Here is a 46,994-nt window from a genome sequence, read left to right as displayed (position 1 = left end):
GCGATCGATCTAAAACTCACAGCACCGCAGCAGGTCAGTTTCTGAGTACCCGCCACTTCCGGCGGGTTCGAGATTGACCCTCCCCAACGGAAAAACCGGTAAGGAATTTATGTGCGGATTAGCTGGCGAGTTACGTTTTGATCATCAACCGGCCGACCTGGCCGCCATTGAGCGAATCACCCATCACCTGGCGCCTCGTGGCCCCGACGCCTGGGGTTTTCACAGCCAGGGACCGATCGCCCTGGGCCATCGACGGCTGAAAATCATGGACCTGTCGGACGGCTCGGCGCAGCCGATGGTCGACAGTCAACTGGGCCTGTCCCTGGCCTTCAACGGCGCGATCTACAACTTCCCCGAATTGCGCGCCGAGCTGGAAAGCCTCGGTTACGGCTTCTATTCCGGCGGTGACACCGAAGTGTTGCTCAAGGGCTATCACGCCTGGGGCGCAGACCTGCTGCCCCGCCTCAACGGCATGTTTGCCTTCGCCATCTGGGAGCGCGACAGCCAACGCCTGTTCATCGCCCGTGACCGCCTCGGCGTGAAACCCTTGTACCTGTCGCGCACCGGCCAGCGCCTGCGCTTCGCCTCGACTTTGCCTGCCCTGCTCAAGGGCGGCGACATCAACCCGATCCTCGACCCGGTGGCGCTCAACCACTACCTGAACTTCCACGCTGTGGTCCCGGCGCCCCGCACCTTGCTGGCAGGCATCGAAAAACTGCCGCCGGCGACCTGGATGCGTATCGAGGCTGACGGCAGCACCGAACAGCAAACCTGGTGGACGCTGCCCTACGGACCCCGCGCCGACGAACTCGACCTGACCCTGGAAGACTGGCGTGACCGGGTGCTGCAGAGTACCCGTGACGCGGTGGCGATTCGTCAGCGCGCGGCGGTGGATGTCGGCGTGCTGCTGTCCGGCGGCGTCGACTCCAGCCTGCTGGTGGGGCTGCTGCGCGAAGTCGGTGTGCAAGACCTGTCGACCTTCTCTATCGGTTTTCAGGACGCGGGCGGCGAACGGGGTGACGAGTTCCAATACTCGGACCTGATCGCCAAGCACTATGGCACCCGCCATCACCAACTGCGCATCGACGAGAAGGAAATCATCGAGCAACTGCCCGCCGCGTTCCGCGCGATGAGCGAGCCGATGGTCAGCCACGACTGCATCGCCTTCTACCTGCTGTCCCGGGAAGTGGCCAAGCACTGCAAAGTGGTGCAAAGCGGCCAGGGTGCGGATGAACTGTTTGCCGGCTACCACTGGTACCCGCAGGTCGATGGCGCCAGCGACCCCTATGCGGCCTATCGCGAGGCCTTCTTCGACCGCAGCTACGACGACTACGCCGCCACCGTGCAACCGCAATGGCTGACCGAGCATGACGCCGCCGGCGACTTCGTGCGGGCACATTTCGCCCAGCCCGGCGCCGCCGCACCTGTGGATAAAGCGCTGCGCCTGGACAGTACGGTGATGCTGGTCGACGACCCGGTCAAGCGTGTGGATAACATGACCATGGCCTGGGGCCTGGAGGCGCGTACGCCGTTTCTCGACTACCGCCTGGTGGAATTGTCAGCGCGGGTACCGGGCAAATTCAAACTGCCGGACGGCGGCAAGCAGGTGCTCAAGGAAGCTGCGCGCCTGGTGATCCCCGGCGAGGTGATCGACCGCAAGAAGGGTTATTTCCCAGTTCCCGGCCTCAAGCATCTGCAAGGTGCGACCCTGGACTGGGTGCGCGAACTGCTGCTGGATCCCAGCCAAGACCGTGGACTGTTCAAGCCGGCGATGCTCGACCGCCTGCTCACCGACCCGCAAGGCCAGTTGACCCCGTTGCGCGGCTCCAAACTGTGGCAACTGGCAGCGCTGAACCTATGGCTCAGCGAACAAGGAATCTGACTGATGAAACCTCACGCCACAGCGCTGAACCAGCGCTTGCTGCGCGGCCAGGCACCGTCCTATGAACGCCTGCAAGCGCGTTTCGCCGAAGACGGCAGCGACGCGGGCGAGCCGATTGCCGTGCATTGCGGCTGGGGCCGGTTGCTGATCGGCCATACCTTCCCCGACGCGGCGAGCCTGGCCCGGGAACTGGCCCATGAAGAACCGGGCGAGCGCGACATTGCCCTGTACGTGGCCGCGCCCCAGCAAGTGTTGGGCCTGGAGCCGGCGCAGCTGTTTCTCGACCCCTCCGACACCCTGCGCCTGTGGTTCAGCGACTACCGCCAGGCAACCCGGGTCTTTCGCGGCTTCCGCATTCGCCGGGCGCAGAGCGACGCCGACTGGCACGCCATCAACCAGTTGTACCAGGCCCGCTCCATGCTGCCCATCGACCCGCAGCGCCTGACGCCCCGGCATCACGGTGGCCCGGTCTACTGGCTGGCCGAAGATGAAGACAGCGGCGCGGTGATCGGCAGCGTCATGGGCCTCAACCATGACAAGGCCTTCGCCGACCCCGAACACGGCAGCAGCCTGTGGTGCCTGGCGGTCGACCCGCAGTGCACACGGCCCGGGGTTGGCGAAGTGCTGGTACGCCACCTGATCGAACACTTCATGAGCCGTGGCCTGAGCTACCTCGATCTCTCGGTTTTGCACGACAACCGTCAAGCCAAGCAGCTCTATACCAAGCTGGGGTTTCGCACGCTGACGACCTTCGCCATCAAGCGCAAGAATGGCATCAACCAGTCGCTGTTTCTCGGCCCGGGGCCCCAGGCCGATTTCAATCCTTATGCGCGGATCATCGTCGATGAAGCCCACCGGCGCGGCATCGATGTGCAGGTCGACGATGCCCAGGCCGGCATGTTCACCCTCAGCCATGGCGGGCGCCGGGTGCGTTGCCGCGAATCCCTCAGCGACCTGACCAGCGCCATCAGCATGAGCCTGTGCCAGGACAAGAGCCTGACCCACAAGGTGCTCAAGGCCGCCGGGCTGAATCTGCCGGCCCAGCAACTGGCGGGCAACGCCGACGACAACCTGGCGTTTCTCGACGAACACCGCCGGGTAGTGGTCAAACCCCTGGACGGTGAACAGGGCCAAGGGGTGGCAGTGGACTTGCAGAGCATCGACGAGCTGCAACAGGCCATCGACGACGCCCGCCGCTTCGACTCCCGGGTGTTGCTGGAAAGTTTCCACCAAGGCCTCGATCTGCGCATTCTGGTGATCGGCTTCGAGGTGGTCGCGGCCGCCATCCGCCGCCCGGCGCAGATCATCGGCGATGGCCAGCACACGATCGACGCCTTGATCCAGGCCCAGAGCCGCCGACGCCAGGCCGCCACCGACGGCGAAAGCAAAATCCCCCTGGACCACGAAACCGAGCGCACGCTGCAGGCCGCCGGCTTTACCTACAGCAGCATCCTGCCCGCGGGCGAGCGCCTGTGTGTGCGGCGTACAGCCAACCTGCACACCGGCGGCACCCTGGAAGATGTCACCGAGATGCTGCATCCCACCCTGGTCGATGCCGCCGTGCGCGCGGCGCGGGCACTGGATATTCCGGTGGTAGGCCTGGACCTGATGGTGCCGGCCGCCGATCAGCCGGACTACGTGTTCATCGAAGCCAATGAACGTGCCGGCCTGGCCAATCACGAACCACAACCGGTGGCCGAGCGGTTTGTGGATCTGTTGTTTCCGCATAGCTGACAGCTGCGAGCGGCGAGTCACGCCTGAGCGCGTTAGCTCTTGAGGCTTGCCGCTTGCCGCTCGCGACTCAAGTCAATTCAAGGAATTCCCATGACCCGTAAAATTCCCGAACCCGATCTCGCCTACCTGCAGAAAGTCCTCCTGGAGATGCTCGCCATTCCCAGCCCGACCGGTTTCACCGACACCATCGTGCGCTACGTCGCCGAGCGTCTTGAAGAACTGGGCATCCCCTTTGAGCTGACCCGCCGTGGCACCATTCGCGCCACGCTCAAGGGCAAGAAAAACAGCCCCGATCGCGCCGTCTCCGCGCACCTCGACACCATCGGTGCCAGCGTGCGCGCGGTAAAGGACAACGGTCGCCTGACCCTCGCCCCGGTGGGCTGCTGGTCCAGCCGTTTTGCCGAAGGCAGCCGCGTCAGCCTGTTCACCGACAACGGCGTGATACGGGGCAGCGTGCTGCCGTTAATGGCCTCGGGGCATGCGTTCAACACCGCGGTCGACGAACTGCCGGTGAGTTGGGATCACGTCGAACTGCGCCTGGATGCCTATTGCGCCACCCGGGCCGATTGCGATTCGCTGGGCGTGAGCATCGGCGACTTTGTCGCCTTCGATCCCTTGCCGGAATTCACCGAGAGCGGCCACATCAGTGCCCGGCACCTGGACGACAAGGCCGGCGTGGCCGCCCTGCTGGCCGCGCTCAAAGCCATTGTCGACAGCGGCGAACCCTTGATGATCGACTGTCATCCGCTGTTCACCATCACCGAGGAAACCGGCAGTGGCGCGGCGGCGGCATTGCCCTGGGATGTCAGTGAATTTGTCGGCATCGACATTGCGCCGGTCGCCCCGGGTCAGCACTCCAGCGAGCACGCGGTCAGTGTGGCGATGCAGGATTCCGGCGGGCCCTATGACTACCACCTCTCGCGCCACCTGTTGCGGCTGGCCAGCGAGCATGAATTGCCGGTGCGCCGCGATCTGTTCCGCTATTACTTCAGCGACGCCCACTCGGCGGTCACCGCCGGCCATGACATCCGCACCGCCCTGCTGGCATTCGGTTGCGACGCCACCCACGGCTACGAGCGCACCCATATCGACAGCCTCGCCGCCTTGAGCCGCTTGCTGGGTGCCTACATCCTCAGCCCGCCGGTATTTGCCAGCGACGCCCAACCGGCCAAAGGCTCACTGGATCGCTTCAGCCATCAACTGGAACACGATGCACAGATGGAAAGCGATACCCGCGTGCCCTCGGTGGACAGCCTGGTAGGGCAACGTTCGTCCTAGGACCCGGGCCACTTTGCACTGGTCCTGCTGCGCGAAGCGCCGTAGGATCGGCGCATTGATGACCGAGGTAGCCATGCTGATTCCCCACGACCAACTTGAAGTCGACACCCTGACCCGCCTGATCGAAGACTTTGTCACCCGCGACGGCACCGACAACGGCGACGACACACCGCTGCAGACTCGGGTTCTGCGGGTGCGCAATGCCCTGAGCAAAGGCCAGGCCCTGATTGTCTTCGACCCCGAGAGCGAGCAGTGCCAGTTGATGCTCAAGCACGATGTGCCCAAGCACCTGTTCGACTGAGCCTTAGTCGCGCATTTCCCGGGCACGCTTGGCCTGGATGCGTTCGTAGACTTCACAACGGTGGACATTGACGTGCCGCGGGGCTTCGACGCCGAACCGCACATTGCCACCGCTGACGTCGAGAACACGCACGGTGATGGTGTCGCCAATGGAGATCAATTCACCGACAACGCGGCTGAGTACAAGCATGGCTCTAGTCCTTGAGGTTACCGAGCCCTGAAGATGGCCGGCGAACTCCGGAGCTTCAAGACAGCGCCAGGAAAATAGCCCCTTCCTACACGCCAGATCGAATTACCCTACAGACATCCCCTGCAATACCCGCCAAATGACTCAGGTCGACGTGAAGCGTGGGCCAAACAGAATAATGCTCGCCCCCAGCACACACAGGGCTACCCCCAACCAGTCCGAACTCAACGGGCGCACCCGCTCGACCAGCCCCAGCCAGGCGATCGAGGCAACGATGTAGATCCCGCCATAAGCGGCATAGGCACGCCCGGCGTAGGTCGCCTCGACCTTGGTCAACAGCAGGGCAAACAGCGTCAGGCTGAGCAGCGCCGGGACCATCCACCAGGCGCTTTTGTCCTGGCGCAGCCACATCCAGAAGGCGTAGCAACCGGCGATTTCAAACAGCGCCGCGAGGAAGAACCACAGGTAGTTGAGCATGGGCACATCTCGTCAGGGTTGCCAGAATGCGGCAACCCTAACCATCGCGCCTCTGAGTCGCAAGTTCAGCTAGCGTTTTGCCGGGCCTTGGCGCGCATCTTGTCGGCCATGACGGTCATTTCGTTGTACAGCAATTGCGGATTCTTCTGCTTCAGTGCCCAGGCCATGCGCCCCTGTTCATGGGGCAGGATCATGAACTCGCCAGCCGCGACGTGCTGGTAGATGTAGTCGGCGATATCGCTGGCGGTAATTGGCGAGCTCTCCAGCAACTTGCCGACTTGGGCCTTCATGGCCGGGGTCGGGCCGCGGAATGAGTCGAGCAGGTTGGTCTGGAAGAACGACGGGCAGACCACGTGCACGCCGATCTCCTGTTGCGCCAACTCGATCAACAGGCTCTCGGACAGCGCCACCACGCCGGCCTTGGCCACGTTGTAGTTGCTCATGGCCGGCCCCTGCATCAGTGCCGCCATCGAAGCGATGTTGATGATCTTGCCCTTGCTTTGCTCCAGCAGCGGCAGAAATGCCTTGCAGCCCTTGACCACGCCCATCAGGTTGATTGCGATCTGCCAGTCCCAGTCTTCCAGCGACAACTCGCTGAAGAAGCCACCTGAGGCGACCCCAGCGTTGTTGACGATCACGTCGATGCCGCCGAACTTGACCTCACAGGCCTGGGCAAAGGCCGTCAACTGGCTGTAGTCGCGCACATCACAGCGCTGCACAAAGCCATCACCGCCGGCCTCGCGGACTAGCTTGAGGGTTTCCTGCAGGCCGGGCTCGCTGACGTCCGACAAGGCCAACTGCCAACCTTCACGAGCCCAGCGCAGAGCGATTTCGCGACCCAGGCCGGACCCGGCGCCAGTGATCATCATGCGATTTTGCATAGGAAGTTGCCTTGTTGTTCTGGGAAAGATGCTCGCAGTGTAGCGAAGGAATTTCCTACACCCATGACCATCAAAGCGCTGAATGCCCCAGGCAAACCGAACCACAGCGCAGCCCCCTCGCGGGGGTTGATAAAGGAAATAAACCGGCAAGCCAATAGCAGTAAAGAAACATTGAATTTTCTCGCGCCGGCCACAGTCGGAAATATTAAGCCGCTCGGATTTATTGCAGTCGGGCCTGTTATTCAACCAATGCGACGTTCAATAACTCTCCAATAAGGAATTCGACATGGGCACGATTCTTCTGGTTATCCTGATTCTGCTGTTGATCGGTGGTCTGCCGGTGTTCCCCCACTCCAGAAGTTGGGGCTATGGGCCATCTGGGGTGATCGGCGTGGTGGTCGTGGTGCTGCTGGTATTGCTGTTGCTCGGCAGGATCTAAGACAAAAACTGCAGGCAAAAAAAAGAGGCCCGAGCGGGCCTCTTTTTTGTATTACGCCAGGCCTTAGTCCGGCGTGCCGTCTACTACACCAGCGGTGTTATCGATCAGGCTTTTGGTTGCCGTCTGCAGGAAGGCTTCCAGTTTCTGCTTCATCTCAGCGGTACGCGGTGCGTCCGGGATGATCTCGGCACGTGGATTGGCGCCCAGTTGGTACTGGTACATCTTCGGCGCCATGTCCTTTTCCTTCGGCAGCACCAGGATCTGGTCCTGGGTGATGATCGCCGTAGTCTGCTCGCTACCCGAAGGCTTGATCACGCCAAAGCCGGTGTCGCCCTGCGGCAGGTTGAGCAGGTCACGCCCCCAGCACTGGTGACGCGTTTCGCCGCCCAGGCGGCCCATGATGGTCGGCACGATGTCGACCTGAGTCCCCACGGTGTGATCCAGGGTACCGAACTTTTCCTGGATACCCGGCGCGATCATCAGCATCGGCACGTTGAAGCGGCCCAGGTCCATTTCGGTGATCTGCCGTTCGTTGCCAAACCCATGGTCGCCAACGATGACAAACAGGGTTTCCTTGAAGTAAGGCTCCTTGCGGGCCTTCTCGAAGAACTGCCCCAGTGCCCAGTCGGAGTAGCGCATGGCGGTCAAGTGTTCGTTGAGGCTGCCACGACCGGTGACCGGCTCCACCGGCAAAGGAGTCGGCAACGCGTATGGGGTGTGGTTGGACAGGGTTTGCAGCAAGGCATAGAACGGCTTGCCGTTTTCACGCGCCTTGAGCTCTACCAGGCCACGGTCGAACATGTCCTGGTCGGACACGCCCCAGGTTGGGTCGGAGAACACCGGGTTGACGAAGTCGTTGCGGCCGACAAAGTTGGTCATGCCCTGGTTGCTGAAGAAACCCGACTGGTTGTCCCAGGCAAAGTCACCGTTGTAGACATACACGTCGTCGAACTTGCGTGCACTGAGCAGCTGCGGCAGGCCGGACAGCTTGTGGCTGCCTTCCGGGGTCTGCATCAGGTATTCAAAGCCTGGCAGGTTAGGGAAGCACGCCATGGTGGCGAACATACCTTGGTGGGTGTGGGTGCCGTTGGAGAAGAAACGGTCGAACAGCAGGCCTTCCTTGGACAGTTTGTCCAGGTACGGGGTGATGTTGCCCGGCGCGCCCAGCGCACCGACCGAGTGACCGGCCATGCTTTCCATCAGGATCACGACGACGTTCTTGATCGGCAGGGTCTTGTCGGCAGGCGGCAGGAAATCCCGGCGCACGGCGGCGCTGTCGGCATCCACCAGCTTCTCGTCCGGCATGACCAGCATGTCGCGCACGATCTGCTGCGCCTCAGGCTGCGGCAGGGTGGCTTTCCAGATGTTGTCGCGGTCTTCGGACATTCGGCTTTTCGCCGCGGCCACCAGTTGCAGGGTGCCGTTGAGGCCCAACTGGTTGGCGAAGTTCGAGTCGGTGGTGTACACGTCACCCCAGCGCATCGGCGGGCCTTGACGCAGGGTGCCACGGGCGGCCGCTACGCAGATCAGCAGGCACACCATGAACACGGCAACGCGGGTGTACCACGGCGCCACTTGACGGGTGCCGACATTGCCGCCACTGAACGGGCCACGCGGCCGGGTAGCACGGTCAGCGCCCTTGAACGCCAGGCTCAGCAGCCAGGTGCCGACCACCCAGGCCAGCAGGTAGCGCACCACCGGGAACCCGTACCAGAGCATGCTCATCACGGTCTTCGGGTCTTCCTTCACGTACTGGAAGACCAGGCCGTTGAGGCGCTGGTGGAACTCGCGGTAGAAGTCCATCTCCATCAGGCCGAGGAACAGCGCGATGCTCGACACCACCGTCAGCCAGAACCGGAACAGGCCACGGGCGGCCATCGCCCGGACGCTGAACAGCGACAGCAACAGCGGGATGCTGAGGTAGATCACCAGACGCAGGTCGAAACGCAGGCCGTTGGCGAAAGCTTCGAGGAAAGTCGAGGCCGGTGTGTCAAGAATCATCTCCCGGTTGTACACCAGCAACGCCAGGCGCAGCAGGGAGAGCATCACCATCATGACCAGGGCGCAGAGTAGCGTGTACGCCAGATGGGATTTGACGGTCGGTTGCAGCAAGCGATTCGAGGCTCGCTGCTGATTCAGGGCGTCCGTGTTTGCCATGTCGTTTTAGGACCCATTGGAAGTTGAAGTTACAAAGAAGTAGCGGCGCCCAGGCTTTCTTATTGCCATGACTTGGGGGAAATGGCCGGGACCTTGCGCGGAGCACAAATGTTGCACGATCACCCACGGCATTGCCATTTATTACTCGCAAGCACTGGCGGGGCGAAAACCGGGGATGAAAAACAAGCGGGCGAATTGTCTTGGAGCGGTTGTGAAAATTTCGTGCAACGCATATCTGGAAACACAAAAAAGGCTGCGAGCTAACCTGGTCCTGTAGCAGCTACCGAAGGCTGCGTTGGGTTGCGCAGCGCCCCCCGGCTATCTTGCCAATCCGGATGAACGTCCTGCGGCCGTTGACGCAGCCTCGCGGGCTCGACAGCTGCTACGGTTGTTGATGGGGGCTATAGGCGCACGTTGCCCCGTGGCCCGGCAATGGCCCAGATGATCAGGCCCAGTACCGGCAACAAGAGGATCAGCAGTATCCAGACGATTTTCATCCCGGTTTGCGCGCCGCTCTTGAGCACGTTGATGATCGCCCAGATATCCAGCGCCAGGATAATCAGGCCAACCAGGCCATTAAAGGTAGAACCCATGGTGTTGCTCCCAATAGAAGGCATTCCCCCCTTAGGATAGCCGGCTCCCGGGAGGGTTCCCTTTTATTGCCGTGAGTTAAACGTGTACGGCTACCTTGAGCGCTTCCAGGGACGGCGCCGCATTGATCCCGACTTCGGCACACAACTCCAGCACCCGTGCCACGTCGTTGCCATACACCAGCACGAGCTGGATTTCGTCGTCGAGCAACTGGCTGAAGTTGAGCAGCGTGTAACCGCCGTTTTCCGGGTTCATGCTGCCCATCTGGATCTGGATCCGGTTGAGCGCGGTCAGCGCCTCGGTCTTGGCCAGTTGCTTGGGCTTGATGTTGAACGCCACACCGGGGCCGAACGACGCAACGATCTGCTCGAACAGGTCCATATAGGTGTCAGCCTGGAACAGCACGGTGTCCGGCAGGCTGCCAACTACCACCCACTCGCCCAATGCAATCGGGAAAGTGTCGTCGTAGTTGATGTCCGGATTGGCCGCCAGGAACGCCTCCGGGTCGGCGTACGCCTGCGCCGCCTCATCGGCGATCTGCACGATTTGCGCGTCGCTCATGCAGCCGGAGCTGATTTTACTGATGAGTTCGATGAGTGCGGCTTTCATGGCAGATCCTGTAGCGAGGGAGATTTTCGGCCGCGAAGGATAGCGTATTTGGCGGTAATTATTCAGCGAAGCTTGCGGCCCACCCGGCTATCAGCCAAGGATCTTCTCCAACTGCGCCGTGGTATCCACCGCGCCCATGGTCTTGGCCGCGTCCAGCGCGGTGATGCCGTTGGCGTCCTTGGCCTTGGGATCTGCGCCCTTGCCAATCAAGTAGTCGACGATGGCTGTGCGGTTGAACATCGCGGCCATCATCAACGCGGTCCGGCCATCGAAGGACGAACCTTCGATCTCCGCCCCGCCATCGACCAGTGCCGCCACCACCGCCAGGTCACCCTTGAACGCCGCCCCGGCAATCGGGCTCTGGCCGTTGTCGTTGCGAATCTGCGGGTCGGCCTTGTGCTCCAGCAGCACTTTCACCGCATCGACATGCCCGTGGTAAGCCGCCAGCATCAACAGGGTGTCGCCCTTGTGATTGCGCAGGTTCGGCGGCAAACCCTTGCTCAACAGCGCCGCGAGCATCGCCGCATCGCCTTCACGGGCCTTGTTGAAAACCTGCTCGGCAAACTCGGCGGCTTCTTCCGGGGTCATCTGGCGGGGTTGGTCTGACATGGGTGACTCCACATTCGGTCAATCGATAGGCCGCTAGTGTCCGCAAGCGGCCTGCCCCCTGTCACCCCTTTTTTCTCTCATGCCACCATAGCCACAATCAATAACGGAACTTGCCGCCATGGATATCCGCCAGTACCTGTTCGGTGATCTGCACGTAAGTGTCTGAACCGGGCAGCCAGGCATAGATCGGATCGTCGCCGGTTTTGCCGGGGTCGAAAGCTTCGTCCTTGAGTCGGGTCTTCTGGTACTTGAAGGTGCCAGTGGTTTCCATCTTGACTTTGACCCGCAGGAACAACGGTACCGCATAGGCCGGCATCTGCTCGCGGGCGAACCTCAGCAGCTCACTGAAATCCAGGGTCGCCAGGGATTCGGCCGGGGTGATCGCCGCCATGCCGGCACGCCCGTTGGTGTTGCTGATCTCCACGCCATAGGCCACCGCCTCGGCAATATGCGGGTGTTGCAAGAGGATGTTCTCGACTTCGGTGGTGGACACGTTCTCGCCCTTCCAGCGATAGGTGTCGCCCAACCGGTCGACGAACTGGGCGTGACCAAAACCGATGTTGCGCAGCAAGTCACCAGTATTGAAGTAACGGTCGCCCTTCTCGAACACATCGTGCAGCACCACTTTTTCGGTCTTTTGCGGGTCGGTATAGCCGTCAAGCGGAGCCTTGTCGTCAATCTTCGCCAGCAACAGGCCTTGCCGGCCCTTGCCGACTTTCTGCATGAAGCCGTTGCTGTTGCGTAGCGGCGCACCGCTGTCGTGGGCGTACTCCACCAACTCCCAGGACATCAGCGAAAAACCGATGGTGTTATCGAAGTTGAGGATGTTGCTGAAACCTATGTTGCCGTCACTGGCGGCATACAGTTCACAGATGTGATTGACCGCAAAACGCCCCTTGAACTCGCTCCACACGCCGGGGCGCAAGCCGTTGCCAATCATCTTCACGACTGCGTGATCCCGGTCGTTAGTGGCCGGCGTCTGGTCGATCAGGTAGCGGCACAACTCACCCACGTAACCGATGGTTGTAGCCTGGTACTTACGCACATCGTTCCAGAACTGGCTGGCGCTGAACTTGCGCCGAATGGCGAAACCCGAGGCGCCGCAGATGGCTGAGCCCCAGCACACGCACAGGCCCGTCGCGTGGTACAGCGGCAAGGTGCAATAGACGACATCGTCCGGGCTCATATCCAGGGCGATCATGCCGAAGCTGGCGCTGCTGCGCATCCAGCGACCGTGTTTGAAGACCCCTGCCTTGGGTAACCCGGTGGTGCCGGAGGTATAGATGTAGAAGCACGGGTCATCGAGAAACACCTGCTGACTGCTGGGCGGGTTGTCGCTTGCGCAATCGGCACTCTCGGCCATCAGGTTGCGCAAGCCCTCTGGTGCCTCGCCGTGATGCCGAGAGCAATCCTGGTCAGCCACCCACCAGGTGCGGCAGTCATCGATGGCGACCTGCTGGCGAATCGCCGAATAGGCCTGGACCAACTCTCCACCGACAACAATGGCCGCCGGCTTGACCAGGTTGACACTGTGCAGCAGCGCCTGGTGGGTTTGCGAAGTATTGAGCATGGCGCTGACGGCGCCGACCTTGGCCACCGCCAGCACCGTGACCAGCAGTTCAGGACGGTTCTCGATGAACACCCCGACCACGTCGCCCTTGCCGATGCCCTGGGCCAACAGGTGATGAGCGATACGGTTGGCCCACTGGTTGACCTGTGCATAAGTCAGCGACACGCTGCCGTGCAGCAAGGCGGGGCCATCAGGGTTACGAACTGTCGCCTGTTCGAAGGTGAACGCCAGGCCACAAGGCTGGTCCGGCTGTTTGACATTGGCCACCTTGAGGCCCTTGACCACCCGGGGCAGGGCTTTGACGATCGACGGCAACTTACGGAGCATCATGCTCCAGGTAATAGTGTCGTGGTGCGTGCTGCTCATGGTTGCTCCCGTTCGGCCCTCTGCGGCGGGCCTGTATTGTTATTGTCGGGCGAACATGCAATCGAGGTGTTCGGGCAACTTCATCCCTGTATGAGACACAACGGAAAACCTCTGCTTAACGGCAAAAAAGTACGCCAGGGGTTCTGTCGCTGTACACGCGGTTTTTGAAATGTTTTGTATCCGGCCCTCGCCCACTGCCACTGCCGGCAGGTGGGCCCGCAAACGGCCGTGCAATCTCGCAAAATGCAGGATGCACGATGGCCATTCATGCAGAATGCACGAATCCGAAAAATTCACTTTTTCGTATATAATTGATTTATAAGTATTTTTTTAGATAACGATACTGGCACAATCACTGCAACTACCCCTCCATGCTTGCCATTCATGTGCACACGGAGCTGATAGACATGAGCCTGATCCAAGAAAAATTCACTTCGCTGTTCTCCAACTTCGACGTCACCACCCAGGCACGCCCGGATGGCGGCATTCTGCTGACCTTGCGCAGCAGTGAAGGCAAAGTCTTCAAGCGCTCGATTTCCTACGCCCAACTGCATGCTGGCGATCAACTGTCCTGGGTGATCAGCGCTATTCGTCGCGACCTGGCGGAACAGGCCAGTGAATTACCGCAAATTTCCATGCTGCAGAGCCAACAGCGCTTTGCCCTGCCGACCTATCACTCGATGTAATCGAAGCGGGTTGCTAGCAGATTTCCTTGGGCCACCTGACACCCAGTCAGGTGGCCCTTTTTTCAGCGCAACATACCGCGTCTGGCCGCCTCCCCCACCGCTTGTGCACGGTTGCTGACCTGCAGCTTGGCGTAGATATTGGCCAGGTGAAATTTCACCGTGGCCTGGGAGATCGAGCGAATCACACTGATTTCCCAAACGGTCTTGCCGCGCTTGGCCCAGTGCAAGATCTCCAGTTCCTTCTCGCTCAGCGGCTTGCCTGCCCGATCCGGGCGTCGGCGTTTGACTGGCTTGACCTCCGGCCCGGCGTCACCCGTTGCGCTGTCCATTACCTTTCTCCTGGTGATCGTCCATGCCTGAACTCGAACGGTGATCGTCCGGGCCAGTGGTTGAGTGTCAGAAAGAAAGAGTTACATAGAGGGCGGATTAAACAAGCGCATGAACGCTGAATCAGTCTTCACTGACTCAGCAATAGGCAACGTCCTACGCACAGCACAAGGAAAGCCCGGATGACGCACTGCGCCAGCGTTTAATCGCCTGTCGCGTATCCGGTCGGCAGTTTAATCTTCCAGCCGCGGGAAGTGCCCGGCGAAGTCACCTGGGGTGATGCGGGGCAGCGGTTCCACAGCAGTGCTGAACAGGCCGATGGCCACGAAGTGCGGTCGCTCGCCCTTGTCGAACCAGTGCCGAGTACCGGCAGGCAGCAGGATCAGGTCGTTTTTCTCGCAGAGTACGGCGTACACATAATCGCCGATATGCAGGTTGAACTGGCCACGTCCGGCAACAAACAACCGTACCAGGTCCTCGTCAAAATGCTGCTCTTCGAGGAGCTCGGCAGGCGGTTCGGCGGGTTGTTGCTGCTCGCTGCTGACACTGATGACCTGCACCCCAAGGTATCCACGCTCGGTCATCAGTTGATCGATCGGCCCCTGATAGGCGGCCACCAGCTCTTCATCGCTGGCGCCCGGCTGAAGCTTTGCCGCCGCCTGCCAACGGTCGAATCTGACACCCTGTTCGGCCAGGGTCGCGCTGATGTCGTCGAAGTGGGTCAGGACCTTGTTCGGCAGGTCCGGGCTTGAAACGTGGTAAACCGACAGGCTGCTCATTTCGGCAACTCCTCTTGCATGCGTGTGGCAATGATAACGGCTGCAGCCAGCGCGGCGAGGCTTGCAATACTAAAGGTGAAGGTGGCGCCCAGGGCATTCCAGCTGTAGCCGGCGTACAAAGCCCCCAGTGCACCACCGGTGCCGGCCAGCGCCGCGTAGAGCGCCTGGCCCTGCCCCTGCTGGCGCGGGCCGAAACTGCGTTGGACAAAATGAATGGCCGCGGCGTGAAAGCTGCCAAAGGTGGCCGCGTGCAGGACCTGCGCAAACAACAGCACCCAGAGAAACTCGGCGAACGACCCCAGCAGCAGCCAGCGCAAGGCGGCCAGCAGGAAACTGGCCAGCAGCACTCGGCGCACTGAAAACCGCGCCAGGATCCAGCTCATGAACAGGAACATCAGGACTTCGGCGACCACTCCCACGGCCCAGAGCATGCCGATCACTCCACGGCTGTAGCCCAGGCGCTCCAGGTGCAGGGTCAGGAAGGTGTAGTACGGCCCGTGGCTGAGCTGCATCAGGCCCACGCAGGCATAAAATGCCAGTACCCCCGGATTGCGCAACTGCTTGACGAAACCCTCTCCGGCCAAGCGGTTGCCGGGCGCAGGCTGGGCGTTGGGCACCCACAGGCTGCTGATGATGATCCCTGCCATGATCACCACCAGGGTTACTGGGTAGATGTCCAGACTCAACCATTCGAACAGCCGCCCCAGTGCAACCACCGCGATAATGAAGCCGATCGAACCCCACAGGCGGATCTGGCTGTAGCGCGAAGCCTGGCCTTGCAGGTGCGCGAGGGTGATCACTTCGAACTGCGGTAGCACCGCGTGCCAGAAAAACGCGTGCAGGGCCATGACCATTGCCAGCCAGGCGTAACTCTTGCTGACGAAGATCAGGCAGAACGTCAGCAGCGTACAGACCGCGCCAAAACGCACAATGGCCAGGCGCCGGCCAGTGTAGTCACCCAGCCAGCCCCAGATATTGGGCGCGATGCAGCGCATCAGCATCGGGATCGCTACCAGCTCGCCGATACGCGCAGGCGAAAACCCCAGGTGATCGAAGTACAGCGCCAAAAAAGGCGCTGTCGAACCGAGCAAGGCGAAATAAAACAGATAAAAGCTGGAAAGCCGCCAGTACGGGAGCACCGCCACGGCCATCAGACCGCGGCGACGTCAGGGCCCGGCTTCACAGCTGGCCCAACACCGGGGTGCTGACGCGCACGTCGGCGTTTTGCCCGCGATGGCGCAGCAGGTGGTCCATCAACACAATGGCCATCATCGCTTCGGCAATCGGCGTGGCGCGGATGCCGACGCAGGGGTCGTGACGGCCCTTGGTGATCACGTCCACCGGGTTGCCGTGGACATCGATCGAACGGCCCGGGGTGGTGATGCTCGACGTTGGCTTGAGCGCCAGGTGGGCAACGATCGGCTGGCCGGAAGAAATGCCACCGAGGATGCCGCCGGCGTTGTTGCTGAGGAACCCTTGTGGGGTCATCTCGTCGCGGTGTTCGGTACCGCGCTGGGCGACGCTGGCGAACCCGGCGCCGATTTCCACGCCCTTGACCGCGTTGATGCTCATCAGCGCATGGGCCAGTTCGGCATCGAGGCGGTCGAAGATCGGCTCACCCAGGCCTGGCTTCACGCCTTCGGCGACCACGGTGATCTTGGCGCCGACCGAGTCCTGGTCGCGGCGCAGTTGATCCATGTAGGCCTCAAGTTCCGGCACCTTGTCCGGGTCGGCGCTGAAAAACGCATTTTGCTCCACCGAGTCCCAGCTCTTGAACGGGATTTCGATCGGGCCCAACTGGCTCATGTAGCCGCGAATCACGATGCCCTGGGTCGCCAGGTACTTTTTCGCAATCGCCCCGGCCGCCACGCGCATGGCAGTTTCGCGCGCAGAACTGCGACCGCCGCCACGGTAATCGCGTTCGCCGTATTTGTGGTGGTAGGTGTAGTCGGCGTGGGCCGGGCGGAACAGATCCTTGATCGCCGAGTAGTCCTTGGACTTCTGGTCGGTGTTGCGGATCAGCAGGCCAATGGCACAGCCAGTGGTCCGGCCTTCGAACACGCCGGAGAGGATTTCCACCTCGTCGGCTTCCTGGCGCTGGGTGGTGTGGCGGCTGGTGCCTGGCTTGCGTCGGTCGAGATCGCGCTGCAGGTCGTCCAGGGACAACTCAAGACCCGGCGGGCAGCCGTCGACAATGGCGACCAACGCCGGACCATGGCTTTCGCCCGCGGTGGTGACAGTGAACAGCTTGCCGTAGGTATTGCCGGACATGCAGGGCGCTCCGTGAAATCGCTGAACTAAGTGCGCGCCAGTATACGCAGGCTCACCCAGTAGTTCATCCTCGAACCTTATGGGTGTCTGCGAGTCCAACCGACACCTTGTGAATGATGGCGTGATGATGCTGCGAGTTATAGCCTTGAGCCTTACCCTGATTACCGGCCTGCTGTGCAATATCGCGCAGGCCACGGTCCTGCAACGCCCGGTCAGCCTGGATACCGGCAGCGGCGAGCTGTTTGGCTCGATGCTGCTGCCCAAGTCCGACGCCCCGGTGCCGGTGGTCCTGATCATTTCCGGCTCGGGCCCCACCGACCGCAACGGCAATAACCCAGAGGGCGGCAACAACGATAGCCTCAAGCGCCTGGCCTGGGTGCTGGCCAAACACAATATCGCCAGCGTGCGCTACGACAAGCGCGGCGTGGCGGCGAGCCTGGCGGCCACCCCGGACGAGCGCAACCTGAGCCTGGAGGCCTACGTGGCCGACGCCGTGGCCTGGGGCAAGCAACTCAAAAGTGACCCGCGCCTGGGGCCGCTGATTCTATTGGGGCACAGTGAAGGGGCACTGGTAGCCACCCTTGCCGCTCCCCAGGTGGACGCCGCCGGCCTGATTTCCCTGTCCGGCAGCGCACGACCGGTGGATCAGGTGTTGCGCCAACAGTTGAGCCACCGCCTGCCGCCCCAGTTGCTGCTGCGCAGCAATGAACTGCTGGACAGCCTCAAGGCCGGTCAGGTGGACAGCAATGTGCCGCCGGCGCTGCAAGTGATCTTCCGCCCCAGCGTGCAACCCTACTTGATCAGCCTGTTCCGCCAGGACCCGGCCGCCGCATTCGCCCGCCTGCACATGCCCGCGCTGATCGTCCAGGGCAGCAATGACATGCAGGTCGGTGTCGGGGATGCGCAAATGCTCAAGGCTGCCAAGCCCGACGCCCAGTTGGTGGTGATCGAGGGCATGAACCACGTGATGCGCATCGTGCCCAACGACATCAAGCGCCAGGTGGCGTCCTACAAGGATCCGCAACTGCCACTGGCGGCAGAACTCGGCACCCGGATCCTCGGCTTTATTGATGCAATTGCTCGAAGTTAGCCCGGTTTTACCCTCCAGTCCTGCGCAATTCGGCCGATAAGCCAGTGTCGACAGCCCATTGTCTGTCGACAAGCAGCGCTTGGACAGGATCTCGCCGTTATGACTGATACCCACAAATCACCCGACACCACGCCCGACACGACGGCCCCCGAAGCGGCGGAACAGCCGTGGGCGGACGTTGCGGCCGAGCACCGGCGGATGCTGCGCCTGGCGCCGCTGAAAACCGATCGCAGCACCGGGGGCCGGCCGTTGCGCTTTGTCGAGTTCGGCTATGCCGAGCGTAACAACAAGGAGCGCAGCCTGTTGCGCATGAGCATCACGTTGCCGGGCCAGCGGGTGCGCAAGGAGCAGAACCACCTGGACGTCTGGGTCGACCACGAACAGCGGCGCGTGCACTTCGGCCCCGACAGCGGTGTGCAGATAGAACCAATGAACCGCGGCATCGGGCGTTTTCTCGCGGCCCAAGGCATTACCTGGGCGAAGAAAAAGTGGGCGAGCTACAGCTTTGATGCGATGGACCTGAGCAACAAGGATGCCTTGGTCGAAGACACGCGCCTGCGCCGCGACCATTTTTTGCGGGTGCACGGTTTTGACGTGGTCTACGCCGACGCCCAGCATTTGAAAGGCAGCGTCAAGGCCGGCAAGGTCGGTGACCTGCTGGGCGACTGGAACACCGAGAAGCTGCAGTTCGTGGAAATCCTCGAAGCCGCGCAGATGTTGCAGCAAGCCGAGCAGAACCTGGCTGAACAGGAAGTCAAACTGCAAAAGCAGGAAGAAACCGTCAGCAAATTCAAACGCGAAGAAACCGGCTTGCGCTTCACCATTACCTGCCTGGTGGCGTTTTCAGTGTTCCAGGCCGGTTTGCTGATCTGGATCGCCACACACCGCTGACCACCGCCAACTTCTGTAGGACCAAGGCTTGCCCGCGAAGAACGTCAACGCGCACATTCAGGGTATGCGCGGCGCTCTGCAGACCATCGCGAGCAGGCCGCAAGCGGGCGCCGCAAGCGGGCGCTCGCTCCTACAAGGATTCGTAACAACCCGTGGGAGCGAGCTTGCTCGCGAAGGATGGATCAGGCCCGTGATGCAAACAGTGCCTGGTGTTCACGGCATTGCTCGGCGCTGAGCATGAACACGCCGTGGCCGCCGCGTTCGAACTCCAGCCAGGCGAAATCGACTTCCGGGTACAGCGCCTCGACGTGTACCTGGCTGTTGCCCACCTCGACAATCAGCAAGCCTTTCTCGTTCAGGTGATCGGCCGCCTGCGCGAGCATGCGCCGCACCAGGTTCAGACCGTCTTCGCCACAGGCCAGGCCCAACTCGGGCTCGTGCTGGAACTCGTCCGGCATATCGGCAAAGTCTTCGGCATCCACGTACGGTGGATTGGACACGATCAGGTCGAAACGCTGGCCAGGCAAACCGTCGAATCCGTCGCCCTGGACCGTGTACACCCGCTCATCGACGCCATGGCGCTCGATATTCTGGTTGGCCACCTCAAGGGCTTCGAACGACAAGTCCGCCAGCACCACTTCAGCGTCCTGGAACTCATAGGCACAGGCGATGCCGATGCAACCGGAACCGGTGCACAGGTCGAGAATGCGCGCCGGCTCGCTGTCCAGCCAGGGAGTGAAGCGTTTTTCGATCAGCTCGCCAATCGGTGAACGCGGGATCAACACGCGCTCATCGACAATGAACGACATGCCGCAGAACCAGGCCTCGCCCAGCAGGTAGGCAGTGGGAATGCGGTCTTCGATACGGCGCTTGAGCAACCGCTGCAGGTTGACCAGTTCGTCGTCTTCGAGCGCGCAGTCCAGGTAGCTGTCGGCGATTTCCCAAGGCAGGTGCAACGCTCCCAGCACCAGTTGACGGGCTTCATCCCAGGCGTTGTCGGTCCCATGGCCGAAAAACAGATCCTCCCCATGAAAACGGCTGACAGCCCAACGAATATGGTCGCGCAAAGTGCGCAGACGGGAAGTGATCACGGGGTAAACTCCTGAAAAAACGACCGGGGATTCTAACAGCCTAAACCTGCCCCGACGATCAATGAAAAAACCCCTGGGCAAATGTAGGATTTATCCGGTTTTTCAGCTTTTGGTTGAACATCCGGTCAGCTCTTGAGAGGCTGCAGCCCAGCAACGACGGTGCCTACGATGGTAGCGATTCACAGAAGCGCTCAGCCAGAGGACAATGTCGCAAAAGCCCCACTCGAAGGAGCCCCAGAATGTCCGTTCCAAAGACGATGTTTCAACTCAGCGGTCGTGGTTACGCGCCAGCCAATCTGGCCCACGCGACACTGGTGATCATCGATGCACAAAAAGAATACCTCAGCGGCCCGCTGGCCCTGACCGGCATGGCAGAGGCCGTGGCCAACATCCAGCAACTGCTCGCAGCGGCCCGGGCCGCGGGGCGACCGATTGTCCATGTGCATCACCTGGGCACCGTCGGCGGCCTGTTCGACCCCCAGGGCGAGCGCGGTGAGTTCATACCCGGCCTCGAACCCCTGAGCGACGAAACCCTCATCGGCAAGTTGCTGCCCAGCGCGTTCCACGGCACGCCCCTGGAAAAACGCCTGCAGGACCTTGGCTCCCTGGACCTGATCGTCTGCGGCTTCATGAGTCACTCCAGCGTCAGTACCACCGTGCGTGCGGCCAAGAACCTGGGCTTTCGCTGCACCCTGGTCGAAGACGCCTGCGCCACCCGGGACCTGCCCTACAAGGGCGGCGTACTGACTGCCGAGCACGTCCAGCAGACCGAAATGGCGATCATGGCTGACAACTTCGCCACCCTCGCCCAGACCCGGGACCTGATCTGATCGCCCGCGGATGAGCGGCGATCATCGCCGCTCATCCGCAAAAGACTCTCATTTCCTCTATTTGCCTTAGCCTCAGGAACAACCCGGTCAACTCCCGGTCGAAGGGCCGATACCCATTGAGGAAGGTCGGAATGAAGATATCCGATGGATTTGACGCTCGCCGCTTGCGCCCCAAAGGGCAACGCAACTGGCGTTATCGTTTCGGCGCTGCATTCGCCGCCCTGCTCGCCACCCTCGGTGTGCTGCTGGCAATGGCCGGTGCTGCCAGCCTGCTTGGTCGTCCGCCCGCACTGGGTGAACTGAACGCCAGCCCGCTGGGCTCGGCGATCATTCTGGCGATTGGCCTGTTGCTGCTCTACCTGGGTGTCGCGTTCTGGCGTCGCTGTCGCCGCCGCATGCGTCAACCTCGCGAGCTGAACATGGCCCCGCATTTGATGAAAAAGCATGACTGAGTCGCGCGCGACGCGTTTTGCCGCGCCCGATTCACCTCGACTTGGGTAAACTGGCCGCCCTTCGCGGAGGCTGACATGCAAGACGACGATTTTTCCCTGTTCAAAAGTGCGATCCAAGGTGTCAAACCGATCAAGCACGACCGCGCCGAAACCGGCAAGCCCAAGGCTGACCGCGCGCAAATTGCCAAGCTGCGCCAGGCAGCGACCATTCGTACCGACGTGGCGGCTGTGGACGGCCTGTCCGACCAATTCGTGATCGATGTCGGTCCGGAAGACGAGTTGATGTGGGCACGTGACGGGGTCCAGGAAAGCCAGATGCGCAAGCTCAAGATCGGGCAGATCCCGTTCGAAGGCAGCCTCGACCTGCACGGCATGAACGTGGAAAAGGCCCGCGAGACGCTCTGGGCATTTCTCGCCGAAGCGACAAAATTCGAAATCCGCTGCGTGCGCGTGACCCACGGCAAGGCCGTGCGCCTGGACGGCAAGCGCCCGATGATCAAAAGCCACGTCAACACCTGGCTGCGCCAGCATTCACAGGTCCTGGGCTTTACCTCCTGCCAGGCCAAGCACGGCGGCGCCGGTGCGGTGTATGTGATGCTCAAACGAACCATGATGGAAGGCCGCGACGAGTAAAGCTGACGCGTCACGCTTGCAGCGCCGTGTCCGCCACCGTACCCTTGCCCTTTGCGTAAAATCCCACAGGTAGTTTCATGTCCCTGGAACAGAATTACACCGCGATTCTCGGCCAACTGGGCGAGGACGTGTCCCGCGAGGGCCTGCTCGACACGCCAAAGCGTGCCGCCAAAGCCATGCAGTACCTTTGCCGCGGTTATGAACAGACACTTGAAGAAGTCACCAACGGTGCCTTGTTCAGCTCCGACAACAGCGAAATGGTACTGGTCAAGGACATCGAGCTTTACTCGTTGTGCGAACACCACCTGCTGCCTTTCATCGGCAAGGCGCACGTCGCCTACATTCCGAGTGGCAAGGTACTGGGCCTATCGAAAGTCGCGCGGATCGTCGATATGTACGCCCGCCGCCTGCAGATCCAGGAAAACCTCAGTCGCCAGATCGCCGATGCAGTGCAGCAAGTCACTGGCGCCCTGGGCGTTGCGGTGGTGATCGAGGCCAAGCACATGTGCATGATGATGCGCGGTGTGGAGAAACAGAATTCGTCGATGATCACTTCGGTGATGCTCGGTGAGTTCCGCGAAAATGCGGCCACCCGCAGCGAGTTTCTCAGCCTGATCAAGTAACACGCGGCACCCGGAAAACCGGCGTTCATCGCCGGTTTTTTTTCGTCCGTGAAAAATCAGGTAAGCTGCGCGCCATTCCCATTTGCCCCGTGAGGCTTACATCGTGTTCGTCAAAGCGCTTCGTGTCGGCCTCGGCCAGTTGATCATCTTCATCGACTTCATCACCCGTCCTGGTAAAAAGCAGCGCCCTGCCGCTGCCCAGGCCCAGGTCGAAGCCGCCGCCAAGGGCCTGACCCTGTACCAGTTCCACGCCTGCCCGTTCTGCGTGAAAACCCGCCGCACCCTGCGTCGCCTGAACGTGCCGGTGGCCCTGCGCGATGCCAAGAACAACGAGCAGGACCGCCAGACCCTGCTGGAGCAAGGCGGCAAGATCAAAGTGCCGTGCCTGCGCATCGAAGAGAACGGCCAGACCACCTGGATGTATGAGTCCAAGGTAATCATCGATTACCTGGACCAGCGTTTCGCCGCGGCCTGATCGTTGGGCGCTAGAAACACAAACCCCAGACAAGCATAAACCGGCCCATTGGCCGGTTTATGCTTGTCTAGCTTCCCCTTACGCCGCCTGCCGCGCCTGTCCCTCGCGCACCACCGCCGCTAATCGCTTGAGCCCTTCATCCAGGCGCGCCGGGTCAATGTGGCTGAAATTCAGCCGCAGGTGCCCCAGGTTGCAATCCGGCTCGGGAAAGAACGGTTCCCCCGGCATGAACGCCACATCATTGGCCAGTGCAGCCTTGAGCAAGGTTCGGGTGTCGAGCGGCTGCTTGAGAGTCAGCCAGAAAAACAGACCACCCTGCGGCAGTTCCCAATCCGCCAGCTCGCTGAAATGCCGCTGCAGCGCCGCCTGGAATCCATCGCGCCGAACTCGGTAGAAATCCCTTAATTCGCCCAGGTGATCACGCAGGCGCTCGGTGCCGATCCATTGCAAGGCCTGCCATTGACCAACACGGTTGGTGTGCAGGTCCGCCGACTGCTTGAGCCGTAGCAGATGCGGGAACAGGTCCGGGCTGGCAATCAGGTAGCCGACACGCAAGCCCGGCAACAAGGTCTTGGACACGGTGCCGGTGTAGATCCAACTAGCCCGCTGCAAGCGGCTGACAATCGGCGTGGCGCTGGCGCCATCGAATGTCAGCTCGCGGTACGGCTCATCCTCGATCAGGGTCACGCCGAATTCGTCGAGCAACGCCGCCACGCCATCGCGCTTGGCCTCGCTGTAGCGCACCGCAGAGGGGTTCTGGAAGGTCGGGATCAGGTAGATGAACGCCGGCCGATGTTGCTCCAGGCGCGCCCGCAGCTTCACCAGGTCAGGGCCGTCGGCCTCCAGCGGCACGCTCAGGCAATCGGCACCGAACAGCTGGAAGATTTGCAGAGCAGCCAAGTAGGTCGGCGCCTCGAGCAGGATCTGCGTGCCTTGGTCGATGTACAGCTTGGCCGCCAGGTCGAGGGTCTGTTGTGAGCCGCTGACCACCAACACCTGGTTCGCCTCACAGGGTACGCCGAGGGCACGCGCCTCTGCCGCCAATGCTTCACGCAGCGCCGGCTCGCCTTCACTCATGCCGTATTGGCCCATGGACACCGGCATATCGGCCCACTGCACCTTTGGCAGCATGGCTTCGGCCGGCAGGCCGCCGGCAAACGACATCACTTCCGGGCGCTGGGCCGCGGCGAGGATTTCACGGATCAAGGAACTCTTGAGGCGCGCAACACGTTCGGAAAAAGCCATGGGGGTCACCGGTAGCAAAGGCCAAGGAAATTAAGTCAAACTGGTTGACCGAAATTACGCCAGCCCGGACAGATACGTCAATATGCTTGACCTTAAATCCCAAAGCACCCAGCAAGCCGCCATGGAAGCGTTTTTTTTCGGCTACCAGGCCTTCACTGCCAAAGCCGACGAAATGCTCGAACGCCGAGGCCTCAGCCGGGTGCACCAGCGCATCGTGTTTTTCATCGCCCGCTACCCGAGCTTGAGCGTCAAGCAATTGCTCGCGCTACTGGGCGTCAGCAAACAGGCACTGAACATGCCCTTGCGCCAATTGCTGGAAATGCACCTGGTGGACAGCGTGGCGGCCGTGGACGACAAACGTAAGCGCCTGCTGCAACTGACGACCGAAGGTGTGCGCTTCGAAGCCGCGCTGCGCCGTGAACAGGTGAAGCTGCTCGAGCGCGTGTTTGCCGAGGCAGGTGAAGCGGCGGTAGATGGCTGGCTGGCGGTAAACAAGGCCCTGGGGCAAACCCAAGCGCTCGCAGACTGAGCCCTCAGTCTGGATCCACTGGCGATATATCCCTATCGCCAGATTTTTCGTCGACAAAATCGAAAACATTATTTGCTTTATTTGTATACAAAAGCATAATTCGCTTCGTGCGAGTTCCTGACCAAGCGGTCAACAAATTCGCAAGTGCCTCAAAGAGCCGCTGCCCACCTCTGTGTCCGGCTCTGGAAATAACAATAAAACTCTTGAGGAGTACTCGCTGTGGAAAGCCGCAAATCCGAAGCACCGACGCTGGATCTCTCGCCCCCCGTACGTACCGGCTGGCTGGAGCGCCTGTTTAAACTCAGCGTGCATGGCACCACGGTGAAGACCGAGCTGATCGCCGGCCTGACCACCTTTATCACCATGGCCTACATCATCTTCGTCAACCCGAACATCATGGCCGATGCCGGCATCGATCACGGTGCGGCCTTTGTCGCCACCTGCATCGCCGCAGCGCTGGGTTGCCTGTTGATGGGGCTGTACGCCAACTGGCCAGTGGGCCTGGCGCCGGGCATGGGCTTGAACGCGTTCTTTACCTACACCGTGGTCGGGACCATGGGCTACAACTGGGAAACCGCACTGGGCGCGGTGTTCGTCTCCGGTGTGTTGTTCATGATCCTGACCTTCTCGCGGATCCGCGAATGGCTGCTCAATAGCATTCCGGTGAGCCTGCGTTATGCCATGGGGGCCGGTGTCGGCCTGTTCCTCGGGTTGATCGGCCTGAAGACCGCCGGCATCGTGGTCGACAGCCCGGCTACCCTGATCAAGCTCGGTTCCCTGCGCGAGCCAGGCCCGCTGCTGGCCGCCATCTGCTTCCTGATGATCGCCATCCTCAGCTATCACCGGGTCTTCGGCGCCATCCTCATCAGCATCATCACCGTGACCCTGGCCGGTTGGGGCCTGGGCCTGGTGCACTACGAGGGCATCATGTCCGCTCCGCCGAGCCTGGCGCCGACCTGGATGGCCATGAACGTCGCTGGCGTGTTCAACGTCAGCATGATCAGCGTGGTGCTGGCGTTCCTCTTCGTGCACATGTTCGACACCGCCGGGACCCTGATGGGTGTCGCGCAACGGGCCAACCTGGTGGGTAAGGACGGCAAGATCGAAAACCTCTCCCGCGCCATGAAGGCCGACAGTGCCTCCAGCGTGTTTGGTGCGGTGGTCGGCGTGCCTCCAGTAACCAGCTATGTGGAAAGTGCCGCGGGTGTGGCTGCGGGTGGTCGCACTGGTCTTACCGCGGTGACCGTCGGCGTGCTATTTATTGCCGCAATGTTCTTCGCACCGCTGGCAGGCATGATTCCGGCGTATGCCACCGCCGGTGCATTGATTTATGTGGCGATGCTGATGATGGGCGGCATGGCTCACATCGAGTGGGACGAAGCCACCGACAGCATTCCGGCGATCGTCACCGCGATCATGATGCCCCTGACCTTTTCGGTCGCCGACGGTATCGCGCTGGGCTTTATCACGTACGTGGCCCTGAAGGCCGGTACTGGCAAGTACAAGGAAATATCCGTAAGCCTGTGGGTTCTTTGCGCGATCTTTATCGCCAAGTTCATTTTCTTGTAAGCGTTTCAAGCGTGACCCAGCCTCACCCCGTCGGGTGGGGCTTTTGCACATATGGAGGAAAGTGATGAGTCTGGAAACCTGGCTGCTGTTCAGCGGCGCCGCCCTGGTCGTGATCCTGATCCCGGGCCCCTTGTCGTTATTGATGATCAGCAACAGCCTGAACTACGGTTTGCGCCGCTCTTACCCGGCGTTTCTCGGCGGGGTGTTTGCCTCGATCTGCCTGCTGAGCGCCTCGGCCCTGGGCCTTGGCGCGTTGCTGCTGGCCTCGGAGCAACTGTTCAGCGCGCTGAAGATCGTCGGCGCCCTGTATCTGTTCTACCTCGCCTGGCAGAGCTGGCAGCAGTCCCGGCAACCGGCCCACGCCACTGAAGTGCCCCAGGCGGCCGCTGTGCCGCGCTTTCGCGCACTGTTCGGGCGCGCCTTTGTCCTGGGGGCGAGCAATCCCAAGGACATCCTGTTCTTCGCCGCCTTCCTGCCCCAGTTCCTCAGCGCACAGCAGCCGTTCCTGCCGCAGCTGCTGATCATGATCGTCACCTGGACCCTGCTCGACCTGTGCTGCAAGCTGGCCTACGGCCTTGGCGCCCATGGTGCCGCGCGCTACCTGCGCAGCGGCAAGGGGCAAAGCTGGTTCAACCGGATCAGCGCCGGCTTGTTCAGTGGCGCGGGCGCGGCTTCCCTGTTGAGCCGCTAAAAGCATCGCGGGCAAGCCCTGCTCCTGCAGGATTTGCATCACCCTGCAAAACCGTAGGAGCAGGGCTTGCCCGCGATGGCGTCCATACAGGCGCCACACTTTTCCCGGGACGAAAAAAAGCCCGCAGTGTGAGCGGGCGAAGGACCAAAGAAGCCTTTTGCGCAGATTCTTGGGGGATCTAGCTTCCTCTGTAGGTCGAATAGCTGTACGGCGAAATCAGCAACGGTACATGGTAGTGATCCTGCTCGGCCGAGATGCCGAAACGCAGTACCACCACATCCAGGAACGCCGGCTCCGGCAGTTGGACACCGCGGGCGCGGTAGTAGTCGCCGGCATGAAACTGCAACTGATAGACCCCGGACCGGTAGTCATCGCCTTGCAACAAGGGCGCATCACAACGGCCATCGCTGTTGGTCAGTGCGCTGGCGACCAATTCCAGCTGCGAACCCTCAACGCGGTACAACTCGACCTTGATCGAGCTGCCCGGGCAACCGTGTGCTGCATCCAAAACGTGTGTAGTCAAACGTCCCATTGATTCTGCGCGCCTGCCCGCGTGTACGGCAGTCAGGCCTCGCGCCTCCCGAAGTCAGTTGAAAAGGAGACCGCACCCTTTCGGAGCACGAAAAGTTGCGGCGAGCAGCTGATTAAGACACTTTCAATAAAAATTGTACACAATAATAATGACTTTTTATCCCAAGCTTCCTGACCTGCCCGCCTCGCCTGGTTTATCCGCAAAACCACAGCCAATCAAGACCTCTCATCCATAAGTTGACCAGTCAGGCAGGTTTCTTGCAGTAGCACTGGAAGATGACAGTTGATGAAAAATGGAAAAAATCAGGCTTACAAAGCGCACATAAAGTTGTATACAATCACTCCATCGCTGTGACGCCAGCCTGTCATCTCACCATCAGGCCGCCACACCACCCCTTATCGCGAATAAGCAAACTCGAATAAGAAGGAAGACTGCAGTGAGCGCTGACTACCCACGCGACCTGATCGGTTACGGCAGTAACCCTCCCCACCCACACTGGCCGGGCAATGCCCGCATCGCTTTGTCCTTCGTGCTCAACTACGAAGAAGGCGGCGAGCGCAACATCCTGCACGGCGACAAAGAATCGGAAGCCTTCCTTTCGGAAATGGTCTCGGCGCAGCCGCTGCAGGGCGAGCGCAACATGAGCATGGAGTCCTTGTACGAGTATGGCAGCCGTGTCGGCGTCTGGCGGATTCTCAAGCTGTTCAAGGAATTCGACATTCCGCTGACCGTCTTCGCCGTGGCCATGGCCGCCCAGCGCCACCCGGACGTGATCCGCGCGATGGTCGAGGCCGGCCACGAGATCTGCAGCCACGGCTATCGCTGGATCGACTACCAGTACATGGACGAAGCGCAAGAGCGCGAGCACATGCTCGAAGCCATCCGCATCCTCACTGAAATCACCGGCGAGCGCCCATTGGGCTGGTACACCGGCCGCACCGGCCCGAACACCCGGCGACTGGTGATGGAAGAAGGCGGTTTCCTCTACGACTGCGACACCTACGACGACGACCTGCCCTACTGGGAACCGAACAACCCGACCGGCAAGCCGCACCTGGTGATCCCCTACACCCTGGACACCAACGACATGCGTTTCACCCAGGTCCAGGGTTTCAACAAGGGCGACGACTTCTTCGAATACCTCAAGGATGCGTTTGACGTGCTCTACGCCGAAGGCGCCGAGGCGCCGAAGATGCTGTCGATCGGCCTGCACTGTCGCCTGATCGGCCGTCCGGCGCGCCTGGCTTCGCTCAAGCGCTTTATCGAATACGCTAAAAGTCATGAACAGGTGTGGTTCAGCCGCCGCGTCGACATCGCTCGCCACTGGCAACAAACCCACCCGTACCAAGGGGCGTCGAAATGACCACCTTTCAAACGCTGAAACCCTCGAGCCTGAGCCGTGACGCCTTCGTCAGCGCTTTCGCCGATATCTACGAACATTCGCCATGGGTGGCCGAAAAGGCCTTCGACCTGGGCCAGGACGCTTCGATCGACGAGATCGAAACCCTGCACCAGCGCATGAGCGACATCCTGTTGAGCGCCGATCACGCAAGCCAGCTTGCGTTGATCAACGCTCACCCGGACCTGGCCGGCAAAGCTGCCGTCCAGGGCCAACTGACCGAAGCCAGCACCAATGAACAAGCCGGCGCCGGTATTCACCAATGCACGGCCGAAGAGTTTTCTCGCTTCACCGAGCTGAACGACGCCTACAAAGCCAAGTTCAAGTTTCCCTTCATCATGGCGGTAAAAGGCAGCAACCGGCATCAGATCCTCGCAGCGTTCGAAACACGCATCCACAACCCGGTCGACACCGAGTTCAAGTGCGCGTTGGCGCAGATCAACAAGATCGCGTTGTTCCGATTACTGACCCTATAGCAATCCCGGCCCAGACTGGCTCATGAACGCCGAGACAGCCCCGGGGCCTGGCAAGCATCCCAAGCCAACTAATTAAAGGCAGACAAGAAGAATGAAAGCTTACGCCGTACCTTTCGAGAAGTTCGTCAACCTGGCCGACGCCCGCCTGGGCACCAAGATCATCTCGGTCACCGATGACTGGTTTGCCGACGCCAACCGTCTGTTCCAGCCGACCCCGGCCGTATGGAAGGAGGGCGTTTTCGATGACAACGGCAAGTGGATGGACGGCTGGGAGTCGCGCCGCAAGCGCTTCGAAGGCTACGACAGCGCTGTGATCCGCCTGGGTGTACCGGGTTCGATCAAGGGTGTGGACATCGACACTTCATTCTTCACCGGCAACTTCCCGCCATCGGCCTCCCTGGAAGCCTGCTTCCTGACCTCCGGTGAGCCGGACGCAAACACCCAATGGACCGAAGTCCTGTCGGCTGTCGAGCTGCAGGGCAATAGCCACCATTTCCACGAAATCAACAACGACCAGTCGTTCAGCCACCTGCGTTTCAACATCTACCCTGATGGTGGCGTGGCCCGTCTGCGTGTGTACGGCATTCCGTTCCGCGACTGGTCGGCCGTTGGCGACAACGAGCAGGTTGACCTGGCTGCTGCCTTGAATGGCGGTCGTGCCCTGGCCTGCTCCGATGAACACTTCGGCCGCATGAGCAACATCCTCAACCCAGGCCGCGGGATCAACATGGGCGATGGCTGGGAAACTGCCCGTCGTCGCACACCTGGCAATGACTGGGTGATCGTCGCCCTGGGCCACCCGGGCGAGATCGAGAAAATTGTCGTCGACACCCTGCACTTCAAGGGCAACTACCCAGACACTTGCTCGATCCAGGGCGCGTTCGTCAAGGGCGGTACCGACAGCCAGATCGAAACCCAGTCGTTGTTCTGGCGCGAACTGTTGCCGGCACAGAAACTGGAAATGCACGCCGAACACACCTTCGCCGAGCAGATCAAGGCCCTGGGCCCGATCACCCACATCCGCCTGAACGTATTCCCGGATGGTGGTGTGAGCCGCCTGCGTGTACTGGGCAAGGTAGCTAAATAAGCGTCGCCCCTAATCGCGGGCAAGCCCGCTCCCACAAGGAATGGTGGTGTACACACAACCTGTGGGAGCTGGCTTGCCAGCGATGACGATAGAACCAACAACACAGAATCCGGATAAGAAGAACAGCATGCGCACATTGACGATTGAACCGCTGACCAAAGAAGCCTTCGCCCCTTTCGGTGACGTAATCGAAACCGACGGCAGCGATCACTTCATGATCAACAACGGTTCGACCATGCGCTTCCATAAACTGGCGACGGTGGAAACCGCCAAGCCAGAAGACAACGCGATCATCAGCATTTTCCGCGCCGACGCGCAGGACATGCCGCTGACCGTTTGCATGCTGGAGCGTCACCCGTTGGGCAGCCAGGCTTTCATTCCGCTGCTCGGCAACCCCTTTCTGATCGTGGTCGCGCCCGTTGGCGATGAACCTGTATCAGGCTTGGTCCGCGCCTTCGTCACCAACGGCAGGCAGGGCATTAATTACCATCGCGGCGTCTGGCACCACCCGGTGCTGACGATCGAAAAGCGGGATGACTTCCTGGTGGTTGATCGCAGTGGCACAGGCAATAACTGCGATGAGCATTTTTTCAAAGAGGATCAACGCTTGATCCTTGCCCCCCACCAATAAGAGAAGGTCTGATCACTCGACGACAGAGTGACAGGCGAGAGGTAAAGACTGTGGAAGCACATCTGTTCGAATGGCTGAACCTGAGCGTGCGCTGGGTTCACATGATCACTGGCGTCGCCTGGATCGGCGCGTCGTTCTATTTTGTCTGGCTGGAAAACAACCTCAATCGGGTCAACCCGAAGAACGGTCTGGCGGGCGATCTCTGGGCGATTCACGGTGGCGGGATCTACCACCTGGAGAAATACAAACTGGCTCCACCGACCATGCCGGACAACCTGCACTGGTTCAAGTGGGAGGCCTACTTCACTTGGTTGTCGGGGATCGCGCTGCTGTGCGTGGTGTTCTACTCCAACCCGACCCTGTACCTGTTGGCACCTGGCAGCAGCCTGAGCGGCCCTGAAGGGGTTCTGCTGGGCATCGGTTCGCTGTTCGCCGGCTGGTTCATCTACTCCTTCCTGTGCGACTCGGCCCTGGGCAAACGCCCTGCCCTGTTGGGTTTCATCCTGTTCGTCCTGATCATCGGCGCGGCCTACGGCTTCAGCAAAGTGTTCAGCGGCCGGGGTGCTTACCTGCACGTGGGCGCCATCATCGGCACCATCATGGTCGGTAACGTGTTCCGCATCATCATGCCGGCACAACGGGCACTGGTGGCGGCGATCGCCGAGAACCGCACCCCGGACCCGGCCCTGCCGGCCAAGGGCCTGCTGCGTTCGCGACACAACAACTACTTCACCTTGCCTGTGCTGTTCATCATGATCAGCAACCACTTCCCGAGCACCTACGGCAGCCAGTACAACTGGTTGATCCTGGCCGGGATCGCGGTGCTGGCGGTGTTGGTGCGTCACTACTTCAACACCCGCCACGACAGCCACAAGTTCGCCTGGACCCTGCCAGTCGCGGCCGTAGGCATGATCAGCCTGGCGTACGTTACCGGCCCCGCGCCGATGACCAGCCCGGAAGTGGCCAAGGCCCCCGCGCAGATCCAGTACCAGCCGCTGCCGGAAACCGCCGTCGGTGGTGGTGCGAAACCGGCCGATGCCACGCCAGCCGCTGCACCTGCAGCCCCGGCCCAGGCAGCCAATACCGGTCCTGGCTTTGACAAGGTGCACAGTGTGATCCAGGAACGCTGCGCGGTCTGTCACTCGGCCAAGCCCACCAGCCCGCTGTTCAGTGCCGCCCCGGGCGGCGTGATGTTCGACACCCCCGAGCAGATCCGCCAGAACGCCCCGCGCATTCAAGCCCAGGCAGTCACCACGCAGATCATGCCACTGGGCAACATCACCCAGATGACCCAGCAGGAACGTGACCTGATCGGCGCCTGGATCGTGCAGGGAGCCCAGACCAATTAAGTAGCGAAAAGCATCGCTGGCAAGCCAGCTCCCACAAGGATCACCTGAATCCTGTGGGAACTGGCTTGCCAGCGATTGGCCGCGCCGCGGTCCTCCCTGCTGCACAAAATCACAAGAATAAAAAAGATCCGAGGTGTTGCATGTCCGTGTCATCCGAAGCGCGCATCCCCGACGCACCCGCTATCGCGCGCCTGCCGTTGTTGCAACTGATCCTGGTAGGTCTGCAACACGTTCTGTTGATGTACGGCGGCGCCATTGCGGTGCCGTTGATCATCGGACAGGCCGCTGGCCTGAGTCGTGAAGAAATCGCCTTTCTGATCAATGCCGACCTGCTGGTCGCCGGGATCGCCACCATCGTCCAGTCAATGGGCATCGGCCCCATGGGCATTCGCATGCCGGTGATGATGGGCGCCAGCTTCGCGGCGGTCGGCAGCATGGTGGCCATGGCCGGCATGCCCGGCATCGGCTTGCAAGGCATCTTCGGCGCGACCATTGCCGCAGGGTTCTTCGGCATGCTGATCGCACCGTTCATGTCCAAGGTGGTGCGTTTCTTCCCGCCTCTGGTGACCGGTACCGTCATCACTTCGATCGGTTTGTCACTGTTCCCCGTCGCGGTGAACTGGGCAGGCGGCGGCAGTTCCGCCGCACAATTCGGTTCCCCCATCTACCTCGCCATCGCCGCCCTGGTGCTGGGCACCATCTTGTTGGTACACCGCTTCATGCGCGGGTTCTGGGTCAACATTTCGGTGCTGATCGGCATGACCCTGGGCTACATCCTCTGTGGCCTTTTGGGCATGGTCGACCTCAGCGGCATGACCCAGGCGCCCTGGCTGCAGATCGTCACGCCGCTGCACTTCGGCATGCCCAAGTTTGAATTGGCGCCAATCCTGTCGATGTGCCTGGTGGTGGTGATCATCTTCGTCGAGTCCACCGGGATGTTCCTGGCGCTGGGCAAGATCACCGGCCAGGAAGTCTGCCCGCGCATGCTGCGTCGCGGCTTGCTGTGTGATGCCGGCGCCTCATTCTTCGCCGGCTTCCTCAACACCTTCACCCACTCCTCGTTTGCCCAGAACATTGGCCTGGTGCAGATGACTGGCGTGCGTTGCCGCTCGGTCACCATCGTTGCCGGGGGGTTGCTGATCCTCCTGAGCCTGCTGCCCAAGGCCGCGTTCCTAGTGGCCTCGATCCCGCCGGCAGTGCTGGGCGGCGCGGCCATCGCCATGTTCGGCATGGTCGCGGCCACCGGGATCAAGATCCTCCAGGAAGCCGACATCGCCGACCGGCGCAATCAATTGCTGGTCGCGGTGAGTATCGGCATGGGCCTGATCCCGGTGGTCCGGCCGGAATTCTTCGCCCACCTGCCCCTGTGGATGAGCCCGATCACCCACAGCGGCATTGCCATGGCCACCCTCAGCGCGCTGACGCTGAATCTGTTGTTCAACATCCTGGGTGGCAGCGAACGGGCTGCCATCAACGATTGCGCCGCTCACCCGCACTGATGCAAACGCAACATCCCCTGTAGGCGCTGGCTGCCAGCGCCTACAGGGTTGGCGGCTGCCTGCAAGAGCAAAAATAAAAACAAAAAGGGAGCAACAGATGATTCGTACACACACAAGCCTACTGTTGGGCACCAGCCTGTTGGCCGCGAGCCAGGCCATGGCCGGCGACCTGCTGCTGTGGCAAACCAACAGCCTGAGCTACCTGTACGGCAAGAATTTCGCGATCAACCCATCGATCCAGCAGACCGTGACCTTCGAGCACGCTGACCGCTGGAAGTACGGCGACACCTTTCTGTTCGTCGACAAGATCTTCTACAACGGCAAGGAAGACCCCAACAAAGGCCCCCACAGCTTTTACGGCGAGTTCAGCCCACGCCTGTCGGCAGGCAAGATCTTCGACCAGAAACTGCAATTAGGTCCGATCAAGGACGTATTGCTGGCCATGACCTATGAGTACGGCGAAGGCGAAAGCGAAGCCTACCTGATTGGCCCCGGCTTCGACCTGGCGGTGCCCGGGTTCAACTACGTGACCCTGAACTTCTACCGACGCCAGACCGAAGGGCCGCGCCCAGGTGACGGGGTCTGGCAGATCACCCCGACCTGGTCCTACACCATTCCCGCCGGCCGCTCCGACGTGCTGATCGACGGCTACCTCGACTGGGTCGTGGACAACGACCAGAACTCACGCGGCACCTATCACGCCAACCTGCACCTCAACCCGCAGATCAAGTACGACCTGGGCAAGGCCCTCAATGGCCCGGCCAAACAGATCTACGTCGGGGCCGAGTACAGCTACTGGAAAAACAAGTACGGCATCGAGGACAACGCCAATCTGGACACCAACCAGAACACCGCCAGCCTGCTGATCAAGGTGCACTTCTAGAATGGCCCGCAACGGTGCCCCAGGTTTGATACCGGTGCGCTGTTGCGGGGCGCTTGAGCCGTGGCGCGGGAGCCAGTATTCTCCGCGGCCGTCTGAATCCGGTATAAAAAAAAGCCCGGATTTAATTCCTGACCAGAAAGCCAACTTATCCCGGCCCTGGACGGTCACGAGGCTAGACAGACAAAAGCCCAATGGACGCTTGATCGACTGTTTTCGAACAGCCGACCAGGCGTTTTTTGCCTTTTTAAATGCCTTGGCCCAGCTCTTGCTAAGAGCTGTAAAGCTGACCGATTGGATGGTTTTTGCAGCACTGAAAAAAGGCGCCACACCAGAGCGCCGTCAAAAAAAACGTGGAACACCTACTTTGGGAGCAACCGAATGAAACGTACGTGCACTAGCCTGATGCTCGCCGGATCCTTGCTGGCAGGGGGCCAGGCCATGGCCGGCGATCTGCTGCAGTGGCAGAACAACAGCCTGACCTATCTCTACGGCAAAGACTTTCAAGTCAACCCGCGCATCCAGCAGACCGTGACCTTCGAGCACGCCGACGCCTGGAAGTACGGCGACAACTTCTTCTTTATCGACAAGATCTTCTACAACGGCAAAGAAGATGCCTTCGCCGGTGAGAACACCCACTACGGTGAGCTCCAGCCGCGCCTGTCATTCAACAAGATCTTCGACCAGAAGTTCGAGTTTGGCCCAATCAAGGACGTGCTGCTGGCCATGACCTACGAGTTTGGCGAAGACGACACCGAGTCCTACCTGATCGGTCCGGGCTTCGACCTGGCCATTCCAGGCTTCGACTACTTCCAGCTGAACTTCTACAACCGCCACACTGAAGGCGACCGTCCGGGTGACGATGTCTGGCAGATCACCCCTGTGTGGTCCTACACCATCCCTGTCGGCGGCTCCGATGTGCTGATCGACGGTTTCATGGACTGGGTGGTCGACAACGACGTCAACAGCAAAGGCGAATACCACGCCAACCTGCACTTCAACCCACAGGTCAAATACGACCTGGGCAAGGCCTTGAATCTGGGCGAGAAGCAGTTGTACGTCGGTGTCGAGTACGACTACTGGAAAAACAAGTACGGGATTGAAGACAGCCAGGGCTTCAAGACCGATCAGAGCGTGACCAGCTTCCTGGTCAAGGTGCACTTCTGAGTCTGGACTGACCAACCGGCATCACCCTTCACCCGCCAACGCGCATCGTAGGCGGGTGAAGGGCGATGCCTGTCAGGCCGGAATCACCGGCTCCCGCACCCCAAGAAACCGACACAATTCCTCCCGCTTGGCCAAGGCATCGCGCCGGCCGAGTTCGATCAGCTCGCTGCAGTATCCCGCCTCGAACAGCAGGTAACTCAACACCCCTGCCCCGCTAGTCTTGGTTGCCCCTGGGCCGCGCAGGAACAGGCGCAGTGCCGCCGGCAATTCCTGACGATGGCGTGCGGCGATCTCGTCGATCGGCTGGCTCGGCGCAATCACCAGCACCTCTACCGGCGCCACACCCAGGGCGCGGGTTGGTGTGCCATCGGGCAGCAAGTGGCTGAACTGGTTCAGGCGTTGCAGCAACTCGATGTCGCTTTCCAGGCTGTCAATGAAGGTGCTGTTGAGCATGTGCCCGCCGATCTGCGCCAAGGACGGCTGCTGGCCGGTGTAGGTGCGCAGGGAGGTGTCGGGATCGACGCCGCGCGGGTTGCCACTGACACCCACTACCAGCACCCGGCTCGCCCCCAGGTGCAACGCCGGGCTGATCGGCGCCGACTGGCGTACCGCGCCATCGCCGAAGTACTCATTGCCGATTTTCACCGGCGCAAACAACAGGGGAATGGCCGAACTGGCCAACAGGTGCTCGACGCTCAACCGGGTCGGCACGCCGATGCGCCGGTGCCGCAGCCAGGGGTCGATGCTGCGACCGCCCTGATAAAAGGTTACCGCCTGTCCGGATTCATAGCCAAAGGCGGTGACGGCCACAGCGTGCAGTTGTTTTTGCGCGATGGCCTGATCGATCCCCGACAGGTCCAGCCTGGTGTGGAGCAGATCACTCAAGGGCGAGCTGTTGAGCAGCGCCACCGGCACCTTGGCGCCGATCCCCAGCAGACTGTGGGTGACAAAACGACTGGCCTGGCTAATCACACCGGGCCAGTCGCTGCGCAGCACCTGATGGCTGCGAAAGCCCTGCCAGAACGCGGTCAGGCGTTCGATGGCGGCCGTGAAGTCCATGGCCCCTGCGGCCAGGCTGACCGCATTGACTGCCCCAGCCGAGGTGCCGACGATTACCGGGAACGGATTGGCCGCGCCGGCCGGCAACAGTTGCGCGATGGCCGCCAATACGCCTACCTGGTACGCCGCCCGAGCCCCGCCGCCGGAAAGAATCAAGCCTGTCACCGGTTCAGCCGAACTCATCGCCACACTCCCTGGTGCTGGTTATTGACGGTAGGCCGTCGCGGGCTCAACCACGCTTGTCGTAGAGTTTCGGCTCGCCCGGCGGCCGGCTCTTGAAGCGCCGGTGCGCCCACAGGTACTGCTCGGGGCAGGCGCTGACGGCGCTTTCGATCCACTGGTTGATGCGGATGCAGTCGGCTTCGTCGCTGGCCCCCGGGAAATTGCTGAACGGCGGGTGGATCACCAGGCGGTAACCGCTGCCATCGGCCAGGCGTTCCTGGGTGAACGGCACCACCAGCGCCTTGCCCAGCTTGGCAAACTTGCTGGTGGCCGGCACCGTGGCCGCGAGAATGCCAAACAACGGCACAAAGATACTTTGCTTGGCGCCGTAGTCCTGGTCCGGTGCATACCAGATCGCCCGGCCTGCGCGCAGCAGCTTGAACATGCCACGCACGTCCTCGCGCTCGATGGCCAGGGAGTCGAGGTTATGCCGCTCGCGGCCACGACGCTGGATGAAATCGAATAGCGGGTTCTTGTGCTCGCGGTACATGCCATCGATGGTGTGTTGCTGGCCCAGCAGCGCCGCGCCGACTTCCAGGGTGGTGAAGTGCAAGGCCATCAGGATCACGCCCTGGCCATCGCGCTGGGCCTGCTTGAGATGCTCCAGGCCTTCGATATGGGACAGGCGCGCCAGGCGCTCGCGTGGCCACCACCAACTCATGGCCATTTCAAAGAAGGCAATGCCGGTGGAGGCGAAGTTTTCCTTGAGCAGACGTTTGCGTTCGTCGGGAGTTTTCTCGGGAAAACACAGCTCAAGGTTACGTTTGGCGATGCGCCGACGGTCGCTGGCGACCCGATACATGCCGGCCCCCAGCACACGACCAATGCGCAACAGCCACGAATACGGCAACTGGACAACCAGCCACAGCAGCCCTAGACCGCACCATAGCGGCCAAAAACGTGGCGAAAGAAATGCAGCTCGAAATTGCGGGCGATCCATTAACGATTCCGGACGGACAACAAGGTCGCGCATTCTACATCGGTTCGACCCTGCTTGCGGGCTGCGGGCGTTCTCGTTATAAGTCTCGGCACTTTTAGTGACAAGCCGTTGTATGCCAACCATGAGCCAAACCGAACTGCTAGACCAAGATCCCGTGTTCCAGTTGAAGGGCAGCATGCTCGCCATTACGGTGCTGGAGCTGGCCCGCAATGACCTGGAAATCCTCGACCGGCAGCTGGCTGCAAAGGTAGCTCTGGCACCTAATTTCTTCAGCAACGCCCCGCTGGTGCTGGCCCTGGACAAGCTACCGGCCAGTGAAGGCTCGGTGGACCTGCCGGCCCTGATGCGCGTATGCCGCCACCATGGCCTGCGCACCCTGGCCATCCGCGCCAGCCGTATCGAGGACATTGCCGCGGCCATTGCCGTCGACCTGCCGGTGTTGCCACCGTCGGGGGCCCGCGAGCGCGCACTCGAGCCGCTGGAAGGTGAAGTGCGCAAAAAACCGGAAAAACCACCGGAGCCGAGCATCAAGCCGACGCGCATCATCACTTCGCCAGTACGTGGCGGCCAGCAGATCTACGCCCAGGGCAGCGACCTGGTGGTGGTGTCCTCGGTCAGCCCCGGGGCGGAACTTCTGGCCGATGGCAACATCCATGTATACGGGCCGATGCGCGGTCGTGCGCTGGCCGGGGTCAAAGGCGACACCAAGGCACGGATTTTCTGCCAGCAAATGAGCGCTGAACTGCTGTCCATCGCCGGTCATTACAAGGTTTCCGAAGATCTTCGTCGCGACCCGCTCTGGGGGGCCGGCGTACAAGTCAGCCTGTCGGGCGACGTGTTGAACATCATTCGGCTTTAACGGATACTGCCGCATTTTCCAAGCATCTCTAAAACGTAGTGAAAACGGCTCAAACGAAGTAGGAAAATGGCGTAGAGCGGTGTTTACCGGAGGTAAACCCTGCCCCAGGCCCGATTCCAGCCAAGGCTGTCCGACTGCAGTAGTTTTCAAGAGATGTTTTTCGGGGCTAAAAGTCCTTTTTCCTTAGGGGTGAAACACCTTGGCCAAGATTCTCGTGGTTACATCCGGCAAGGGTGGTGTGGGTAAGACCACCACCAGCGCCGCTATCGGTACCGGCCTCGCTCTGCGTGGTCACAAAACAGTCATCGTCGACTTCGACGTCGGCCTGCGTAACCTCGACCTGATCATGGGTTGCGAGCGTCGTGTGGTGTATGACTTCGTCAATGTGGTCAATGGCGAAGCCAACCTGCAGCAGGCCCTGATCAAGGACAAGCGCCTTGAGAACCTCTACGTCCTGGCAGCCAGTCAGACCCGCGACAAAGACGCGCTGACCGTCGAAGGCGTGGAAAAGGTGCTGATGGCACTCAAGGAAGATTTCGAATTCGTGGTCTGCGACTCCCCGGCGGGCATCGAGAAAGGCGCCCACCTGGCCATGTACTTCGCTGATGAAGCGATTGTCGTGACCAACCCGGAAGTGTCCTCGGTACGTGACTCGGACCGCATGCTGGGCCTGCTGGCCAGCAAATCGCGACGCGCCGAAAACGGCGAAGACCCGATCAAGGAACACCTGCTGTTGACTCGCTACAACCCTGAGCGCGTCAGCAACGGCGAAATGCTTGGCGTCGAAGACGTCAAGGAGATTCTGGCCGTCACCCTGCTTGGCGTGATTCCAGAGTCGCAAGCCGTACTCAAGGCTTCCAACCAAGGCGTGCCAGTGATTCTCGACGACCAGAGCGACGCCGGTAAGGCGTACAGCGATGCCGTCGATCGTCTGTTGGGCAAAACCGTGGAACACCGGTTCCTTGATGTTGAGAAGAAGGGATTCTTCGAGCGCCTTTTTGGAGGTAGATAATGAATCTTTTTGACTTCTTTCGCGCCAGCAAAAAAACCAGCACCGCGTCGGTAGCGAAAGAGCGTCTGCAGATCATCGTGGCGCATGAACGCGGCCAGCGCAGCACCCCTGACTACCTGCCAGCCTTGCAAAAGGAACTGGTCGAGGTGATCCGCAAGTACGTCAATATCGGGTCCGACGACGTGCATGTCGCACTGGAAAACCAGGGCAGCTGCTCGATCCTGGAACTCAATATCACCCTGCCAGATCGCTGAGTCGATCCGGCTGGAGCCACGGCGGCTCAGGTCCCCCAGGTTTGCTGGAGGGGCCTGAGTCGCCGTTGGCGTTTGTTACGAGGCTGTTTTAATGCCGTTGTCCAATATCCACATCCTCCACCAGGACGCCGCTGTCCTGGTGGTGAACAAGCCTACCCTGCTGCTCTCGGTGCCTGGCCGCGCCGACGACAACAAGGACTGCCTGATTACTCGCCTGCAGGAAAACGGCTACCCGGAAGCGCGTATCGTCCATCGACTGGACTGGGAAACCTCGGGGATCATCCTGCTGGCCCGCGACCCGGATACCCATCGCGAACTGTCTCGGCAATTTCACGACCGTGAAACCGAAAAAGCCTACACGGCGCTGTGCTGGGGCCAACCGGAACTGGACAGTGGCAGTATCGATCTGCCGCTGCGCTACGACCCACCGACCAAACCACGCCACGTGGTCGACCACGAGTTCGGCAAACATGCGCTGACCTTCTGGCGCGTGCTGGAGCGCTGTGGTGACTGGTGCCGGGTGGAGCTGACGCCGATTACCGGTCGCTCGCACCAATTGCGCGTGCACATGCTCTCCATCGGCCATCCGCTGTTGGGCGACGGGCTGTACGCCCACCCCCAAGCCCTGGCGGCGTATCCTCGGCTGTGCCTGCACGCCAGCATGCTGAGCTTTACCCACCCGCAAAGTGGTGAACGCCTGCGCTTTGAGTGCCCGGCACCCTTTTGAGCGCCTTGAAGCCCTTTCAAGCAACCCGTCGAAACCTGAAGGACGCCTGGACCGATGACGCCTGACTCCCCACAACCGTCGACGCCCCTTGAGAAAGCGCCGCAGCAGTTGCTCTATCTGGTCTACGGCGACAAGGACGTGTACCGGCGCGAAGCCAAGTTCAGCATCCTCACGGCGCTGGCCCAACTGAAAAAGGCCGAGCCGCTGTGCATCCGCGTCCTCACCGATCGCCCGCAGGACTACGCCGGCTGGCCGGTCGAAACCATCGCCCTGAGCGATGAGATCATGACCGCCTGGCAGGGCAGCAACGGCTATCACCACCGGCGCAAGGCCTGCGCCATTGCCTACGGCCTGACGCTGGCGCACAAGACCCTGTTCGTCGACACCGACACGCTGTTCCTCGACAACCCCCTGCGGGTGTTCGAGCACATTGGCCCCGGCCAGTACGTGATGGATCGCTTCGAGTACGACTGGCGCACTGTCTGCGAACGCGCGGACTACCTCAAGCTGGGCACTTGCCTGCAAGCCCACGGGGTCACGCCTGACAACGGGTTCAAGCTGTACAACAGTGGCCTGTGTGGCGTCACCGACAGCGATAGCCCCTTGCTTGAACGCAGCATCGAGTTGATCGACGAGTGGACCCGCGATGGGTTCGATATCCACACCATCGAACAGATCGCCCTGTCCTTCGCCATGCGCGACAAGCCGGTGCATGAAGCCAACCGCTACATCTACCACTACTTCGCCGAGAAGGGCTTTTTCCATGCCATGCAAAAGCACTTCTTCAGCCTGCATGGCGAACGCTTCCGCGCCGAACTGCCCACGCTGTGCACCGAGGTGCCCCGCTGCAAACCGATCCCCTCGCCGTGGCAGCGCCTGCGCATCAAGTGGAAGCTGCGCAACAAGCGTGGTGCGGTGAAAAAGGTCGGCCGTGCGTTGCTCTATGGCAGTGCCGCCCCCGAGCACCCGTACTACGAAGTGTGTCGTCATGAATGGTGGGAGTCGGCTTCGCGGGAGATTCTGCGTTGGGACGAAGGCACGCGAAAGCAGTTCTTCGGCCCCGACCAGGGACGCTGGCCGAAACACCTGCCCAAGCCGGCAAAGTCGGCGGACGAACAAACCATCATTGCCTACCTGCGCAAGCGTTTGGCACATTGATCCCGTGTCGCGAGTCGATTGCCGTGCGCCACACGCACTTGCCCAATGCGTGTGGCCAATACGTTAAACTCGCGGCACTGCTGTCTGGAGCTACTTATGCGCGAAGAGTTGAACCAAGGCCTGATCGACTTCCTCAAGGCCTCCCCTACCCCCTTTCATGCCACTGCCAGCCTGGTCCAGCGCCTGGAAGCGGCGGGCTATCAGCGCCTTGACGAGCGCGAGTCCTGGACTACCGAAGCCAACGGTCGTTACTACGTAACCCGTAACGACTCCTCGATCGTGGCCATCAAGCTGGGCCGCAACTCGCCGCTGTACGACGGCATTCGCATGGTCGGCGCCCATACCGATAGCCCGTGCCTGCGGGTCAAACCGCAACCTGAACTGCAACGCCAGGGGTTCTGGCAACTGGGCGTCGAAGTCTATGGCGGCGCGCTGCTTGCCCCCTGGTTCGACCGCGACCTGTCGCTGGCCGGACGCGTGACCTTCCGCCGCGACGGCAAGGTCGAAAGCCAGTTGATCGACTTCAAGGCGCCGATCGCCACCATTCCCAACCTGGCCATTCACCTCAACCGTGAGGCCAACCTGGGCTGGGCGATCAACGCGCAGACCGAACTGCCGCCGATCCTCGCGCAATTTGCCGGTGACGAGCGCGTCGATTTCCGCGCCGTGCTCACCAACCAACTGGCCCTGGAACACGGCCTGAATGCCGACGTGGTGCTGGACTACGAGTTGAGCTTCTACGACACCCAAAGTGCTGCGGTGATTGGCCTGCACGGCGATTTCATTGCCGGTGCGCGCCTGGACAACCTGCTGTCGTGCTACGCCGGCCTGCAAGCGCTGCTGAGCGCCGAGACTGACGAGACCTGCGTGTTTGTCGCCAACGACCACGAAGAAGTCGGCTCCTGCTCGGCCTGCGGTGCCGACGGCCCGATGCTGGAGCAGACCCTGCGCCGCCTGCTGCCCGAAGGTGAGGAGTTCGTGCGCACCATCCAGAAATCCCTGTTGATCTCGGCCGACAATGCCCACGGCGTGCACCCCAACTACGCCGACAAGCACGACGCCAACCATGGCCCGAAACTCAATGCCGGCCCGGTGATCAAGGTCAACAGCAACCAGCGCTACGCCACCAACAGTGAAACCGCCGGTTTCTTCCGCCACCTGTGCATGGCCGAAGAAGTACCCGTGCAGAGCTTCGTGGTGCGCAGTGACATGGGTTGCGGCTCGACCATCGGCCCGATCACCGCCAGCCACCTGGGCGTGCGAACCGTGGACATCGGCCTGCCGACGTTCGCCATGCACTCGATCCGCGAACTGTGCGGCAGCCACGACCTGGTGCACCTGGTCAAAGTGCTGAGCGCGTTCTACGCCTGCCGCGAATTGCCATGACCCGTCACGGCGAGGGTGCTGGTGCCCTCGCCGCGAATTGCCCTGGCGTTGACATTCATCACGCCCGTTGACGCAAAAGCCACCTAAACTTAAACCTGTACCTTTCTAAGGCTGTCGCCATGATCTCGATGTCTTTGTTCAACTCCATGCTCATTCCGATCCTGTCGGGGATGATCCTGCTGGCCATCGGCTTCAACTTTCGCGACAAGAACGCCGGCGTGTTCTCGATGTGGATCGGCATGCTGGTGATTCTCGCCACCGTGGTCATCAAGATCCTCGCCAAGCTCAACGAATAAAAGCACCCGCCACGCTCGCATTGGCTTTGCCCCGCTCGTACACTCGGTCAACCTGCACCTGTTGAGGTTGACCGCCTAGTGTTTGCTCGCCTGTTCGCCCTGCCGTCCACGTTGTTCATTTGCCTGCTGCTGTTGCTGCCCGTGGCGTCGGCCCAGGCGGTCGGCTTGCCGAGCCTGCTCGGCAGCTCCAGCAAAACCCAGCCGCAAGCGAACGAGCCGTTGGGGCAATCGCTGGACGAAGTGATCAAGTCGCTGGAAAACGACCAGCAACGGGCCAAGCTGCTGGCCGACCTGAAAAAACTGCGCGACGCCACGAAAAAGGCCCAGCCACCCGCGGAAGAAGGCGTGCTGGGCCTGATCGGCGGCACCCTGTCGAGCCTGGAAAAACAACTCACCGGCGCCGACAGCCCGATCACCCGCTGGAGCGCCGAATTTGACCAGGCCAAGGAAGAATTCAGCAGCCTGATGCTGCCGGCGAGCGAGTGGCTGCCGATCATCTTTGGCTTTGCCGTGGTGCTGATGCTCTGGAGCCTGCTCGCCGCGGCCCTGATCTGGCTCAGCCACCGCTTGCGCATGCGCTTCGGCCTGACCGAAGAGCTGCCACAACATCCCCGGACCTGGGACCTGGTGCGCTTCGCCCTGCGCAAGCTCGGGCCCTGGCTGATCGCCCTGGTGATCACCGTCTACATGAGCTACGCCCTGCCGCCCTCCCTGGGCAAGTACCTGGCGATGGTGCTGGCCTATGCACTGGTCGTGGGGACCTGCTTCTCGGCAGTCTGCGTGATTGCCTTTTCCCTGCTCGATGGTCCGCACCGCCACCGCGCGTTGTACATCCTGCGGCACCAGGCCTTCCGCCCGCTGTGGCTGATCGGCAGCTTTGCCGCATTCGGCGAAGCCTTGAACGACCCAAGGCTGGTGGCCAGCCTGGGGATTCACCTGGCCCACGCCACCGCCACCGTGGCCAATGTACTGGCCGCCCTGTCTACCGGCCTGTTCATCCTGCGTTTCCGTCGTCCCATCGCGCACCTGATCCGCAACCAGCCGCTGTCGCGACGCCTGACCCGCCGCGCCCTCAGCGACACGATCGAGATCCTCGGTACCTTCTGGTACCTGCCAGCCCTGGTGCTGGTGGGCATCTCCCTGTTTGCCACCTTCGTCTCGGCAGGCGACACCAGCACCGCCCTGCGCCAGGCGCTGATCTGCACCGTGCTGCTGGTGGTGTGCATGGTCATCAACGGCCTGGTTCGCCGGCATTCCCTCAAGCCGCAACGCGGGGCCAAGCGCCACGCGCTGTACTCCGAACGCCTCAAGAGCTTCTGCTACACCCTGGTGCACCTGGCGATTTGGCTGGTGTTCATCGAACTGGGCCTGCGGGTCTGGGGCATGTCGCTGATCCGCTTCACCGAAGGCGAAGGCCATGACGTGAGCGTCAAATTGTTCAGCCTGGCCGGCACCCTGATTTTCGCCTGGTTGATCTGGATCCTCAGCGACACCGCCGTGCACCACGCCCTCACCCGCTCGCGCAAAGGCCTGGCCAATGCCCGTGCGCAGACCATGATGCCGCTGATTCGCAACGTGCTGTTCGTGGCGATTTTCATCATCGCGCTGATCGTCGCCCTGGCCAACATGGGCATGAACGTCACCCCGCTGCTGGCCGGTGCCGGCGTCATCGGCCTGGCCATTGGTTTTGGTGCGCAGTCGCTGGTGGCCGACCTGATCACCGGGCTGTTCATCATCATCGAGGACTCCCTGGCCATCGACGACTACGTCGACGTCGGCGGCCACCTGGGCACTGTCGAAGGCCTGACCATCCGCACCGTACGCCTGCGGGACATCGACGGCATCGTCCACACCATCCCGTTCAGCGAAATCAAAAGCATCAAGAACTACTCGCGCGAGTTCGGCTACGCCATCTTCCGCGTGGCGGTGCCCTACAACATGGAAATCGACGAAGCGATCAAACTGATGCGCGACGTCGGCCAGAAAATCCGTAACGATCCGCTGCAACGCCGCAACATCTGGTCGCCGCTGGAGATCCAGGGCGTCGAGAGTTTCGAGTCCGGCAGTGCGATCCTGCGCGCCCGGTTCAAGACCGCACCAATCAAGCAGTGGGAAGTGTCACGGGCGTTCAACCTGTCGCTCAAGCGCCATATGGACGAGGCCGGCCTGGACCTGGCGACGCCACGCATGGGCGTCCAGGTGATTACCCCGGGAGGGGGGACCGAGAAGGATTGATGGTGCCTGACATGCCGCTAGCCCGCGATGGGCGTAGGTATCTACACAGCTTTGTGGCGGCCTGTGGGCCTACCGGAGGTGTTGGATTCGGCCGAGTACATATCCATTTTTGCGGTAACGGCCTCCTATGGTTCCGCTTTTACAGCGGCTCACTTTTGGAGGAGCCCAAAAGTAAGCAAAAGGCTCTTGCCCCACCACTCGGCACCCTCGCTTAGGCTCGGTGTGCCCTCACGCAGGCTTGAATCCGTGGGCCGCCGCCACGCGCCATCCATGGCGCGGGGCGGCTAACCCGGCGTCCTGCCGGGTTACCCACGGCTTCAAGCCTGCGTTCGGCCAGCGTGGTTAACGGGGCGCCCAGGATCAAAAGCCAGAGCCAAAGCAAAAGCCAGAGCCAGAGCCAGAGCCAGAGCCAGAGCCAGAGCCAGAGCCAGAGCCAGAGCCAGAGCCAGAGCCAGAGCCAGAGCCAGAGCCAGAGCCAGAGCCAGAGCCAGAGCCAGAGCCAGAGCCAGATCAAAAGATTGCTGACTTCGTCAGCGTCTTAGGAAGTAGAAGCTACACCGCGCA

General features: G+C 61.3%; 50 protein-coding genes. 33 read left to right on the top strand and 17 right to left on the bottom strand.

From position 1 onward, the window contains the following. Window positions 1–109: 109 nt before the first annotated feature. The 4 genes from CKW24_RS11455 to CKW24_RS11440 all read left to right on the top strand — a co-directional run bounded on the left by CKW24_RS11455 (window position 110) and on the right by CKW24_RS11440 (window position 5,195). Window positions 110–1,882, top strand: coding sequence for an N-acetylglutaminylglutamine amidotransferase (locus tag CKW24_RS11455; RefSeq protein WP_095167990.1), 1,773 nt, complete (start codon window positions 110–112; stop codon window positions 1,880–1,882). Window positions 1,883–1,885: 3 nt separating this feature from the next. Further along, window positions 1,886–3,616: an N-acetylglutaminylglutamine synthetase gene (gene ngg / locus CKW24_RS11450; protein WP_095167989.1), complete on the top strand. Its 1,731-nt coding sequence runs from the start codon at window positions 1,886–1,888 to the stop codon at window positions 3,614–3,616. Between the two features lie 90 nt (window positions 3,617–3,706). Further along, window positions 3,707–4,894, top strand: a complete 1,188-nt coding sequence (locus CKW24_RS11445) for an osmoprotectant NAGGN system M42 family peptidase (RefSeq protein ID WP_095167987.1) — start codon at window positions 3,707–3,709, stop codon at window positions 4,892–4,894. A gap of 73 nt (window positions 4,895–4,967) precedes the next feature. Then, complete coding sequence (locus tag CKW24_RS11440; protein WP_095168255.1) at window positions 4,968–5,195, top strand: YheU family protein; 228 nt, start codon at window positions 4,968–4,970, stop codon at window positions 5,193–5,195. A 3-nt stretch (window positions 5,196–5,198) separates the two neighbouring features. On the opposite strand, the gene csrA is transcribed toward CKW24_RS11440, so the two are convergent. From csrA to CKW24_RS11425, 3 genes are all read right to left on the bottom strand, one after another. Then, entirely contained in the window at window positions 5,199–5,384 is a 186-nt protein-coding gene (csrA, locus tag CKW24_RS11435; RefSeq protein WP_095167985.1) for a carbon storage regulator CsrA, read from the bottom strand. A 141-nt stretch (window positions 5,385–5,525) separates the two neighbouring features. Beyond that, window positions 5,526–5,858, bottom strand: a complete 333-nt coding sequence (locus tag CKW24_RS11430; protein ID WP_095167984.1) for a YnfA family protein — start codon at window positions 5,856–5,858, stop codon at window positions 5,526–5,528. 65 nt (window positions 5,859–5,923) lie between these two features. Then, complete coding sequence (locus CKW24_RS11425; protein WP_095167982.1) at window positions 5,924–6,739, bottom strand: SDR family oxidoreductase; 816 nt, start codon at window positions 6,737–6,739, stop codon at window positions 5,924–5,926. Between the two features lie 286 nt (window positions 6,740–7,025). Between CKW24_RS11425 and CKW24_RS11420 the strand changes: the two genes are divergently transcribed. Continuing rightward, window positions 7,026–7,178, top strand: coding sequence for a DUF3309 family protein (locus tag CKW24_RS11420; RefSeq protein WP_095167980.1), 153 nt, complete (start codon window positions 7,026–7,028; stop codon window positions 7,176–7,178). Between the two features lie 63 nt (window positions 7,179–7,241). Here CKW24_RS11420 and CKW24_RS11415 read toward each other — a convergent pair whose 3' ends face one another. The 5 genes from CKW24_RS11415 to CKW24_RS11395 form a co-directional block, all read right to left on the bottom strand. After that, window positions 7,242–9,335, bottom strand: coding sequence for an LTA synthase family protein (locus CKW24_RS11415; RefSeq protein WP_095167978.1), 2,094 nt, complete (start codon window positions 9,333–9,335; stop codon window positions 7,242–7,244). Window positions 9,336–9,736: 401 nt separating this feature from the next. Next, on the bottom strand, window positions 9,737–9,928 hold the full coding sequence (locus CKW24_RS11410) for a PLDc N-terminal domain-containing protein (RefSeq protein WP_095167976.1): 192 nt from the start codon (window positions 9,926–9,928) through the stop codon (window positions 9,737–9,739). 76 nt (window positions 9,929–10,004) lie between these two features. Further along, window positions 10,005–10,535 (bottom strand): hypothetical protein, encoded by a 531-nt coding sequence (locus tag CKW24_RS11405; RefSeq protein ID WP_095167974.1) that lies wholly within the window; start codon window positions 10,533–10,535, stop codon window positions 10,005–10,007. A gap of 90 nt (window positions 10,536–10,625) precedes the next feature. Continuing rightward, window positions 10,626–11,144, bottom strand: a complete 519-nt coding sequence (locus CKW24_RS11400) for an ankyrin repeat domain-containing protein (protein ID WP_095167972.1) — start codon at window positions 11,142–11,144, stop codon at window positions 10,626–10,628. Window positions 11,145–11,241: 97 nt separating this feature from the next. Further along, a complete protein-coding gene (locus tag CKW24_RS11395) occupies window positions 11,242–13,080 on the bottom strand; it encodes a long-chain-acyl-CoA synthetase (protein ID WP_095167970.1) in 1,839 nt (612 codons plus the stop codon). A 407-nt stretch (window positions 13,081–13,487) separates the two neighbouring features. On the opposite strand from CKW24_RS11395, the gene CKW24_RS11390 reads away from it, so the two are divergent. Next, window positions 13,488–13,766 (top strand): DUF3509 domain-containing protein, encoded by a 279-nt coding sequence (locus CKW24_RS11390; RefSeq protein ID WP_095167968.1) that lies wholly within the window; start codon window positions 13,488–13,490, stop codon window positions 13,764–13,766. A 62-nt stretch (window positions 13,767–13,828) separates the two neighbouring features. Here the strand turns inward: CKW24_RS11390 and CKW24_RS11385 are convergent, their stop codons facing one another. The 4 genes from CKW24_RS11385 to aroC all read right to left on the bottom strand — a co-directional run bounded on the left by CKW24_RS11385 (window position 13,829) and on the right by aroC (window position 17,143). Further along, the gene (locus CKW24_RS11385) at window positions 13,829–14,095 is read right to left on the bottom strand and encodes a helix-turn-helix transcriptional regulator (protein WP_095167966.1); all 267 of its coding nucleotides are present in this window, start codon (window positions 14,093–14,095) and stop codon (window positions 13,829–13,831) included. A gap of 231 nt (window positions 14,096–14,326) precedes the next feature. Further along, entirely contained in the window at window positions 14,327–14,872 is a 546-nt protein-coding gene (locus CKW24_RS11380; protein ID WP_095167964.1) for an acireductone dioxygenase, read from the bottom strand. Further along, window positions 14,869–16,023, bottom strand: coding sequence for an MFS transporter (locus tag CKW24_RS11375; protein ID WP_177440621.1), 1,155 nt, complete (start codon window positions 16,021–16,023; stop codon window positions 14,869–14,871). Before CKW24_RS11375 ends, CKW24_RS11380 begins: the two co-directional genes overlap by 4 nt. A gap of 28 nt (window positions 16,024–16,051) precedes the next feature. After that, window positions 16,052–17,143, bottom strand: coding sequence for a chorismate synthase (gene aroC, locus CKW24_RS11370; RefSeq protein ID WP_095167962.1), 1,092 nt, complete (start codon window positions 17,141–17,143; stop codon window positions 16,052–16,054). 79 nt (window positions 17,144–17,222) lie between these two features. Here aroC and CKW24_RS11365 point away from each other — a divergent pair, with 79 nt between their 5' ends. Both CKW24_RS11365 and CKW24_RS11360 read left to right on the top strand, forming a co-directional pair. Continuing rightward, window positions 17,223–18,233 (top strand): alpha/beta hydrolase, encoded by a 1,011-nt coding sequence (locus CKW24_RS11365; RefSeq protein ID WP_095167960.1) that lies wholly within the window; start codon window positions 17,223–17,225, stop codon window positions 18,231–18,233. A 99-nt stretch (window positions 18,234–18,332) separates the two neighbouring features. Then, the gene (locus CKW24_RS11360) at window positions 18,333–19,124 is read left to right on the top strand and encodes a hypothetical protein (protein WP_095167958.1); all 792 of its coding nucleotides are present in this window, start codon (window positions 18,333–18,335) and stop codon (window positions 19,122–19,124) included. Between the two features lie 182 nt (window positions 19,125–19,306). Here CKW24_RS11360 and prmB read toward each other — a convergent pair whose 3' ends face one another. Beyond that, complete coding sequence (gene prmB / locus CKW24_RS11355) at window positions 19,307–20,215, bottom strand: 50S ribosomal protein L3 N(5)-glutamine methyltransferase (RefSeq protein ID WP_095167957.1); 909 nt, start codon at window positions 20,213–20,215, stop codon at window positions 19,307–19,309. A 239-nt stretch (window positions 20,216–20,454) separates the two neighbouring features. On the opposite strand from prmB, the gene CKW24_RS11350 reads away from it, so the two are divergent. From CKW24_RS11350 to CKW24_RS11330, 5 genes are all read left to right on the top strand, one after another. Beyond that, on the top strand, window positions 20,455–21,045 hold the full coding sequence (locus CKW24_RS11350) for a cysteine hydrolase family protein (protein WP_095167955.1): 591 nt from the start codon (window positions 20,455–20,457) through the stop codon (window positions 21,043–21,045). Window positions 21,046–21,176: 131 nt separating this feature from the next. Continuing rightward, the gene (locus CKW24_RS11345; RefSeq protein WP_095167953.1) at window positions 21,177–21,497 is read left to right on the top strand and encodes a hypothetical protein; all 321 of its coding nucleotides are present in this window, start codon (window positions 21,177–21,179) and stop codon (window positions 21,495–21,497) included. 75 nt (window positions 21,498–21,572) lie between these two features. Continuing rightward, window positions 21,573–22,130: a Smr/MutS family protein gene (locus tag CKW24_RS11340; RefSeq protein WP_095167951.1), complete on the top strand. Its 558-nt coding sequence runs from the start codon at window positions 21,573–21,575 to the stop codon at window positions 22,128–22,130. A gap of 77 nt (window positions 22,131–22,207) precedes the next feature. Next, window positions 22,208–22,753 (top strand): GTP cyclohydrolase I FolE, encoded by a 546-nt coding sequence (folE, locus tag CKW24_RS11335; RefSeq protein WP_003204506.1) that lies wholly within the window; start codon window positions 22,208–22,210, stop codon window positions 22,751–22,753. 103 nt (window positions 22,754–22,856) lie between these two features. Next, window positions 22,857–23,228, top strand: a complete 372-nt coding sequence (locus tag CKW24_RS11330; protein ID WP_095167949.1) for a glutathione S-transferase N-terminal domain-containing protein — start codon at window positions 22,857–22,859, stop codon at window positions 23,226–23,228. 78 nt (window positions 23,229–23,306) lie between these two features. Here CKW24_RS11330 and CKW24_RS11325 read toward each other — a convergent pair whose 3' ends face one another. Continuing rightward, complete coding sequence (locus CKW24_RS11325) at window positions 23,307–24,473, bottom strand: PLP-dependent aminotransferase family protein (protein WP_095167947.1); 1,167 nt, start codon at window positions 24,471–24,473, stop codon at window positions 23,307–23,309. A gap of 82 nt (window positions 24,474–24,555) precedes the next feature. On the opposite strand from CKW24_RS11325, the gene CKW24_RS11320 reads away from it, so the two are divergent. The 3 genes from CKW24_RS11320 to CKW24_RS11310 all read left to right on the top strand — a co-directional run bounded on the left by CKW24_RS11320 (window position 24,556) and on the right by CKW24_RS11310 (window position 27,262). Continuing rightward, window positions 24,556–25,002 carry a MarR family winged helix-turn-helix transcriptional regulator gene (locus tag CKW24_RS11320; protein ID WP_095167945.1) on the top strand — a complete coding sequence of 149 codons (447 nt, stop codon included), beginning with the start codon at window positions 24,556–24,558 and terminating at the stop codon, window positions 25,000–25,002. Window positions 25,003–25,221: 219 nt separating this feature from the next. Further along, complete coding sequence (locus tag CKW24_RS11315; RefSeq protein ID WP_095167943.1) at window positions 25,222–26,571, top strand: NCS2 family permease; 1,350 nt, start codon at window positions 25,222–25,224, stop codon at window positions 26,569–26,571. Between the two features lie 64 nt (window positions 26,572–26,635). Next, a complete protein-coding gene (locus tag CKW24_RS11310; protein WP_095167942.1) occupies window positions 26,636–27,262 on the top strand; it encodes a LysE family translocator in 627 nt (208 codons plus the stop codon). A gap of 178 nt (window positions 27,263–27,440) precedes the next feature. On the opposite strand, the gene uraH is transcribed toward CKW24_RS11310, so the two are convergent. Beyond that, complete coding sequence (uraH, locus tag CKW24_RS11305) at window positions 27,441–27,794, bottom strand: hydroxyisourate hydrolase (RefSeq protein WP_095078352.1); 354 nt, start codon at window positions 27,792–27,794, stop codon at window positions 27,441–27,443. A gap of 436 nt (window positions 27,795–28,230) precedes the next feature. Here uraH and puuE point away from each other — a divergent pair, with 436 nt between their 5' ends. The 9 genes from puuE (at window position 28,231) to CKW24_RS11265 (ending at window position 36,282) form a co-directional block, all read left to right on the top strand. Then, a complete protein-coding gene (puuE, locus tag CKW24_RS11300) occupies window positions 28,231–29,157 on the top strand; it encodes an allantoinase PuuE (protein WP_095167940.1) in 927 nt (308 codons plus the stop codon). Then, window positions 29,154–29,669: a 2-oxo-4-hydroxy-4-carboxy-5-ureidoimidazoline decarboxylase gene (uraD, locus tag CKW24_RS11295; protein WP_095167938.1), complete on the top strand. Its 516-nt coding sequence runs from the start codon at window positions 29,154–29,156 to the stop codon at window positions 29,667–29,669. The genes puuE and uraD overlap by 4 nt, the downstream gene beginning before the upstream one ends. Before the next feature lie 91 nt (window positions 29,670–29,760). Continuing rightward, complete coding sequence (alc, locus tag CKW24_RS11290; RefSeq protein WP_095167936.1) at window positions 29,761–30,756, top strand: allantoicase; 996 nt, start codon at window positions 29,761–29,763, stop codon at window positions 30,754–30,756. Between the two features lie 127 nt (window positions 30,757–30,883). Beyond that, entirely contained in the window at window positions 30,884–31,387 is a 504-nt protein-coding gene (locus tag CKW24_RS11285) for an ureidoglycolate lyase (RefSeq protein WP_095167934.1), read from the top strand. Between the two features lie 50 nt (window positions 31,388–31,437). After that, window positions 31,438–32,736, top strand: coding sequence for a urate hydroxylase PuuD (locus CKW24_RS11280; RefSeq protein WP_095167932.1), 1,299 nt, complete (start codon window positions 31,438–31,440; stop codon window positions 32,734–32,736). Between the two features lie 140 nt (window positions 32,737–32,876). Then, window positions 32,877–34,235 (top strand): nucleobase:cation symporter-2 family protein, encoded by a 1,359-nt coding sequence (locus tag CKW24_RS11275; RefSeq protein WP_095167931.1) that lies wholly within the window; start codon window positions 32,877–32,879, stop codon window positions 34,233–34,235. Window positions 34,236–34,332: 97 nt separating this feature from the next. After that, the gene (locus CKW24_RS11270) at window positions 34,333–35,118 is read left to right on the top strand and encodes an outer membrane protein OmpK (RefSeq protein ID WP_095167929.1); all 786 of its coding nucleotides are present in this window, start codon (window positions 34,333–34,335) and stop codon (window positions 35,116–35,118) included. Window position 35,119: 1 nt separating this feature from the next. Then, window positions 35,120–35,500, top strand: a complete 381-nt coding sequence (locus CKW24_RS27835; protein WP_143501178.1) for a hypothetical protein — start codon at window positions 35,120–35,122, stop codon at window positions 35,498–35,500. Continuing rightward, a complete protein-coding gene (locus tag CKW24_RS11265) occupies window positions 35,497–36,282 on the top strand; it encodes an outer membrane protein OmpK (protein WP_095167928.1) in 786 nt (261 codons plus the stop codon). Before CKW24_RS27835 ends, CKW24_RS11265 begins: the two co-directional genes overlap by 4 nt. Before the next feature lie 72 nt (window positions 36,283–36,354). Here CKW24_RS11265 and CKW24_RS11260 read toward each other — a convergent pair whose 3' ends face one another. Beyond that, the gene (locus CKW24_RS11260; RefSeq protein WP_095167926.1) at window positions 36,355–37,524 is read right to left on the bottom strand and encodes a patatin-like phospholipase family protein; all 1,170 of its coding nucleotides are present in this window, start codon (window positions 37,522–37,524) and stop codon (window positions 36,355–36,357) included. 46 nt (window positions 37,525–37,570) lie between these two features. Then, window positions 37,571–38,503 carry a lipid A biosynthesis lauroyl acyltransferase gene (locus CKW24_RS11255; protein WP_095167924.1) on the bottom strand — a complete coding sequence of 311 codons (933 nt, stop codon included), beginning with the start codon at window positions 38,501–38,503 and terminating at the stop codon, window positions 37,571–37,573. A gap of 121 nt (window positions 38,504–38,624) precedes the next feature. Between CKW24_RS11255 and minC the strand changes: the two genes are divergently transcribed. From minC to CKW24_RS11220, 8 genes are all read left to right on the top strand, one after another. Beyond that, window positions 38,625–39,362 (top strand): septum site-determining protein MinC, encoded by a 738-nt coding sequence (gene minC, locus CKW24_RS11250; protein ID WP_095167923.1) that lies wholly within the window; start codon window positions 38,625–38,627, stop codon window positions 39,360–39,362. 199 nt (window positions 39,363–39,561) lie between these two features. After that, window positions 39,562–40,374, top strand: coding sequence for a septum site-determining protein MinD (gene minD, locus CKW24_RS11245; RefSeq protein WP_095167921.1), 813 nt, complete (start codon window positions 39,562–39,564; stop codon window positions 40,372–40,374). Then, window positions 40,374–40,628 carry a cell division topological specificity factor MinE gene (gene minE / locus CKW24_RS11240; RefSeq protein ID WP_095167919.1) on the top strand — a complete coding sequence of 85 codons (255 nt, stop codon included), beginning with the start codon at window positions 40,374–40,376 and terminating at the stop codon, window positions 40,626–40,628. Before minD ends, minE begins: the two co-directional genes overlap by 1 nt. Window positions 40,629–40,719: 91 nt before the next feature. Next, entirely contained in the window at window positions 40,720–41,355 is a 636-nt protein-coding gene (locus CKW24_RS11235; RefSeq protein WP_027620023.1) for an RluA family pseudouridine synthase, read from the top strand. 54 nt (window positions 41,356–41,409) lie between these two features. Then, window positions 41,410–42,513 carry a hypothetical protein gene (locus CKW24_RS11230; protein ID WP_095167917.1) on the top strand — a complete coding sequence of 368 codons (1,104 nt, stop codon included), beginning with the start codon at window positions 41,410–41,412 and terminating at the stop codon, window positions 42,511–42,513. 96 nt (window positions 42,514–42,609) lie between these two features. Then, complete coding sequence (locus tag CKW24_RS11225) at window positions 42,610–43,899, top strand: M18 family aminopeptidase (RefSeq protein ID WP_095167916.1); 1,290 nt, start codon at window positions 42,610–42,612, stop codon at window positions 43,897–43,899. A gap of 119 nt (window positions 43,900–44,018) precedes the next feature. Beyond that, window positions 44,019–44,195 (top strand): hypothetical protein, encoded by a 177-nt coding sequence (locus tag CKW24_RS28245; RefSeq protein WP_174244590.1) that lies wholly within the window; start codon window positions 44,019–44,021, stop codon window positions 44,193–44,195. Window positions 44,196–44,273: 78 nt separating this feature from the next. Next, window positions 44,274–46,430: a mechanosensitive ion channel family protein gene (locus CKW24_RS11220; RefSeq protein WP_095167914.1), complete on the top strand. Its 2,157-nt coding sequence runs from the start codon at window positions 44,274–44,276 to the stop codon at window positions 46,428–46,430. Window positions 46,431–46,994: the final 564 nt, after the last annotated feature.

The organism is Pseudomonas sp. Irchel 3H3, assembly GCF_900187635.1.
In the GTDB taxonomy this organism is placed as follows: Bacteria; Pseudomonadota; Gammaproteobacteria; order Pseudomonadales; family Pseudomonadaceae; genus Aquipseudomonas.
The sequence above is the reverse complement of the archived record's forward strand: the minus strand, read 5'-3'. Positions and strand labels throughout refer to the sequence as shown.

Excerpts from the sequence above, each read along its gene's own strand:
- CKW24_RS11455 (WP_095167990.1), top strand. The coding sequence starts at position 110 with ATGTGCGGATTAGCTGGCGAGTTACGTTTTGATCATCAACCGGCCGAC.
- ngg (WP_095167989.1), top strand. The coding sequence starts at position 1,886 with ATGAAACCTCACGCCACAGCGCTGAACCAGCGCTTGCTGCGCGGCCAG.
- CKW24_RS11445 (WP_095167987.1), top strand. The coding sequence starts at position 3,707 with ATGACCCGTAAAATTCCCGAACCCGATCTCGCCTACCTGCAGAAAGTC.
- CKW24_RS11440 (WP_095168255.1), top strand. The coding sequence starts at position 4,968 with ATGCTGATTCCCCACGACCAACTTGAAGTCGACACCCTGACCCGCCTG.
- csrA (WP_095167985.1), bottom strand. The coding sequence starts at position 5,384 with ATGCTTGTACTCAGCCGCGTTGTCGGTGAATTGATCTCCATTGGCGAC.
- CKW24_RS11430 (WP_095167984.1), bottom strand. The coding sequence starts at position 5,858 with ATGCTCAACTACCTGTGGTTCTTCCTCGCGGCGCTGTTTGAAATCGCC.
- CKW24_RS11425 (WP_095167982.1), bottom strand. The coding sequence starts at position 6,739 with ATGCAAAATCGCATGATGATCACTGGCGCCGGGTCCGGCCTGGGTCGC.
- CKW24_RS11420 (WP_095167980.1), top strand. The coding sequence starts at position 7,026 with ATGGGCACGATTCTTCTGGTTATCCTGATTCTGCTGTTGATCGGTGGT.
- CKW24_RS11415 (WP_095167978.1), bottom strand. The coding sequence starts at position 9,335 with ATGGCAAACACGGACGCCCTGAATCAGCAGCGAGCCTCGAATCGCTTG.
- CKW24_RS11410 (WP_095167976.1), bottom strand. The coding sequence starts at position 9,928 with ATGGGTTCTACCTTTAATGGCCTGGTTGGCCTGATTATCCTGGCGCTG.
- CKW24_RS11405 (WP_095167974.1), bottom strand. The coding sequence starts at position 10,535 with ATGAAAGCCGCACTCATCGAACTCATCAGTAAAATCAGCTCCGGCTGC.
- CKW24_RS11400 (WP_095167972.1), bottom strand. The coding sequence starts at position 11,144 with ATGTCAGACCAACCCCGCCAGATGACCCCGGAAGAAGCCGCCGAGTTT.
- CKW24_RS11395 (WP_095167970.1), bottom strand. The coding sequence starts at position 13,080 with ATGAGCAGCACGCACCACGACACTATTACCTGGAGCATGATGCTCCGT.
- CKW24_RS11390 (WP_095167968.1), top strand. The coding sequence starts at position 13,488 with ATGAGCCTGATCCAAGAAAAATTCACTTCGCTGTTCTCCAACTTCGAC.
- CKW24_RS11385 (WP_095167966.1), bottom strand. The coding sequence starts at position 14,095 with ATGGACAGCGCAACGGGTGACGCCGGGCCGGAGGTCAAGCCAGTCAAA.
- CKW24_RS11380 (WP_095167964.1), bottom strand. The coding sequence starts at position 14,872 with ATGAGCAGCCTGTCGGTTTACCACGTTTCAAGCCCGGACCTGCCGAAC.
- CKW24_RS11375 (WP_177440621.1), bottom strand. The coding sequence starts at position 16,023 with ATGGCCGTGGCGGTGCTCCCGTACTGGCGGCTTTCCAGCTTTTATCTG.
- aroC (WP_095167962.1), bottom strand. The coding sequence starts at position 17,143 with ATGTCCGGCAATACCTACGGCAAGCTGTTCACTGTCACCACCGCGGGC.
- CKW24_RS11365 (WP_095167960.1), top strand. The coding sequence starts at position 17,223 with ATGGGTGTCTGCGAGTCCAACCGACACCTTGTGAATGATGGCGTGATG.
- CKW24_RS11360 (WP_095167958.1), top strand. The coding sequence starts at position 18,333 with ATGACTGATACCCACAAATCACCCGACACCACGCCCGACACGACGGCC.
- CKW24_RS11350 (WP_095167955.1), top strand. The coding sequence starts at position 20,455 with ATGTCCGTTCCAAAGACGATGTTTCAACTCAGCGGTCGTGGTTACGCG.
- CKW24_RS11345 (WP_095167953.1), top strand. The coding sequence starts at position 21,177 with ATGAAGATATCCGATGGATTTGACGCTCGCCGCTTGCGCCCCAAAGGG.
- CKW24_RS11340 (WP_095167951.1), top strand. The coding sequence starts at position 21,573 with ATGCAAGACGACGATTTTTCCCTGTTCAAAAGTGCGATCCAAGGTGTC.
- folE (WP_003204506.1), top strand. The coding sequence starts at position 22,208 with ATGTCCCTGGAACAGAATTACACCGCGATTCTCGGCCAACTGGGCGAG.
- CKW24_RS11325 (WP_095167947.1), bottom strand. The coding sequence starts at position 24,473 with ATGGCTTTTTCCGAACGTGTTGCGCGCCTCAAGAGTTCCTTGATCCGT.
- CKW24_RS11320 (WP_095167945.1), top strand. The coding sequence starts at position 24,556 with ATGCTTGACCTTAAATCCCAAAGCACCCAGCAAGCCGCCATGGAAGCG.
- CKW24_RS11310 (WP_095167942.1), top strand. The coding sequence starts at position 26,636 with ATGAGTCTGGAAACCTGGCTGCTGTTCAGCGGCGCCGCCCTGGTCGTG.
- uraH (WP_095078352.1), bottom strand. The coding sequence starts at position 27,794 with ATGGGACGTTTGACTACACACGTTTTGGATGCAGCACACGGTTGCCCG.
- uraD (WP_095167938.1), top strand. The coding sequence starts at position 29,154 with ATGACCACCTTTCAAACGCTGAAACCCTCGAGCCTGAGCCGTGACGCC.
- alc (WP_095167936.1), top strand. The coding sequence starts at position 29,761 with ATGAAAGCTTACGCCGTACCTTTCGAGAAGTTCGTCAACCTGGCCGAC.
- CKW24_RS11285 (WP_095167934.1), top strand. The coding sequence starts at position 30,884 with ATGCGCACATTGACGATTGAACCGCTGACCAAAGAAGCCTTCGCCCCT.
- CKW24_RS11275 (WP_095167931.1), top strand. The coding sequence starts at position 32,877 with ATGTCCGTGTCATCCGAAGCGCGCATCCCCGACGCACCCGCTATCGCG.
- CKW24_RS11270 (WP_095167929.1), top strand. The coding sequence starts at position 34,333 with ATGATTCGTACACACACAAGCCTACTGTTGGGCACCAGCCTGTTGGCC.
- CKW24_RS27835 (WP_143501178.1), top strand. The coding sequence starts at position 35,120 with ATGGCCCGCAACGGTGCCCCAGGTTTGATACCGGTGCGCTGTTGCGGG.
- CKW24_RS11265 (WP_095167928.1), top strand. The coding sequence starts at position 35,497 with ATGAAACGTACGTGCACTAGCCTGATGCTCGCCGGATCCTTGCTGGCA.
- CKW24_RS11260 (WP_095167926.1), bottom strand. The coding sequence starts at position 37,524 with ATGAGTTCGGCTGAACCGGTGACAGGCTTGATTCTTTCCGGCGGCGGG.
- CKW24_RS11255 (WP_095167924.1), bottom strand. The coding sequence starts at position 38,503 with ATGGATCGCCCGCAATTTCGAGCTGCATTTCTTTCGCCACGTTTTTGG.
- minC (WP_095167923.1), top strand. The coding sequence starts at position 38,625 with ATGAGCCAAACCGAACTGCTAGACCAAGATCCCGTGTTCCAGTTGAAG.
- minE (WP_095167919.1), top strand. The coding sequence starts at position 40,374 with ATGAATCTTTTTGACTTCTTTCGCGCCAGCAAAAAAACCAGCACCGCG.
- CKW24_RS11235 (WP_027620023.1), top strand. The coding sequence starts at position 40,720 with ATGCCGTTGTCCAATATCCACATCCTCCACCAGGACGCCGCTGTCCTG.
- CKW24_RS11230 (WP_095167917.1), top strand. The coding sequence starts at position 41,410 with ATGACGCCTGACTCCCCACAACCGTCGACGCCCCTTGAGAAAGCGCCG.
- CKW24_RS11225 (WP_095167916.1), top strand. The coding sequence starts at position 42,610 with ATGCGCGAAGAGTTGAACCAAGGCCTGATCGACTTCCTCAAGGCCTCC.
- CKW24_RS28245 (WP_174244590.1), top strand. The coding sequence starts at position 44,019 with ATGATCTCGATGTCTTTGTTCAACTCCATGCTCATTCCGATCCTGTCG.